Origin of the sequence: Coraliomargarita parva (assembly GCF_027257905.1) — a bacterium.
In the GTDB taxonomy this organism is placed as follows: domain Bacteria; phylum Verrucomicrobiota; class Verrucomicrobiia; order Opitutales; family Coraliomargaritaceae; genus Coraliomargarita_A; species Coraliomargarita_A parva.
The window spans coordinates 115,344-173,014 of the sequence record NZ_JAPZEI010000006.1 but is presented as its reverse complement, the minus strand read 5'-3'; the positions used below and the strand labels follow the sequence as shown (position 1 = coordinate 173,014).

General features: G+C 56.9%; 58 protein-coding genes (2 of these 58 cut by a window edge). 17 read left to right on the top strand and 41 right to left on the bottom strand.

The genetic code is table 11. The annotated features are described in order from the left end of the window. From O2597_RS10665 to O2597_RS10640, 6 genes are all read left to right on the top strand, one after another. Positions 1-588, top strand: the end of a protein-coding gene (locus O2597_RS10665; RefSeq protein ID WP_269524660.1) for an ATP-dependent DNA helicase. 1,473 nt of this gene lie to the left of the window's left edge; only the last 588 of its 2,061 coding nucleotides appear in the window; the start codon falls outside the window, past its left edge; its stop codon occupies positions 586-588. Positions 589-663: 75 nt separating this feature from the next. Beyond that, entirely contained in the window at positions 664-1,386 is a 723-nt protein-coding gene (locus O2597_RS10660; protein ID WP_269524658.1) for a PP2C family protein-serine/threonine phosphatase, read from the top strand. Positions 1,387-1,408: 22 nt separating this feature from the next. Continuing rightward, on the top strand, positions 1,409-1,717 hold the full coding sequence (locus O2597_RS10655) for a molecular chaperone DnaJ (protein WP_269524657.1): 309 nt from the start codon (positions 1,409-1,411) through the stop codon (positions 1,715-1,717). A gap of 20 nt (positions 1,718-1,737) precedes the next feature. Next, positions 1,738-2,115 (top strand): DUF1294 domain-containing protein, encoded by a 378-nt coding sequence (locus O2597_RS10650; RefSeq protein WP_269524655.1) that lies wholly within the window; start codon positions 1,738-1,740, stop codon positions 2,113-2,115. A gap of 157 nt (positions 2,116-2,272) precedes the next feature. Beyond that, on the top strand, positions 2,273-2,947 hold the full coding sequence (locus tag O2597_RS10645) for a ClpP family protease (protein WP_269524653.1): 675 nt from the start codon (positions 2,273-2,275) through the stop codon (positions 2,945-2,947). A 38-nt stretch (positions 2,948-2,985) separates the two neighbouring features. Further along, entirely contained in the window at positions 2,986-3,918 is a 933-nt protein-coding gene (locus O2597_RS10640; protein WP_269524652.1) for a hypothetical protein, read from the top strand. 39 nt (positions 3,919-3,957) lie between these two features. Here the strand turns inward: O2597_RS10640 and O2597_RS10635 are convergent, their stop codons facing one another. Both O2597_RS10635 and O2597_RS10630 read right to left on the bottom strand, forming a co-directional pair. Next, the gene (locus O2597_RS10635) at positions 3,958-4,485 is read right to left on the bottom strand and encodes an ankyrin repeat domain-containing protein (RefSeq protein WP_269524651.1); all 528 of its coding nucleotides are present in this window, start codon (positions 4,483-4,485) and stop codon (positions 3,958-3,960) included. Positions 4,486-4,559: 74 nt separating this feature from the next. After that, entirely contained in the window at positions 4,560-6,023 is a 1,464-nt protein-coding gene (locus O2597_RS10630; protein WP_269524649.1) for a catalase, read from the bottom strand. Between the two features lie 127 nt (positions 6,024-6,150). Here O2597_RS10630 and O2597_RS10625 point away from each other — a divergent pair, with 127 nt between their 5' ends. Both O2597_RS10625 and rsmI read left to right on the top strand, forming a co-directional pair. Next, positions 6,151-7,050, top strand: a complete 900-nt coding sequence (locus O2597_RS10625) for a LysR family transcriptional regulator (protein ID WP_269524648.1) — start codon at positions 6,151-6,153, stop codon at positions 7,048-7,050. An 80-nt stretch (positions 7,051-7,130) separates the two neighbouring features. Then, entirely contained in the window at positions 7,131-7,838 is a 708-nt protein-coding gene (gene rsmI, locus O2597_RS10620) for a 16S rRNA (cytidine(1402)-2'-O)-methyltransferase (RefSeq protein WP_269524647.1), read from the top strand. 811 nt (positions 7,839-8,649) lie between these two features. Here the strand turns inward: rsmI and O2597_RS10615 are convergent. The 21 genes from O2597_RS10615 to clpB all read right to left on the bottom strand — a co-directional run bounded on the left by O2597_RS10615 (position 8,650) and on the right by clpB (position 31,283). Beyond that, positions 8,650-9,369, bottom strand: coding sequence for an RraA family protein (locus tag O2597_RS10615; RefSeq protein ID WP_269524646.1), 720 nt, complete (start codon positions 9,367-9,369; stop codon positions 8,650-8,652). 21 nt (positions 9,370-9,390) lie between these two features. Next, positions 9,391-10,371, bottom strand: coding sequence for a mannonate dehydratase (locus tag O2597_RS10610; RefSeq protein WP_269524644.1), 981 nt, complete (start codon positions 10,369-10,371; stop codon positions 9,391-9,393). Between the two features lie 29 nt (positions 10,372-10,400). Beyond that, entirely contained in the window at positions 10,401-11,222 is an 822-nt protein-coding gene (locus tag O2597_RS10605) for an SMP-30/gluconolactonase/LRE family protein (RefSeq protein WP_269524642.1), read from the bottom strand. 16 nt (positions 11,223-11,238) lie between these two features. Next, the gene (locus O2597_RS10600) at positions 11,239-11,820 is read right to left on the bottom strand and encodes an SGNH/GDSL hydrolase family protein (RefSeq protein ID WP_269524640.1); all 582 of its coding nucleotides are present in this window, start codon (positions 11,818-11,820) and stop codon (positions 11,239-11,241) included. 16 nt (positions 11,821-11,836) lie between these two features. Beyond that, entirely contained in the window at positions 11,837-12,601 is a 765-nt protein-coding gene (locus O2597_RS10595) for an SDR family NAD(P)-dependent oxidoreductase (RefSeq protein WP_269524638.1), read from the bottom strand. Positions 12,602-12,611: 10 nt separating this feature from the next. Beyond that, entirely contained in the window at positions 12,612-13,373 is a 762-nt protein-coding gene (locus O2597_RS10590; RefSeq protein ID WP_269524637.1) for an IclR family transcriptional regulator, read from the bottom strand. A gap of 321 nt (positions 13,374-13,694) precedes the next feature. Beyond that, the gene (locus O2597_RS10585; RefSeq protein WP_269524636.1) at positions 13,695-14,021 is read right to left on the bottom strand and encodes a hypothetical protein; all 327 of its coding nucleotides are present in this window, start codon (positions 14,019-14,021) and stop codon (positions 13,695-13,697) included. Between the two features lie 93 nt (positions 14,022-14,114). Continuing rightward, positions 14,115-14,705, bottom strand: coding sequence for a hypothetical protein (locus O2597_RS10580; RefSeq protein WP_269524635.1), 591 nt, complete (start codon positions 14,703-14,705; stop codon positions 14,115-14,117). Between the two features lie 234 nt (positions 14,706-14,939). Continuing rightward, the gene (locus tag O2597_RS10575) at positions 14,940-15,707 is read right to left on the bottom strand and encodes an RDD family protein (protein ID WP_269524633.1); all 768 of its coding nucleotides are present in this window, start codon (positions 15,705-15,707) and stop codon (positions 14,940-14,942) included. Then, positions 15,704-16,708, bottom strand: a complete 1,005-nt coding sequence (locus O2597_RS10570) for a stage II sporulation protein M (RefSeq protein WP_269524631.1) — start codon at positions 16,706-16,708, stop codon at positions 15,704-15,706. The genes O2597_RS10575 and O2597_RS10570 overlap by 4 nt, the downstream gene beginning before the upstream one ends. Positions 16,709-16,722: 14 nt before the next feature. Further along, positions 16,723-18,072 carry a DUF58 domain-containing protein gene (locus O2597_RS10565; protein ID WP_269524630.1) on the bottom strand — a complete coding sequence of 450 codons (1,350 nt, stop codon included), beginning with the start codon at positions 18,070-18,072 and terminating at the stop codon, positions 16,723-16,725. Beyond that, positions 18,072-19,040 carry an AAA family ATPase gene (locus tag O2597_RS10560; RefSeq protein ID WP_269524629.1) on the bottom strand — a complete coding sequence of 323 codons (969 nt, stop codon included), beginning with the start codon at positions 19,038-19,040 and terminating at the stop codon, positions 18,072-18,074. The genes O2597_RS10565 and O2597_RS10560 overlap by 1 nt, the downstream gene beginning before the upstream one ends. After that, positions 19,037-20,290 (bottom strand): DUF4350 domain-containing protein, encoded by a 1,254-nt coding sequence (locus O2597_RS10555; protein WP_269524628.1) that lies wholly within the window; start codon positions 20,288-20,290, stop codon positions 19,037-19,039. The genes O2597_RS10560 and O2597_RS10555 overlap by 4 nt, the downstream gene beginning before the upstream one ends. After that, on the bottom strand, positions 20,287-21,969 hold the full coding sequence (locus O2597_RS10550) for a hypothetical protein (protein WP_269524627.1): 1,683 nt from the start codon (positions 21,967-21,969) through the stop codon (positions 20,287-20,289). Before O2597_RS10550 ends, O2597_RS10555 begins: the two co-directional genes overlap by 4 nt. Then, positions 21,966-22,280 carry a hypothetical protein gene (locus O2597_RS10545; RefSeq protein ID WP_269524626.1) on the bottom strand — a complete coding sequence of 105 codons (315 nt, stop codon included), beginning with the start codon at positions 22,278-22,280 and terminating at the stop codon, positions 21,966-21,968. Before O2597_RS10545 ends, O2597_RS10550 begins: the two co-directional genes overlap by 4 nt. Next, positions 22,280-22,858: a hypothetical protein gene (locus O2597_RS10540; RefSeq protein ID WP_269524625.1), complete on the bottom strand. Its 579-nt coding sequence runs from the start codon at positions 22,856-22,858 to the stop codon at positions 22,280-22,282. The genes O2597_RS10545 and O2597_RS10540 overlap by 1 nt, the downstream gene beginning before the upstream one ends. After that, complete coding sequence (locus O2597_RS10535; protein ID WP_269524624.1) at positions 22,851-23,426, bottom strand: hypothetical protein; 576 nt, start codon at positions 23,424-23,426, stop codon at positions 22,851-22,853. Before O2597_RS10535 ends, O2597_RS10540 begins: the two co-directional genes overlap by 8 nt. Positions 23,427-23,444: 18 nt before the next feature. Next, on the bottom strand, positions 23,445-24,485 hold the full coding sequence (locus O2597_RS10530) for a DUF975 family protein (RefSeq protein WP_269524622.1): 1,041 nt from the start codon (positions 24,483-24,485) through the stop codon (positions 23,445-23,447). Positions 24,486-24,592: 107 nt separating this feature from the next. Continuing rightward, positions 24,593-26,563: a hypothetical protein gene (locus tag O2597_RS10525; protein ID WP_269524620.1), complete on the bottom strand. Its 1,971-nt coding sequence runs from the start codon at positions 26,561-26,563 to the stop codon at positions 24,593-24,595. 4 nt (positions 26,564-26,567) lie between these two features. Then, positions 26,568-28,559, bottom strand: coding sequence for a hypothetical protein (locus O2597_RS10520; RefSeq protein ID WP_269524618.1), 1,992 nt, complete (start codon positions 28,557-28,559; stop codon positions 26,568-26,570). Between the two features lie 108 nt (positions 28,560-28,667). Further along, positions 28,668-31,283: an ATP-dependent chaperone ClpB gene (gene clpB, locus O2597_RS10515; RefSeq protein WP_269524617.1), complete on the bottom strand. Its 2,616-nt coding sequence runs from the start codon at positions 31,281-31,283 to the stop codon at positions 28,668-28,670. 218 nt (positions 31,284-31,501) lie between these two features. Here clpB and O2597_RS10510 point away from each other — a divergent pair, with 218 nt between their 5' ends. Then, entirely contained in the window at positions 31,502-31,864 is a 363-nt protein-coding gene (locus O2597_RS10510; RefSeq protein ID WP_269524616.1) for a hypothetical protein, read from the top strand. A 27-nt stretch (positions 31,865-31,891) separates the two neighbouring features. Here O2597_RS10510 and nth read toward each other — a convergent pair whose 3' ends face one another. The 7 genes from nth to panC all read right to left on the bottom strand — a co-directional run bounded on the left by nth (position 31,892) and on the right by panC (position 37,762). Beyond that, entirely contained in the window at positions 31,892-32,545 is a 654-nt protein-coding gene (gene nth, locus O2597_RS10505; protein WP_269524614.1) for an endonuclease III, read from the bottom strand. A 90-nt stretch (positions 32,546-32,635) separates the two neighbouring features. Next, positions 32,636-32,902, bottom strand: a complete 267-nt coding sequence (locus O2597_RS10500) for a TM2 domain-containing protein (RefSeq protein WP_269524613.1) — start codon at positions 32,900-32,902, stop codon at positions 32,636-32,638. An 81-nt stretch (positions 32,903-32,983) separates the two neighbouring features. Continuing rightward, complete coding sequence (locus O2597_RS10495) at positions 32,984-33,646, bottom strand: energy transducer TonB (protein ID WP_269524611.1); 663 nt, start codon at positions 33,644-33,646, stop codon at positions 32,984-32,986. Between the two features lie 67 nt (positions 33,647-33,713). Beyond that, complete coding sequence (locus tag O2597_RS10490; protein WP_269524610.1) at positions 33,714-34,223, bottom strand: hypothetical protein; 510 nt, start codon at positions 34,221-34,223, stop codon at positions 33,714-33,716. A 27-nt stretch (positions 34,224-34,250) separates the two neighbouring features. Then, positions 34,251-35,201 carry a 2-dehydropantoate 2-reductase gene (locus tag O2597_RS10485; protein ID WP_269524608.1) on the bottom strand — a complete coding sequence of 317 codons (951 nt, stop codon included), beginning with the start codon at positions 35,199-35,201 and terminating at the stop codon, positions 34,251-34,253. Between the two features lie 86 nt (positions 35,202-35,287). Beyond that, positions 35,288-36,907 (bottom strand): L-aspartate oxidase, encoded by a 1,620-nt coding sequence (gene nadB / locus O2597_RS10480; RefSeq protein ID WP_269524607.1) that lies wholly within the window; start codon positions 36,905-36,907, stop codon positions 35,288-35,290. 12 nt (positions 36,908-36,919) lie between these two features. After that, a complete protein-coding gene (gene panC, locus O2597_RS10475; RefSeq protein WP_269524606.1) occupies positions 36,920-37,762 on the bottom strand; it encodes a pantoate--beta-alanine ligase in 843 nt (280 codons plus the stop codon). Between the two features lie 118 nt (positions 37,763-37,880). On the opposite strand from panC, the gene O2597_RS10470 reads away from it, so the two are divergent. The 3 genes from O2597_RS10470 (at position 37,881) to O2597_RS10460 (ending at position 41,457) form a co-directional block, all read left to right on the top strand. Then, on the top strand, positions 37,881-39,125 hold the full coding sequence (locus O2597_RS10470) for an LL-diaminopimelate aminotransferase (protein WP_269524604.1): 1,245 nt from the start codon (positions 37,881-37,883) through the stop codon (positions 39,123-39,125). A gap of 254 nt (positions 39,126-39,379) precedes the next feature. Next, the gene (locus O2597_RS10465) at positions 39,380-40,132 is read left to right on the top strand and encodes a sialate O-acetylesterase (protein WP_269524601.1); all 753 of its coding nucleotides are present in this window, start codon (positions 39,380-39,382) and stop codon (positions 40,130-40,132) included. 536 nt (positions 40,133-40,668) lie between these two features. Further along, positions 40,669-41,457: a hypothetical protein gene (locus tag O2597_RS10460; protein WP_269524599.1), complete on the top strand. Its 789-nt coding sequence runs from the start codon at positions 40,669-40,671 to the stop codon at positions 41,455-41,457. Here O2597_RS10460 and O2597_RS10455 read toward each other — a convergent pair. Both O2597_RS10455 and O2597_RS10450 read right to left on the bottom strand, forming a co-directional pair. Then, positions 41,454-42,185: a DUF2334 domain-containing protein gene (locus tag O2597_RS10455; protein ID WP_269524597.1), complete on the bottom strand. Its 732-nt coding sequence runs from the start codon at positions 42,183-42,185 to the stop codon at positions 41,454-41,456. The two genes, O2597_RS10460 and O2597_RS10455, sit on opposite strands and share 4 nt — an antisense overlap. Before the next feature lie 100 nt (positions 42,186-42,285). After that, entirely contained in the window at positions 42,286-43,101 is an 816-nt protein-coding gene (locus O2597_RS10450; RefSeq protein WP_269524596.1) for an ion transporter, read from the bottom strand. Between the two features lie 109 nt (positions 43,102-43,210). Between O2597_RS10450 and can the strand changes: the two genes are divergently transcribed. Further along, positions 43,211-43,813, top strand: coding sequence for a carbonate dehydratase (can, locus tag O2597_RS10445; RefSeq protein WP_269524595.1), 603 nt, complete (start codon positions 43,211-43,213; stop codon positions 43,811-43,813). An 18-nt stretch (positions 43,814-43,831) separates the two neighbouring features. Here the strand turns inward: can and O2597_RS10440 are convergent, their stop codons facing one another. Next, positions 43,832-45,538: a SulP family inorganic anion transporter gene (locus O2597_RS10440; protein ID WP_269524594.1), complete on the bottom strand. Its 1,707-nt coding sequence runs from the start codon at positions 45,536-45,538 to the stop codon at positions 43,832-43,834. Positions 45,539-45,740: 202 nt separating this feature from the next. On the opposite strand from O2597_RS10440, the gene O2597_RS10435 reads away from it, so the two are divergent. Beyond that, positions 45,741-47,258 carry a sulfatase family protein gene (locus O2597_RS10435; RefSeq protein WP_269524592.1) on the top strand — a complete coding sequence of 506 codons (1,518 nt, stop codon included), beginning with the start codon at positions 45,741-45,743 and terminating at the stop codon, positions 47,256-47,258. After that, positions 47,258-48,007, top strand: coding sequence for a winged helix-turn-helix transcriptional regulator (locus O2597_RS10430; RefSeq protein ID WP_269524590.1), 750 nt, complete (start codon positions 47,258-47,260; stop codon positions 48,005-48,007). The genes O2597_RS10435 and O2597_RS10430 overlap by 1 nt, the downstream gene beginning before the upstream one ends. Positions 48,008-48,123: 116 nt before the next feature. On the opposite strand, the gene O2597_RS10425 is transcribed toward O2597_RS10430, so the two are convergent. The 7 genes from O2597_RS10425 to O2597_RS10395 all read right to left on the bottom strand — a co-directional run bounded on the left by O2597_RS10425 (position 48,124) and on the right by O2597_RS10395 (position 54,474). Then, entirely contained in the window at positions 48,124-48,690 is a 567-nt protein-coding gene (locus O2597_RS10425; protein ID WP_269524589.1) for a DNA-3-methyladenine glycosylase I, read from the bottom strand. A 196-nt stretch (positions 48,691-48,886) separates the two neighbouring features. Further along, positions 48,887-49,666, bottom strand: coding sequence for a PEP-CTERM sorting domain-containing protein (locus O2597_RS10420; RefSeq protein ID WP_269524588.1), 780 nt, complete (start codon positions 49,664-49,666; stop codon positions 48,887-48,889). A 487-nt stretch (positions 49,667-50,153) separates the two neighbouring features. Beyond that, a complete protein-coding gene (ppnP, locus tag O2597_RS10415) occupies positions 50,154-50,474 on the bottom strand; it encodes a pyrimidine/purine nucleoside phosphorylase (protein WP_269524587.1) in 321 nt (106 codons plus the stop codon). A gap of 100 nt (positions 50,475-50,574) precedes the next feature. Next, the gene (locus O2597_RS10410; RefSeq protein WP_269524586.1) at positions 50,575-51,114 is read right to left on the bottom strand and encodes a hypothetical protein; all 540 of its coding nucleotides are present in this window, start codon (positions 51,112-51,114) and stop codon (positions 50,575-50,577) included. A gap of 105 nt (positions 51,115-51,219) precedes the next feature. Beyond that, entirely contained in the window at positions 51,220-51,600 is a 381-nt protein-coding gene (locus tag O2597_RS10405; protein WP_269524584.1) for a SpoIIAA family protein, read from the bottom strand. 99 nt (positions 51,601-51,699) lie between these two features. Further along, positions 51,700-52,818: a DNA-processing protein DprA gene (gene dprA / locus O2597_RS10400; RefSeq protein WP_269524582.1), complete on the bottom strand. Its 1,119-nt coding sequence runs from the start codon at positions 52,816-52,818 to the stop codon at positions 51,700-51,702. A 36-nt stretch (positions 52,819-52,854) separates the two neighbouring features. Continuing rightward, positions 52,855-54,474: an NAD(P)H-hydrate dehydratase gene (locus O2597_RS10395; protein WP_269524579.1), complete on the bottom strand. Its 1,620-nt coding sequence runs from the start codon at positions 54,472-54,474 to the stop codon at positions 52,855-52,857. A 158-nt stretch (positions 54,475-54,632) separates the two neighbouring features. Here O2597_RS10395 and O2597_RS10390 point away from each other — a divergent pair, with 158 nt between their 5' ends. Then, entirely contained in the window at positions 54,633-55,382 is a 750-nt protein-coding gene (locus O2597_RS10390; RefSeq protein ID WP_269524577.1) for a helix-turn-helix domain-containing protein, read from the top strand. Positions 55,383-55,390: 8 nt separating this feature from the next. After that, positions 55,391-56,899 carry a sulfatase family protein gene (locus O2597_RS10385; protein WP_269524575.1) on the top strand — a complete coding sequence of 503 codons (1,509 nt, stop codon included), beginning with the start codon at positions 55,391-55,393 and terminating at the stop codon, positions 56,897-56,899. A 597-nt stretch (positions 56,900-57,496) separates the two neighbouring features. On the opposite strand, the gene O2597_RS10380 is transcribed toward O2597_RS10385, so the two are convergent. Next, on the bottom strand, positions 57,497-57,671 hold the 3' end of the coding sequence (locus tag O2597_RS10380) for a sulfatase family protein (RefSeq protein WP_269524572.1). It continues 1,148 nt past the right edge of the window; the window shows 175 of its 1,323 coding nt (coding positions 1,149-1,323); the start codon falls outside the window, past its right edge; its stop codon occupies positions 57,497-57,499.

Below are 57,671 nucleotides of genomic sequence, written 5' to 3'. Positions count from 1 at the left end.
CCCGGCCAGGGACGACTCGACCTCGACTACCTGGCCAATATGATCTGCTGGAGCAGCCGGCGCGTGGAAGGCGGCAGCCTCGTACTCTTCACCAGCCACTTCGACCTGCGTCAGGTACGCGAACGCTGCGAAGCCTTCTTCAGGAAACTGGGCCGTCCGCTCTTCTGCCAGGGGCACGGGCAGGCCCGCAGCGAGCTCACCCGCCAGTTTGCCGAGGCGGGCAACGGCGTCCTCTTCGGTACCGACAGTTTCTGGACCGGCGTCGATGTTCCCGGCCCCGCCCTCTCGCAAGTTATCATCACCCGCCTCCCCTTCGAAAACCCGAGCCACCCGGTGAGCGAAGCCCGGGCCGAATATGTGCGCGAACGCGGCGGCAACCCCTTTGCCGACATCGCCGTGCCTGACGCACTGGTCAAGTTCCGGCAGGGAATCGGACGTCTGATCCGCCGTCATGAAGATCAGGGAAATATTGTTATTTTGGACTCCCGTTTGCTAACGAAACCTTATGGTGGACGTTTTCTCGAGGCCCTGCCGATCCGCGACTATTGTCGTTTCAACCGGCATAATCGCGAAAGTGTTTTCAGCTAGGCAGCGCTTGCGGATTGCAAACTGGGGTCTTCCCCCTAAAGATTTCTCCCATTAGAACCAAGGGATCGGCCATACATGCAAATCATTAGCCACGGACAAAGCGACCAAGGCAAGGTACGTCATCAAAACGAGGACGCCTTCTTTATTGATCGCAGGCACCAGGTTTTCGCCGTGGCCGATGGCCTCGGCGGTCTGCCCGGCGGAGCGGATGCCAGTAACCGCATCGTCGAGCTTCTGGCCCTGACCATGAGCCGGGTGAATTCGGTCGAGGAACGCGTCGACCTGGGGGAACTGACCATCGGCATCCATCAGATCATCATGAAGGAGGGACAGGAAGCCCATCCTTTCACCGGCTCGGGCAGTACCCTCACGCTCGGGCAAATCGTCGGCAAACAACTCTTGATCGCACACGTGGGCGACTCTGCGGCCTACCTCCTGCGAGAGGGCGAGCTCGAAAAGCTGACGATCGACCACACCTTGGAACAGGAATGGATCAAACGCATGGGTGAGGACGAACGGCATCGAATGCCGCCGGAATACCCGCACACGCTAACACGCTGTGTCGGCCAGGAAGCCGAGTTGCGGGTCGACCAGACCCGTATCGGCCTGAAACCGGGGGACCGGCTACTGTTTTGCTCGGACGGGCTCAACAAGGTCCTGGACGAAGACGAGCTGGTCGAACACCTGGAAGTCGGCGAGGACCCGAAGCCGATCTGCCAATCGCTGATCGATGCGGCCAATGAGAATCATGGCCCGGATAATATCACACTCATTGTGGTTTTGATTGGCCAGGACTAAGCGGACCTCCACACTGCCAAGAGTGAGAAAATCCGAGATCTTCCAAACCAAAGTCGAGGCTAAGCCGGACAATATGCTTTTTCGCTTCAGCCTCGGGCAAGCCCTCTACGAAGAAGGCGATACCACGGCAGCCATCCCTCACCTGCAACGCTGCAGCGACTCCCGCGACGACTGGATGCTGCCGCGGATTCTGCTGGGCAAGGCGCTCCTGCAGCAAGGAGAGGCGGAAACAGCCAAGCCGGTTCTCATAAAAGCCCTCGAACTCGCAGTTGCGCAACACCATGACGAACCGGCCGAGGAACTGCGCGACATTCTGGAGGACCTCTCCTAGCAAAGTCCGGCCCCGTCATAATGCTGAAATACTTCCCGGTTTTCCTGATTTTGCCTGCCATCGCAGGCTATCGCATCGCACACTCGGTCAACTGGCGCTTTCTCGCCGGCTATCTGCTCGCGATCTCGCTCATCACCTACCTCTTGTATGCATTGGACAAGCGACGCGCAAAGACAGGGGGCTGGCGCACGCCGGAAGCGACCCTGCACCTTCTCGAAGCGATGGGCGGCTGGATCGCCGCATTTCTCGCACAGCAACAGTTCCGCCACAAAACCAGCAAGCGTCCTTTCCTCAGAATGTATTGGCTGATTGTCGCCGTCCACCAATACCTCGCCCTTGAGCTGGCCTTTGGCTGGCCGATTCTCAACACAATCCAACGTCTACTGTCCCCCGCGTAAACCTCTAGGCCGCACAAGTTTTTTCAGGAGGCATCACCATTCGAAACCATGGCACCCAAACAATCATTCTGGCTTCACATCAAGAAGTCGGCCGCCACCACCACAAAATAAATCAGGAACTGCGAACGTCAGCATCAATAAAACAGCCTGCACACTCATGACTAAACACTGGCCTACACTCGTACAAACCGGCCTCATCGCCGCAACTGCCGTCTTTCTCGCATGGTACCTGAAGCCCACCTCCTCGGTCAACTACCTCGGGTCCGACGACGACCTGATCTACCTCCTCGACACCATCGCCGAAGCCGGCATCACCACGCCCCATGAAGCGCTGGACCAAGAGCTACTGAAGTCGCGCAAGATATTGCTTACAAATTCGATCAATGCCTCCAGCACCAAGCACGTGGTCGCTTCACTGCTCTTGCTCAACGAGCAGGATCCGCAGGCACCGATCGATTTCTATGTACGGACCAACGGCGGCTATTACGATGACGCTTTTGCCGTGGTCGACACCATGCGAACCATCGAGGCCCCGGTGAATACCTATGCGCTGGGCGGCAGCCACTCATCGGGGACCATCATCGTAGCCTCCGGCACCGGCACACGCGCGGCCTATCGCAACTCGCTGATGATGGCGCACGACAATCTAAGCGAGGAATATGGCAGCTATGCCATGGAGGACCGGGAGAACAAACGCATTCGCAGCTTCTGGGCAGCCTACGACAAGATTCCACAAGACTGGTTCACCACGCCGGGTGACAGTTATCACTACCTGAACGCGGAAGAGGCGTTGAGCATGGGACTCATTGATGCCATCCTGCCGCAGCCCTAGCGGCCCGGCCCATTTCCTGCTCACAGGCTTGAGCTAGTATGATACGACTTGCCCAACGAATGTACGGTCTCGGCCTATTAAGCGGCGCGGTCCTCTGCGCTCAAGAGCCCTATACCCAGTTTGAATCCAAGGAAATCAACGAAAGCTCCGGCATCGTAAAGAGCAAGACCTGGCCGGACGTTTATTGGACGCACAACGATTCACTCGATGCCGCACGGATCTTTGCCGTCGACAGCGAAGGACGGACCATTCTGCCGGATTGGTTCGAATGGGAGTATAAAGGCCTGCAAATCCTGGATGCCGTGAATGCCGATTGGGAGGACATTGCGGTGGATGATGCCGGTAATCTCGCAATCGGAGCCTTCGGCAACAACGGCAACGCCCGGCGCGACCTGGCGATCTACCTTCTGCGCGAACCGAACCCCAGAGCCGTGGTCAACACTCGGATCGCCAAACAGATACGCTTTCGATATCCGGACCAAAGCGAGTATCCACCCCTGGATATGAACTTTGATGCCGAGGCGCTCTTTTATGCCTACGGACATTACCACATACTCTCGAAGCATCGGAGCAACCGGAGCACGAAACTCTACCGCTTCGACAGCATGAATCCGATCGAAGAGAACGTCCTCACACTCACCGAGCATTTCGAAATCGACGGCATGGTCACCGCCGCGGATTTCGATGCGGAAAAGGAGCTGCTTGCCGTCCTGACCTACAACTCGCTTTGGCTTTTTGAAACCAAGCAAGGCGAACTGCTCGGCGGCCCACATCACCGCATCCTCCTGGAAGGCACCAAGCAGGCCGAAGCGGTCTGCTTCGACGGGGACACGCTCATCGTAACAAACGAGCAGGCCGAGCTCTTCCGCTTCGAGATCGAGGCCATTCTAGCGGCCCCGCCCGTTACGGAGAAACAGGTTACCGGCTGGCAGGCCCTGATCCGCAGTACACGCAACCAACTGGGCATCTAGAACCAAGCTGCTCCCGCCGACAGGTGGCGGCAAGATCCGCTAGGCCGCCATGACCGCGCGCTTGAAGAACTTGGTACGAATCCAAGCCGTATAACGACTCAAGGTTTCAGGCTTGAGTCCAAACACACGGGACGGCGTGGAGGTCCCACGCATCCGGCCGACTTCACAGAGATAGCTCACCATCTCCCGCTGCCCGAAAAGCGCCGCAAACATGACCGGCGTGCGTCCGCCGCCCAGGTCGGCAACCGGGTCGGCACCACCTTCGATCAGTCGCTCGGCCACATCGAGGTAGCCCTTGAAAGCGACCCCTGCCAGCGGCGTTTGCCCGCGGTCATTCCGCTCATCCGGCCGTGCGCCGCAATGCAAGAGCAGGTCCACAACATCATAATGCCCGTGATAGGCCGCCAGCATGAGCAGGCTGTTCCCCTTGCCGTCCTTCAGGTTCAGAGGCAGGCCTGCGGTCAACATGGGATGCAACATGCCGACATCCCCCTTGCGGGCTGCTTCCAGCCCGATTTGCTGCAGTTCGGCATAACGTTTTTCTTCGGCAGGTGTGAGTGTATCCATGACAATGTCTTTCGAATGAGGAAGGGAAGTCGGGGCCTCCACGAATGAAGGCCCCGGTTCAGGGCAAGGTTCTGCTATTGAGCCGTTACAGGCTCGCATACGGTAGCCAAAGCTTCCCGTACGCCGGCCGCATAAGCCGGGTCTGCTTTCTCAAAGTGCGCCAGCTGGCGCTCGACGATAGGCTCCGGCACACCGTCCATCGCGGCCGCGATATTGCCAAAGAGCTGCTGCTTCTGGCAGTCGCTCATCAAACGGAACAAATTGCCGGCCTGCGTGTAATCGTCATTACCTTCCCGGTGATTGTAGCGATCGGCATCACCCGAAATCTTCAGGGGCGGCTCCGCATAGCGCTCGTCCTGGACTGCGCCGTTCATCGAATTCGGCTCGTAGTAGGCGTCGCTGCTGCGCGGATTCATGAAGTGCATCTGGCCGTCCTTGTGATAGTGGTTGACCGCCGACTTCGGACGGTTGACCGGAAGCGCCTCATACCAAGTGCCGATCCGGTAGCGGTGCGCGTCGGCATAGGAAAAAATACGTGCCTGCAACATCTTGTCCGGAGAGAAGCCGATCCCGGGAACGATATTGGATGGCGAGAAGGCGGACTGTTCCACCTCGGCGAAGTAATTCTCGGGGTTCCGGTTTAGCTCCAGCACCCCCACGTCAATCAGCGGATAGTCCGAGTGCGGCCATACCTTGGTCAAGTCGAAGGGGTTGATGTGGTACTTTTCCGCATCCAGCTCGGGCATCACCTGGATCTTAAAATCCCACTTCGGACAATTCCCGGCTTCGATGTTTTCATAGAGGTCGCGCTGGTGGGACTCGCGGTCCTTGCCGATCAGTGCTTCGGCGTCCTCGTTGCGGATGGTCTCGATGCCCTGGCGGGTCTTGAAGTGGAACTTCACCCAGAAACGCTCCCCCTCGGCGTTGATAAAGCTGTAGGTGTGCGAACCATAGCCGTTGGTGTGACGGTAGCTCTTCGGGATCCCACGGTCCGACATCAGAATCGTCACCTGGTGCAGGCTCTCCGGGCTCAGCGACCAGAAGTCCCACATCGCCGTGGCGCTGCGCAGGTTGGTCCGCGGGTGACGCTTTTGTGTGTGGATAAAGTCCGGAAACTTCAGGGGATCACGCACGAAGAAGACCGGCGTGTTGTTGCCGACCATGTCCCAGTTACCTTCGTCGGTATAGAACTTGAGCGCCCAGCCGCGAACGTCACGTTCCGCATCAGCTGCACCCTGTTCCCCCGCCACCGTGGAGAAACGAAGCAGGCACTCCGTCTCCTTGCCGATCTCCGAGAAAATCGCGGCCTTTGAATACCGGGTAATATCGTGCGTGATCGTCAACTGACCAAAGGCCGCAGAGCCCTTGGCATGCACCGTACGCTCGGGCACACGTTCACGGTTCTGGTGCGCCAGCTTTTCCAGCAGTTGATAGTCCTGCATCAAGAGAGGACCACGCGGGCCAGCGGAAAGTGAATTTTGATTATCGGCGATGGGATTCCCCGCCGTGGTCGTCATAATTGGTTTCGAATCGCTCATAATAGATCTGGGTTGTAAAAATCAGCCCCTCTACATTTGAAGCGATACTCCCATACGTAAAACCTTTTTGTAAAATACCCATTATAGGATTTACCTATATCTTTTCCGCAAGTAATCTACGCGCTTCATGGAACTACGCCAACTGCACTATTTTTATGAAACCGCCCAACTGGGTTCCATCAGCGCGGCCGCCAAGCGCTGCGCCATCAGCCAGCCATCGCTGAGCCAGCAGATCATGGCCCTGGAAGAGGATCTCGGCGAACAACTCATGGAACGTCGGCCCCGGGGCATTGAGCTGACCGCTGCCGGCGAATTGCTGCTGCGCCACGCAAAACGTCTACTGTCGGAAGAAGCGGACATGCGAAAAGCCTTCACAGCCCGTAGCGAGCTCCAAACCGGACGCATCCGCTTCGGCATCATCCCCACCCTGGCACCCTATCTCCTGCCCAGCCTACTGGCAGACTTCCAACACAACTTTCCCAGCATTGAAGTCGAAATCCTTGAAGGAAGGACCACCCAGTTGATCGAGGAAATCGTCAGCGGTAACATCGAGTTCGCCATCCTAAGCGATGTATTGGACAAGGACCGCCACAAATACGCACTTCAGATCAAGGAACTGTTCAGGGAACCTCTCATGCTGGCCGTTCCACAAACCCATAATCTGGCGAACCCCGCACATATCCCGCAAGCCGACCAAATGGCGGCTTCGGAATTGATCCATCTGAAGGACGGACATTGCCTGCGCGGGCAAACCCTCAAGGTCTGCGGCATCAAGGAGTGCAATTCCAAGCTGCAATGCGACCAGTTGGAAACCGCCATCGCCATGGTCGGAGCCGGCCTCGGCCTCGCCATTGTACCCAAACTGGCAGTGCGCCAGCGAAAGGACAGGAACGTTGTCTACCGCAACTTCCCGAAACCGGCGCCCTTCCGTAACATCTATCTGCTCAAGCGCAAGGGTACCCAACTGTCGAAAGCGGCACGCATCCTTACGGAGTCCATCACCGAACGGGAGGCACAGGTCGGCTGAAAAGCAAGCTTTGCAGCCTCGACACTTCCAGCCACAGCGCTTCCAATCGTCCAAGCATCTACGAAACGACCATACGCCACATGTCCGACACATCCAGCTCAGGAACCCTGACCCTCGTCGCCGCCCCGATCGGCAACCTCTCCGACTGCACCCCTCGGGCGGTCGAAGCGCTGCGGACCGCCATCACCATCGCCTGCGAGGACACGCGGGTGACCGGCAAACTGCTGAGCAAACTGGGAATCGAGGAACACGGGAAACTGGTCTCCTACCGTGAGGAGAACGAGAGCCAAATGGCCGGCGAGCTGGCCGACCGGATGGCCGCAGGTGAAGACATCGTCCTTGTGGCCGATGCAGGCACCCCGGCGATCAGCGACCCCGGCTTCCGTCTCGTACGCGAATGCCGGAAACGTGGTCTTCCGGTGACGACCACCCCCGGGGTCAGCGCTGTGATCACGGCCCTCTCCCTCTCCGGCCTGCCGAGCGACGGCTTTCTTTACGTCGGCTTCCTCGCTCCAAAGAGCGCGGCCCGCATCCGGTTCTTCGAAAAGTATCGTGATTTCGAATACACGCTTGTGGTCTATGAATCCTGCCACCGTATCGGCAAGTTTCTCGACAACCTGGTCGACACCCTCGGCCCGGACCGCTGCATCAGCGTCTGCCGGGAGCTGACCAAACTGCACGAAACGGTGCACAGCGGACCGGCCTCCGATGTCAGGGACCGCGTCGCCAAAGGCAGCCAGAAGGGCGAGTTTGTGGTCTGCATCGCAAAGGACGGATTCGAACTCTGAAGGATAGGGGTAGGAATGCGGGCTTGAACCGCACCCCTCCCTCCGAACCGGACTTGCGGTTCTCCCGCATCCGGCTCTCCAGTTGGATGGTGACTTCTCTACGAAGATGGGTTTCTCGAACTTGCTTTGCCAAGAGAGCAACACAAGCCCTACCTTTCGGCGAAACCCACAGATGACGCCCACCGCACTCACGCAGGTGGTTTTGCCTCTGGTGTTCTAGGTCCGAAAAGACCAATCGATTCCAGATGGTATGGCATGAGTGAGTCTCGGCCATCTCATCCTCCCTGCCTCCCTTCGCTCCGTCCGAATTACCGGATTTCATCACTACTATGAAGGCTCTGACTGCTGCACCAGACACATCCATTCGGTGTCTCTTGCCGGTGCAGCTCTCACCACTTACATAGACCTCCTTCAGGACATTCCCACTCCAACCATACCCAAGAACCCTCTGCACCACGTTTACCGGTAGATGCCACAGACAGAGGTTGTGCGGCGCACAGGCTTCGCCAGTCGCTAGCAGGCTCGCCATTCTTGAACACCGAATCGAGTTCACTTGTATTTGGGACTGCTCCTTCGCCTCGGGTTGTTTCCCACCCCGCCTCACGGCGACGCAGTTTCCTCCGGCTTCACCACCGGTGACCGGTTCGGTGGAGTTCAGATTTTCACTGACTGGATTGTCTATAGTCATGATCACACTAGCGGCGGCTGTCCCCAGCCGCCACTCGAAGCGATCAGCATTTGAACTATCAATCAGGCAACTCTGCAATGGCGACTGGGGACAGTCGCCGCTACCGAATTCGTTTCAGCCGGCTCAGAAATAACCGCCGCGGTCGTGGATCTCTTCGGCAGTCAAACCGGCAGCCACCCACTCCTTGATTTCCCCTTCGTTGCGTTCGATCTGTTCGGCACGTTCCAGCACGGCTACCGCGATCTTACGTGGAATAACGACACCTCCGTCAATATCGGCGAGCAGGATATCGCCCGGCTTGATGATGATCTCTCCGACATAAATCGGAACTTGGTACCCCACGATCTTGGTATGCGAGAGCGCGCCGTTACTGGTGCGATAACGGTACCAGATCGGGAAGTTCTGGCTCAGGATGTCCTTTGTGTCGCGAATCCCCCCATCGATGATCGCTCCGCGACAACCGCGCTTCATGGAAGCCTGCGTCATGACGCCGCCCCAGTGCGAAGCATGGTCGTCGCCATTGGAATTCCAAATCACAATGTGCCCCGGACGCAGATCGTCGAGCATCTCAACCCGCACCTCCATTTCACCGCCCATCGTCGGATCCTTCACCGCTTTCACGGTAAAGGCTTCACCACAGACAACCATCTCATCACGCAAAGGCATGATTTCCGACGGCAGGCCCTGGTTCGGCAGGCACATTTCACGCAGGACATCGTTGACCGCCCCCGTGTAGAGTTTCTCGAAGCGCTCGCACAGCTCTTCGAGCGGGATGCTCAGTTCCGTGATTTCCACGGTATCGCGCATCTCCTTCAGTTTATCGACATGCATTTGTTGGCTCATAGTTGTCTCCTTCTTTTGGTGTTAAATATATGAAATGTGTTGGGCATCGAGCAGGCCCTTGAGATAGCCGACGGCAAAGAGGTGGCCCAGCGTCCCGTAGCCCGGAACCTTCGGCTTCTCCCCGTGCATGGCGGGCACGTGGTCGTCGCGGATGGGGCCCTCGAAGCCGACTTCGTGGTAAAGCCGGACCATCGCGCCCATGTCATCATCGCCCTCGTCATGCCAGATCTCGGTGAAGCGCTCGGCCGTGCCGGACACGTCGCGGAAGTGAACGAAGAAAAGCTTCTTCAATTCGGCAAAGCGGCGGACCCAGTAGTCGAGGTCGGCCCCCATCAGCTTGAAATTCGCCTGGCAGAAAGTGACCCCGTTGTTCGGGCTCGGTGCCAGTTCGAAGGCACGCAACCAAGCCTCTGGTTGATTGAAAATGCGCGGGGCCGCGCCCAAGGCCGGCAAAGGCGGATCATCGGGATGCAAGCCCATCTTCACACCTGCTTCCTCGGCCACCGGCATCACCGATTGGATAAAATAAGTGTAGTTTGCCCACAGCTGCTCATGGCTGAACTCAAGCGCCGGAGCCGGTGGCAGTTCCGCCACATCGTAGCAGGTGGTCAACGATCCTCCCCGCAGCGGAACAGCCACATCAGTACGATGCCAATCGTGGTCCGCCGTCTTCGCACGCGGCATAAAATTATAGCAGAGCAGCTCCAGGCCCAACTCCCCCATGTTGCGAAGCATCCGGTGATAGCGCTCCAGATCTTCATCGCGGCCGGGCTCGCCTCGCTTGATGCGGGACATGTCGAACTGGTCCCCCTCCAGGCCAACAAGCGTGATCCCCTCGTCGCCAAAGCGTTTCTGCACAGTCCGCAAGGCATCGATATCATCCGGTGCTGCCAGACCGGACAATTCCGGCGCAGCCTTCACGACCGCGTGCGTGACCCCGATTTGCTTGGCAAAGACCCAGGAGTCATCGGGTACCGCGGGTAAGAGTAAAGTCAGTTTCATCGTTTCAAATACGGTGGGGATACGAATGGCTATACGCCGGCGAAGAGCGGGATGCCCGTGCCGAGTCCGGGAATACTTAAGAGACGCCCCTGTTCCGCTTCCGTGACCACCAGCCCGAGTTCGCCCGAGGGATCAAATGCACAGTTGGTCGGGTTCTTTCCTGGCAGCTCGATGCGGTCCAGAATCTCTCCGTATTCTGAAATCACATACACAGCACCGGAACCATAGACCGCCACATACAGACGGCCGTCCTTGCCCCATGCCATGCCGTCGGGCCCCGGCGCCCCGACGAGCCCTTCGGCCCAGACCCGAGGATTCGTCCAGCTCAATTCCGCCGGATCCCAATCGCCAACCCAAAGACGCTGCTTGTAGGTTTCAGCTATAATCAGTTGGGAACCGTCGGCATTGAACACCAGGCCGTTTGGAAAATAGTAGCCCTCCGCAATCTTACGCACCTCTCCGGAAGGCGCCATGACACAGGCATAGCCGGTCGGCTCCTGGCGGGAGTCCCCCGGGCAGGTAAACAAAAGGTTGCCCACGGCATCGAAGGCCAGGTCATTCGGCTTGTTCAGGATCTCGCCGTCGACATGGGTCGCCATGGTGTCCGTCCGACCGGCTGAAGGATCATGGCGACGAATGGAGCGCTCGGCGGAATCGCAAAACAGCACACGCCCCGCATCGTCGATTACGATGCCATTCGGACCACCACCGGTTGGGACACGCTCATAGCTGCCACCTGACCATCGGATCAGGCCTCCACCCTTCAACTCCACGGCCCATAAGTCTCCTTGCGCATCGAAGGCAGGCCCCTCGGGGAATTCAAGACCATCGGCTATTATATCAATATTCATCACCAGGTATTGGAACTCAAAAATGCTTTCTCACTTCTTCTGCGACCTTCCGCCCAAGAATAGCGCTGGCTGCATCCGTATAGTGCACGCCATCGTCACAGATCATTTCTTCGACCCCGTTATCCATGACGAATGTATAGAGGTCATTCACCTCGACTCCGTGCTTCGCCAGCACCGGCGCCAGTGCCTCATTATATTTCGCGGAATCGGAAGCGTCACGGCAGGGATCTGTCACCTGCGTAAAGCGCGCGTTGTAACGAGACTGGACCACCGGCGTAATGGTCGCCCAGATCAGGGTCGCCTCAGTTCGGAGTCGGATCTGACGGATCAGGAAATCCACATTACGCACATAAAGGTCGACCGGTACGGCATTCTCCGCACTGCCCTTCCCCAAGCGTCGGCAGTCCCAGAGTCCACAATTGAAATGAATCACATCCGCTGCTTGGTCGAGATACCAGGCCAAGTTGAACAAGTGGTGGACGGAGTGCATGCAGTTGCCTTCCGGCGACCAAACATCCGCCTCGCCGTCCAGTTCGGCGCGCACGGCATGCTGATAGCCCATACGGATGGAATCACCTATTAAACTAACTTGCTTCATCGTAACAAGCTCCTGCTTACAGGCTCATGCCACCGTCGGCATAGATGTCCTGCCCGGTGATATAACGCCCCGCATCGGAACAAAGGAGCTGGGCCACACCCGCACAATCGTCCGACTCACCGCAATAACCGGCGGGAATCTTTGATTTCACCAGCTCAAGGTAATCCGGATCGGCCAAGGCATCGGTATTGCGATCGGTCAGGATGACTCCGGGAGCCAGGTTGTTGACGGTAATTCCATGTGGGGCCAAATCGACCGCCAGACTGCGCACCATGCTTTCCTGCGCGCACTTCGAGGCGGCATAGGGCAACATCATAGGGTGTGGTTTCTTTTGCTGTACGCTGCCAACGGTCAGGATGCGCCCCCAACCGTTCTCCTTCATGGGCGGCACCAAGACCTGAAGCATTTCCAGCGAGGCGATGAAGTTGGTCCGCAACTGCCCCTCGATGTCCTCAGGGGTTTGCTCCAGCCATGCCTTTTTGACCTGTATCGACGCGTTCAATACAACGATATCAACCTGTCTCACCGCGGCCAACACTGCTTCGGCACAAGCTTTCCCTCCCTGCGGCGCGCTCAAATCACCGGCCACAAACTGCGCCTCCACTCCGAGCGCTTTGGCTTCCGCCAAAACCGATTCGGCCGCCTCGCCTGCACGCACACCGTGCACCACGACATTGGCACCCAGACGAGCCAGCCCCAGTAGAATACTACGACCAATCCCTCGTGACGAACCGGTCACCAGTGCGGTCTTTCCCTTCAATGAAAACTGCTGTAATTCCATAACTAAATTCCTAAGCCACTGCCTTTTCTCCGAGGGTCGCGGTGCAACGCTCGGCACACTCGATCAAACTCTGCTTCAAGCTCTCCAGCTTATCCTCCGTAAAATCGTTGGCCCAGCCGATCAGCGAGAGTGCGGCAAAACCGCGTTGATCGCGGTTATGGACTGAAACTGACAGTCCATAGACGGAGGGCTGGTACATACCACAATCCAGGCAGACTCCGGTGTCTCGAACAGAGCGAATGCGGGCCCAGACATCCTCCGGCTTTTGATACGCCCAGATCTCAGAGGAACACTCGCTCAGGATGCGATCCACCTCCTCATCTGCCAGCTCCGCCATCAAGCACGCGCCACTTGAACCGTAAGCCAATGAGAAAGAGCCACCCACCTTGAAGCTGGGTGACAGGGGGCGCGGGGATTCAACCCGGTAAACCGTCGAGGCAACATCCCCCTGCTTCACCGAAATCTTCGCCGTCAGCCCTGTCTGGTCGACCATACTGCGAAGCGGCGCGCCCAGGCTTTCGAATAATTTTTGATAATCCGAGAGCGGCTTCAAAAGCGGAAACATCCCTGCGGAAAATGTAAAGGCACCATTTGAGGTCCCTCTCAACCAGTCACGTCCAACCAAAGTCTGCAGGATTCGGTAACAGGTCGACGGCGTGATCTCCAGCTTGCGCGCCAGTTGGGCACTCGTCATCGGCTCCGAAGCCTCCGCCAACACTTGGAGGAGTTTCAGGGACTTATCGACGGCCGGGATCGTGTGCTTTCCGCTCATTCACATTTGAATTTATGTTTTCAAATATGAATGTAAAGGCGAAAGTTTACCCAAGGTTAAAATCCGAATGATTAAACACTTCATCAGAGATGACCAACCAATCGGGATAGCAATACGATCCGCACAGCGGCCATAGAACTTTGAATCACGGCGATTCATGCGACACTTATTGAATAATTAGCCGCTTCTTCTGAACTACGGGCTCACAATCTGTCAATTTAGACAATCTGAGCTAGAGGTTTACAACACTTACCACACCCCACCCCATGTTAGATGCTAGAAGTGAACTCTCAGCAACCGGCGTATCAAATCCGAAATGACTTACCTTGCCTTTTGAGTTTTAATGTATCCAGCATAAGAATAAAAGAGGACAAGCCCCAGCACGCCGAGAAACAGAGATAAAAAACACCACAACACGGGATTCGATTCTTCCCTTTTGGCTTCTTTATAATTCCAAACAGCTACAACCAGATTAAACATTAGCCAAGACACACCTCGAAATGTAGAAGCAATTGGCAGATAAATCGACGGATCCATATCGCGCCCCATTCCCATGTAAACAGGTATCCATGGAGCTACAAAATCGAGACATTTGGATGCAATCAACGCAGCAAATGCCACACACAGAAATGATTTAATCTCTCTCATATTTTCTATGTAACGTTAAATTGGAACACAAGTAACGTATTATTAATTGGAGCGCACTCCTCAACACATGCGCATCTCCAGTGAGTTCTTCATTTAATTAAAGAAAATGCGCTTTCTTTCATTTTTATTATTTAACCTATAAATTGTCGCCCTAATACGATCCCAAAACATCGTATAATCTTCATCATCAAGCAGGGATGACAATTCCTCCAAAGCTTTACTACGATCGTCACAATTCTTACATTTAGCGGCTAATAGAGTAATATATGTTGCTTTAGATTCGACTCGAAGAGTTGAAAGAGCATCGCAAATAACAGGATTCGCCGCCGACTTCCTCGAGAAACCTGACAAAACATGTCGAACTAGATCAGGCTCTTCTAACATACCAATGGACAGAGAAACCGCTGTCTCCCCCTCCATTGAAGATAAAACTCGAGCAGCAATAATCCTTTTATTTAGATCCTGGTCAGTTGCAAAAACTAAAACTTCAGAAGGAATCCCCCCCTTCCCTTGACGGCGTTCAACCACTTGACTCCTCATTGCGTCAAACTCCAAACTTCCTGGTGACTCCCGAAGCATAGAATGCAACAACTGATCCATCGGCATATCATCGAATTTTTTGCTCGAAGGAAAACAACCTACAAACAACACACACACGCAGGCCAGCAGAAATACATTTTCCATTTCTTCCTTAAAGAGTTACTAAGCACATCAAGCAACAGACATAACGTGCAATAGATTGAGAGAATTGCTTTTCTCTACCGACACAGCCCCCACACTCCAGAGCCACACAGTCTAAACACTGCCCGAGATCCGATCGCCGTTCACAGTTTCGGGCAAGTGGGCTTCCCCTAAAGACCACAAGAGACTCCTAATCTGCATGCTGCCCATACCTCAACTATTATCACATGAGTCGGACTACTTCACACCACGGTAGATCGTATCCACACAATTGCGCACGTATTGTTCATCACTGATCGAGCGCACAAGCTCATCGGGAAACACCACCAACTCTCTGTAATACCCGGCCAGATCGGCAAAGAGTTTTGCCCGGGGCACCGCATCCATCTCGTCACGGCGGCGCAGCGCCTGCAAAGCGACCTCGGCCTGTTCGGGCAGGACCCGCTGGCGCAAGAGCGCCTCTAGGCGTGGATAGTCACGGAACGAATTATACATATTGTCCATCAGCCCGCCCAGGGAAGGCAGACGGCTTTCCGGAATACGAACAACGACCGTACCGGCCGCAATATCGCCCAAGCGCTGGGACCGGGGACTCAAGATCGCACACAGTCCCCCGAGGAAATACAAAACCGGAAAACCATCCACAAAGCGAAGCAAGTTTCGTAGGATATACTGGCTCGGCCGGATCTTAAGCCCATGGGCATCCATCACCCGCAGCTGCATCATGCGCTTCCCGATGGTTTGGCCGCGTTGCAGCATTTCAAGGAAGATGAAGTAGCCAATCGAGAGGACAAAGTAGAGCAGTATATAGAAGGCCATCGCGAGATCGAGTGAGATCCACCCCATCATTGCGATCACGACCGAGAGAATCGACATGAGGGTCGTAATCACCGCCAAATCGATAAAGAGGGCGATAAAACGCACCACGGGACTGGCCAGTTGGTGCTCGAACCGCACGCCTTCCGGAGTCTGTATAGTCAGGCTATTGAACCGCCGGTCGCTCATTTCCCCGTTGGCGACTCCTTACGCCCCACCATTGTAAAATAGGCCACAACGCCCCCCAGCTGAAGCAGGCCAAATGTAATTTTCACGGCGTAGGGGATCACAGGTTCGTGGTACTGGGAGAGGAAGCTCTCGATAATCCCCGCCCAGACCAACATGAGCGCGACGCCCGAAATAATCGTAACCAGATCGTCGCGCACCGCCTGCAGCCGGGCACCGATACTTTTGCGTCCGGAGGCAAAGATCAGGGTGCGCCCAAGAATCAGCCCCCCTTGCCCGGCCAGGAGGATGGCGGGGATCTCGACACTGCCGTGCGGAAGCAGCCAACCCGAAAGAAAGACCGACTGACCGTCGAGGATGTAGTCCATCGCGACCGCACCCAAGCCGACGCCATTATAAAACAAAACGATGCCGGTCCCCACCCCAAAAGTCATACCGAGCGCCAGGGCAAAGATGGAAACCTTGATATTATTAGTCATCAGCTGGGCGGAGAATGTGGATTTCTGCCCGTCCATATGTCTCCCCTGCTCGACTTCTTCCTCCGCCACACGATCACTCGGATCACCGAGGAGATGACTAAAGGGCATGAGAACCGGCTTTGAATCGGGATCCAAGGCGAGAGCCGCCGCGCCGAAAAGTGCGCCCCCGAAGAAGAGTGCCGTGGTCAACCAGAACTCAAGCGCATGCCGGCGCACGGTACGGGGAAAGGCGGTCAGCAAGCCGACGAGGGCAGAGAAAAAGGGCGTTCGTCGCGCGGTACCATGCATCTCGCCGAAGCCACGGGCCACCAAGGATTCGAGATAGCTTTGCGTCTGCGGCTCGACGGCAGAGGCGTTAAGCTTCGACAGGTCCGAAGCCACACGCTCGTACAGGTAGTGGAAGCGCTGCACTTCGTTCGTAGCCAGCCGGGTCCTGGGGTCCGCCTCAAGCCGAAGCAGCATCGCTTCGTATTCGTCCCACACGGCACGTCGCTCAAGAATAAATCGCTGTGTATCGAGAATCATGTATCCAAGGAAAACTACAATATCTGCCGCTGCTTCACAGAGAGGTACTGGTTGACCAAATCAAGACTGAGCTTTTCGTCATCCAATACCGCGAATTCGACCCCGGCCGCACGGAGTTCGGCCTGCAGTTCACGCAAGCCGTCCCAGCGCAAGTGCCCGGCGAGTTCCCCCACCAAGTCCGGTGCATCCGGGTTTTGGTACATCGGCCAGACGCCTTCACGCCGGATCGAATTGACCAGAACATGGTGCTGACCGGCAATCATACCGACATGACGGCCAAAGTCCTCTCCGGCCGCATGGTCGTTTAGATCGGTCATGAAAATCAGCAGGGCGCGGCGCCTCAACCGCATCCGAAGAAAACTAAAGAGCTCGTCCAGATCGAAAGGACCGGGCTCCGACTTAAGGTCGAAGAGCGCATCCTGAATCACCTGGTGATGCTGCTTTCCGGAACTCGCACGGACAAAGCGTGACACCTGGCTGCCGAAAGCCACCAGCCCGAAAAGATCCCCAGCCTGCTCCGCGACCAGACCAAGCACACTGGCTGCAGTGACATAGCGTTCCAGCAGGGTTTCGGCATAATCGTCATCCGTGTCGGTCTCCGAGCGGGTAGTCCGCAGCCCGCTGAGCCGCGAATGGTCGATCACAAAATAGATCTCCTGCGTACGCTCGACCTGATAGGTCTTGGTCACGAGTTCGCCACGCTTGGCCGACGCTTTCCAATGAATATCCTGGATACTGTCACCGGTGGCGTATTCCCGAAGCTGCTCGTACTCACGTCCCTGGCCGACCATGCGCTGGGAATGGATCCCAAGCAGGCCACGGTTCAGAAACAGATTGGCCAATTGCCGGCGCTCGCGACGCAGGTTGGGATAGACCCGGATCTCCGCTTCGGAGCGATAGACACGCCGAACATCGAAAAGACCCAAGACCGAACGAAGCTGCACATAGGCGGCAGGACAGGCAAAAACACCGCGCAGCCGTGCTGTCACAGGGAAGTCCAGCGTCCAGTGATTGGAGGGCGAGTCCACTAGCTTGACCCGGCGGACGGCGTCGTCCTGCAGGAATGAAACCGGCAGCGGTAGCCCGACCGTCAGAAACTCCGGCGGTTGTCCGTCCACGCGGATATGAACCGTAATACGGCCCGGATTTTCGCGGGACAGTCGTGTCACAGGATCAAGTGTGACTGCCAAGCCCTTCATACGCGATGCAGAGAGCAGGAGATCCAGCAAAGAGATCAGGAGAATGCCCCCCGCAACCAGATACAGCAAGCTACCTCCCGTGCCGAAAGCGGCACTGAGCAAGGAGAGCGGAAGTAACACCGCCACAAGATAGAGGCAACGCTGGCTGGGAACGGGACGCATCATCAACGGGGCACCGGAACGCTATCCAGCAGCTGGGCGATTACCTCCGTAATCGTAAGACCCTCAATTTCATATTCGGGGCGCAGCATGAGTCGGTGCGATAGAACCGGTCTCGCCATGGTCTTGATATCGTCGGGAGCCACAAAGTCGCGCCCGTCAATCGCCGCCGCTGCACGGGCGGCGAGCAGCATGGCCTGAGTCGCCCGGGGCCCGGCACCAACCAGCACGGATTCATGCGTCCGGGTGCGGCGTACCAGGTCCACAATGTAGGCCAACAACTCGTCGCGAAGGACTACCTGCTGGAGCGCGGCCTTCGCCGCCGCCAACTCCCCCGGCGCCAAGACCGCCTGCACCGCGCCGCCAGCAAGCGTCTTTTCCGGCGCCTCAGCCGACAACATCCGGCGAGCCAGGCTCATTTCGTCCTCCGGCTCCGGATAATCCATCAGGATCTTCAACATGAACCGGTCCTGTTGCGCCTGCGGCAGAGGATAAGTACCTTCATGCTCAATCGGGTTCTGAGTGGCAAAGACCGTGAAGCCTTCGTCCAAGGTCAGGTCTTCGCGGTCAATTGTCACCCGCCGCTCCTGCATGGCCTGAAGGAGCGCAGACTGGGTCTTGGCCGGCGCACGGTTGATTTCATCGGCCAAAAGAAAGGTCGTGAAGATGGGACCTTTGACCAGACTGAACTCCTGCGTCTTCATATTGAAGACGCTGGTCCCGGTAATATCCGTCGGCATCAGGTCGGGAGTAAACTGGATACGGTTGCTCTCAACCGAAAGCACTTCGGCCAAGGTACGGACAAGCAGCGTCTTGGCGACTCCCGGCACCCCTTCGATGAGCGCGTGACTACCGGTCAGGATGGTCACCAGGGCTAGGTCGATCACTTCCTTCTGCCCGATAATCACCTTTCCGATTTCCGCTCGGGCAGCCTCGATCTGCTGATGAAATGTTTGCAAGCTCTCTTCGTTCACAGGCGTTTCCTCTTTTTACGTTGAATGATGGATTTGATTCTCAAATGGGTTGCGAGCGGCTTGCGCTTGCGGTCCGGTGTTGCCGCATACTCGGCCAACACGGCCTCGGCTTCCTCAAGTTCCCGCGCATAATAACGACGGTCGCCCTCCGAACGCAGGCAGGAGGCCTGCCATCGGCGGAAGGCTTCCCCCGGCAAATCAGCCCTGGGCAGACTGCGCCTCAAGAGATCGGCAAGCCCGGCTTCGGTCGACTGGTCGGCCAGTACAAGATTCCCGCGCGTGCGGCCGGAATAAGGCGGCACCAGCGGCGATGCCCCCCGCCAGACCAACAGCCCCATGAGCAGCACGAGGACAGTAAAAAAGCCTGACAACCGGTAGCGCCGGATCAGGGTCGCAATCCCGGTCCGGCTAGCCACCCCGAGATGGGTTTCATCAAAGAGCACTTGATGACGATCCCCCACGCACCAAGCCAGAAAGCCTCCGGAACGATGCTTCAACATGGCCTCGTTCATGAACAAATAATCGTCGGTCATGACCACAATCGTGCCCCTCCCGAAGGGGCGCTCAGCCACCACCACTTCATCCCCGATTTGGTAGACCGGCTGCCAGACCTCCTCCATGTCGACCAGAACACCTCCCTCACGCCAGGGAATCATGGCAGGCAAAACTTCGACCTCGGACAATGCATCCACGCGCTGGGCCTCCCCTCCCTCGTGCTTTCCATAGGTCAAGCTCAGCCCGGCCCAGAACCGTGCCTCCGCAGCCTGCGCCTTGCGCTTGAAAACGCGCCCCTCGGCCGGCAAGTCCTTGTCCGTGGACTCCTCCTCATCAGAAGGTTCCCCATCTTTGTCGTCATCTGCAATGGGCTCAAGGTCCTCATCCTCCGCCACGTGGTCGGGATTCATAGCCACAACCAGTCGCCCCCCGCCGCTGACAAACTGCTCGACCGCCGACGTCAGGGCCAGCTCATGCAAGGCACGCCCCTGAAGGTTGAGCAGAAGCAGGGTCGAGGACGGCGGAATCCGGCCCAACTGCTCAAAAGGTTCAAAATTCCGGCCCACCTCCAACTCCGGCAGCTGCCTCAAGCTCTCGTAAAGCACTTTGGAACCTTGGGGATCCGCCCGGAAGCTGGAACCTCGGGGATAGGCATCGCCGGTCTCGAAACGTGTCTTCACAAGCCATCCCAAACCGGCCAGCATGCCGCCGAAAGCCAACAGAAAGAGTAAGACACTGGGCCATTGACGCTTCACGCAAGCACCCCCGTTTCCCCAAGGTAGCCTTCCATTTCATGGACCTGCTCAGGCCCGCTGTAATGGTCGCCATACCAGATGCCTTCAAATAGCCGGCGCTGCGCCTCATAACAGCGCAACAGTCCCTCCCGTCCGTGCGCCCGGCGGGCGATCTCCCGCTCATAATCGCGGTTGGTCTTTGACTGTTGAATCACGATCACCCCCTCACTGGAGAGCTCTGACAACTGGGCGAGAAAATAGGCCCGTAAGGCCAGACGATATTCCCCCCGTGCAATACACTCTCGGGCCATCTCAATCCAGCGGTTCCGGGGCAACAGGTCGGCGGCAACGTCTTCTTCGTTCAGATCCGGAACCGCTGCTTCAGGCATCTCTTCGACACCGGAAAGCAATTCAAGCGGCTGATACATCCGCCAAGCTTTCACTCCTAAATAGAAGACTAGCAGCACAAAGAGTCCGATCAGCAAAAAACTGAGAAATACCCCCAAGCCCAATAATAGGACATCCAGATCCCAGTCCCGCCCTTCCTTCGGCCCCTTCTCCTCTCGGTGAAAGAGGTTTTCGATCCAATGCTCGAACTTCTCCTGCCACATCTCGACTTCCTCCCAGAAGTCCAGCAACCAGTTCATTTCCTCCCCCGTATCCTCGACTTCTTCCCGTGGAAAACGCCAGATGAATTCACGCTGCTGCAGGGTTTGCTCGATCCGGGCTTCCAACTCGCCACTTTCGACGGTGACCTTGGCCGGAGCCGGGACAGCCGCCGACAAGTCGCCGGACATCGCGCAATTGAGCGCACAGAGCAATCCGCCCCAGAACAGGAAGGATGCGGCCTTCGACCAAATGCGAGCGCCCTGCAGGCTGCGGCGCCAGCGTAATCGGAGGTCCGCGCCGCTTCGGCGTGATTCGCAGTAGTGATGTCGTAGCAGATACACGGCCTTCACCAGCGGATCTGTCACAACATATGCCAAAAGAAGACAGGCAAAGAGTGAGGTACTGTTCACCAGGTTGACGCCCGCTTGGGAAAAAACCGTTTCCATTCCCAGTAAGGTTTTCATCAGGAAAGGAACCAGCAGGAGAACCGTCAGCCAGTTCACAATACTCAGGCAGAAGACCAGGGCCAGCAAAGCCAGGCAGATCCAGTTTTGCTCGGTCCAGATGCCGGCAAGGCCCCAGCTCTCCCGGAGCTGCTCCCGCTCGGAACGGGTCTCCCGCGGATCCATGAGATAGAGGTGCTGGTAGTACGCGAAGACCCGCGGAAAAGGCAGGGTCACCAAGGCAGCCAACGGCAAGACAAAGAAGCCACTCCCCTGCCAAATCGCCTGGCGACGTAGACAGCGCAGCCAGGCCCCCGCAGACCAGGCGGTCGGCTCAACTCCCAGCAAAGTCCCGCGGATCCCATCGGCGAAATACGACTGTACCAGCTTCAGCCAAAGAAACAACAGACCGAGGACACACGCCCCGGGGAGAAGGTAGTGCTCCGCCAATCCGCTGCTGGACATCTCGATCCAGAAGAAGAGAAAGACGACCACGAAAGGCGCCATGCCGCAGAGATACAGGCTCCAAAAGCGTAGCGGCAGGCGGCGTAGCAAATGAATGCCCTCCTCAATCAATTCGATCGGTAATGGCTCGCTGTCCTGCCGTATCCGGCGCCGCCGACGCGGCTTTCTTGTGGCCGCACTCATTGGTCTAAAAATGCTCCGGAGTGAAACTCGGAGGGGATGCGCAGCAACAAATCCCCCAGAGTGTAGAAGGCATAGACCGCCAAGCACAAACCGGCGAATGCAAAGCCCCAAAGCACGAGTCCCCTCAGGATACCGCGCGAGGGCTTGACGTCCACCTGCAACAAGCCGTCCAAACAGCCGCGGCAGACCATCCGGCCTTCATGCTCGGTCACGCACTCGCGACAATAAAAACGGCCGCATTCCGGGCAACGGGCGACCGCCTCACGGGAAGCGTGCTCGAAGCATTTGGACTGGGCAAGGTGCAGCGCCATCAGCTAGCCGTGGGATTTGAAGGCGTGGACTGAAGCGGCGGCGGGCTGACAGGGGGTGGCGGTGCCAATCGTTGCTCGCGCAAAACCTTGCGCCGGTCGATTCGGGCTTGAATGGCCGCTTCAAGCTCCGGATCCGTCAAGACGCCCTGAATCGCCTCAATATGATTACTCAGACGTTCTTCGGCGCGGGCCGCCTTACGGCGCGTATTGACCCCCTCAAGCACCACGGTCTGCACCGCGGTCTTCACACCAAATCGGACCGACCCCCGTCCGTAGATACCGAAGCCGAAGGCAATCCAGCAAACCGCCAGAAGGATCAGGATCACAATAAAACCGGGTTCGCCATAGGTGCTAAGGCTCGCGGGAATCAAAGCCATCCCGGCAAGGGCAAAGAGCAATGACATAACCGAGCCCTGCTTAGTCGGACAGATCAACAAGGCTTCGATATCCTCGTAGCGCAACCGCCGGTAGCGCTCTTTGAAACGGCCATCGATCACGAGCAAGTGGTCCTCTCCCAGATAAGCGGTCTGGAGACTCGTCAGGGTATAATTCGAAAGTCGTTGGTATCCCTCAGCCATCAGTCAGTACCCCAAAGAAGAAAAAGCCCCACCCCACGAGTTGCAGGATTGAACACAGGCCGGCCACGACAAAGCGCCAACGACTCTTGCGCACCGGACTCGCCGGCCCCGATTTCCATTTCCAAAGCGTAAAGAACAGGGCCAAGGGCGCGGTCACCACAGTCATCGGCCAGATCAGTAGCGGCAGGAGTGCCGTGCTCATGGCAATCACATCCCACTGGGTCTGGTAGTTGCGCGTCTGCGCAGCGTTTTTCTTGCCCGCCATTTGATGCAGGGCCTCGAAACTCACCGTCTGCCCCTCCCACTCGGTCCGGCACAGGTCGCAGATCAGCCGGCCGCTCAGGTCACAGAGGGCCGTCGCCGGCAATTTCGGATGAAAATAGCAGGTCGAATCACCGGACTCCAGCAGAGGATCCACTTTGACCTGCTCCCGCTCGCGGATCACGGCACGAAAAAGCCGCACATCATGGGGATGCCCCGCATGCAACTCGCCATAATTATCGGCCCGCACCGTACGCGGGATCGGCATTCGGCGCGCGCTGCGCAGCGATTTGAGTTCGAGTTGCATGCCGCGCGGCCTCCGGCTTTATGCGTCCTCGCTTAAGTCGTCATAGAATGCCGCGATGGCCGCCGACATGTACGCGGTCGACCAGAGCATCCCGATCAGGAAGGCCAACATTCCGAGAAACATCCAACCAATGAAGCTCAAATAGAGACCGAAGAGTTTCGCCTTCCGCCCCTTCATCACTTCCGTACTGCGCTTGATTGCCCCTAGGACACCGAGCTCCGGCTCATCATTGGCGATGTAGTAGACCACACCATAACGCAGGAACATGTAGGTCCAGACAATCGCGCCGGGAATCAAGGCAACAAAAAGGCCGGCCACAAACATAGGATCCTCCTCCGGTATCGGCGCACCGCCGGTGTAGGCCATCACGACCAGGACAATACCCGGCGCGGCAGCCAACAAGCCCGCCAAAGACATCAGGATCGAGGTCACGAAATAAATTCCGAAGCCCGCAAAGAAACGAGAAAAGCCACTGAACAGGGTTCCGACTTCGGCGCTCTCCGCACGGTTCAGCCCCATGAAAAATGCCACCATCCCCAGCATCATCGGCCCCGTCAGCAACCACTGCAGCAACATCCCGGCCAACGGAATCATCCCACATGCCTGCTGAATGACCCCGTAAATAAAGACCACCAGCACCGCATTGCCCCAGTTGCCGGAAAGCGCGTCCCGAGCCTGGCCCCGCAATTCGGAATTCGGCGTCATGCCCCCGGTCCCCCGGATGCGGCCGCCCACCACCGGACGGCTCAAGCCCTCACGCAGCCCCTGCGCGTATTCGTCGCGGCAATTCGGACAGATCTGGCTGTCGCCCGCGGGAATCAACTCGTTGGCGCGGACCTGCGAGCCACAGGTCGGGCAGGCCGCGGTCGCCAGTCCCAATTTGGCCGGCGCTTCGGCTTCTCCGGCTCCGAAAATGCTGCCGAAACTGGCCCAGTCCTGCATGCCTTCACGCCAAATCAAGTTTTGCTCCTTGATCATTGAGGTGGCCAAAAGCCCCTTTAGCTCGGCCTCGCTGACAGGCCCGTTCTGCTCACCATTTCGCTCGTAATACCACTCCATGTCTATTTGCCTGGGTTTGGGTTCAAATCTACCGACTGTCCTAACAAACCGTTCGGTGGTGACGATCTAAAAGTGAAAAATCCATGACATCACCTCGGCAGGGACAACTATGATTGATGACGTTCGATCATGCCGAAAAGCGTGGCTTTTTCCTCCGCGGGAATCCGGGCCTCCTCAACCGCATCGTAGGCCGCGTCGGGATCCGTCTTCACCCACTCCCGGATACTTTGGTCCAAACTACGTTTCCGCTTATCGACATCCGTAATCGTAGCTGCCCAGATAAAGCCGGCTTCAGGGTCCGACCGGGAGATATTCCGTACCAGGGTCTCCACCGAGCGGTCACGCACCGGCCCCTCATCCATTGTGGAGATCCACTCGGAGGCCGCCATGGGGTCGTGCTGCACATAGTAATTCGCCACCTGACTGTAAATATTCTCCACCCCTCCGCCTTCGACTGTTTCCGGCAACCGGTCCAGCCACTCAATCGCCGCCTCCGGGTCCTCCCGGGTCCATTGCCCAAAAGCATTCTGCAAATATTCCAGATGCTTCCCCTCCGGCACCGAGGTTTTCAGGTAAGCCATCGCAGCCTGAGGATCCGACTGTATCCAGTTATCGAACACAGGTCGCAGCGCAAGGGACCGATCCCCCTCGTCCTCCAGCGACTCAGCCCAATCCAACGCAGCTTCGCGGTTGTATTTGGACCATTCCCGGCTGATATTGCCCACCAACTGCTCACGCACCATCGGGTCTTCGCTTGCCGCGACGAACCGGCTCGCCGCCTCGACGCCGTAACGCGCAATTTGCCAGCCCATACTCTGCAGCGCACGACGCTTCTCATCTTCGAAATCCAAGCCCGCGACAAACTGCAGGGCCGCCTCCGGATTCCTCTGCGCCAGATGGCTCCCCAAATTACCGATCGCGTTCATGCGCCCGTTCCCCGGCGGCAACTGCAGGGCAAATTCGATCGCTTTTTGCGGATCCTTGTCCGACAGGCTACGCACAAAATCCCCCACTTTCTGGTCGTAAAGTGAGCCTGTCGCCACAGTCCCCACCCAATCAAAAACAGACTTCATCTCATCGAAATCCATTCTCCATGCAAAATTGCCGAAGTGCAGGTTGGACAAAACATTACGCCGGGCCAGCGGATCCGTCTCTCTTTCGATGTACTCCTTGGCCGTATCAAAATCCTGGTTCAAGAGGTTCTGGAAGACCTCACGGCGCGAGTTATAGACCGTGCCGTCCATCGGCAGGGAATCCAGCCAACTCAAAGCCGCCATCGGATCACGATGCATCCACTCGTCCATCGCCCCGGACAAGGCCCGGACTTTAGCGGGCCCGTCGTCCAGTCCCAAGGCTGCCTGCCGGGCAGCCTCCGGCTCACGCTGCGCCCAGTTGCGGAAGATATTCCGGTAAGTCCACTCGGTCTGGTAGCCTGTACCTTCCAGCTCCTTCAACATCTCAATCGCACGATATGGCTGCTCCCCTGAAATCGCATTGACGATCCCCTGGATCGCGCTCTGTTTTTCCCGCCGGTCCTGCAGGCGCTTTGCCTTCGCAAAGGCCGCCTCCGGCTCCTCCCGAGCCCATGCGGAGAAAAACGAATTCCTCAGGCGGTATTGTTCATTCACCGGCTGGGACTCAATATAGGCCATCATACCAGCGGGATCGCTAGCAGCCCAACGCGAGATCAGGATATTACGGGTCATCCACTTCATGCTGCCGGCATATTTATCCAAGGCTTCCATCAAGGTGGCAAAGTCCTCTGGCCGCGCCGCCTTCAAGCGCGGCAAAAGCGCACTCAGTTGATCGAGCTGGTTCATCGACTCCAGTGACTTCAACCATTCCTCCGTAACCCCGTATTCCGCCACCGCCTTCGTCTCGGCCTTTGTCAGCTCAAGCTTTTCCCCGGGCTCGCCCTCAGCTCCCATGGCCGTGACGGTTTCGGATGTAACACCCGACTGCGTCGATGTAAGGGATGCAGCCGTGCTTGCTTGGGATTCCGGAACGCGCGTGCCAGACAGAAAATATCCTCCAAGCAGACCGGCAAGCAGGGCGAAAATCGGGGGCAACCATTTCATAATTCTAACCTAAAATCCGATAGGGACCTGGCAAGCGTTCTTGCGCCGAAATCGTGCTTCCGGAATTTCTCAATTCCTCAATGAGCTCGAACAGCGGTTTCTTCTCTTCCGCGTCCATGCGGGCGTCTTTGATCGCCTGCAGAGCCGCATCACTATCTTTCTCGGCCCATTTCCGAATCGTCTTCAATAGACTGAGGCGCCTGGCAGTCGCATCCCCAAGGGACACCCCCCAGATAAAGGCAGAGTCCGGATCCTGCTCACGGATCACGTTCACAAGTGACTCCGCCGCGGTATCACGCAGCCTTCCGGGCTCCATCGCGTCAATCCACCGGGAAGCCTCCATCGGACTATAAGTTGCATAATTATCAGTCACCGATCGATAGAGTTGCGACATTGTCCCCCAGTCTTGAATCGAAGCACGCTCCAGCAACTCAATCGCCCGTAAAGGGTCCCGGTTGGAGGTGTTGCGAATGGTAACGCTAAAAGCTTCGTTCCGCGCCGCCTCAGGTAAACTGTTGATGTAAACAAACGCTTCATCGGCATCGTCGCTTATCCAGTTCCGCAGCAATGCGAACCGTGCATTACGAATAGCGTCCGGGTCCGAAAGTCCCGCCATCCAGGCCATCGCCGCATCTCGGTTGTAGGCCGACCATGTCGACATCACTTGCCCAGCCATCTGCCTTTCGAGAACCAGGCTCTTCGAATCGGCAATAACCTGAGCAACAGCTTCTGCCCCCAAGTTCATCAATCGAGAATTAACCGCCCCCAAGGCTCGCCTTTGCTCGACTTCCCCTTCAAGCGACAGCGCATATTCAACACCCGCCACAGGATCATCCTGCGCAAGCCAAGCAGTCATCGCGCGGCAAGCGCTCAGACGAGGGCTTCCATCGGACATCTGCGCGACATACCCCTTAGCCCGCTCCAGATCTGCCCCAGCCATGGCTCGGACAAAAGCTTCATCCCTGTTATGCCGATCCGACAGCGTCGCATGCTGAGTATACCAGTCATACACACCGAGGATCTCGTCAAATGTCTTGTTCTTACAGTGGCCGGCGACATTAAAGTTCGACAATAAGATGCGACGCAGTTCGGGATCCGCATCCGATTCAACAGCTGTTACCACACGCTCGAAATCCAACTGGCCCACCTGCCCCGCCAACTGCATACGGGCCTGGTACACTGCGCTGTCCTGCGGAAGCGAATTCAACCAAGCCAATGCCGCCAGCGGATCCTTGCCCCCCCATGTCGAGATAATCCCTGCAAGCGCCTCTTGCTTGTCCTTTCCAAACGGGAGAGCGACCGCATGCTGACACGCGGCTTGCAGATCCTTTTGCGCGTATTCCTGAAACAGTCGTTGCATCAACCATGTGTCTTGTCGCCGTAGCCCTTCCAGCTCCTGCAGTAAGTCAAAAACTTCCGCCGGCCGCTCCTGCATCGATGCCTGCATAACCGCGGTCAAACCAAACCAGCGCTCCCCCATGTCATCCAACTGGAGTGCCCGTTCCCAAGCCGCGTGAAGATCCTGTTCCGCCAGAGCCTGCAGAGCCCGGCTCCGGATTGATGCCTGCTCCCGCTTCTCAGCGGTATCGGCATAGGCAAACAAGCCTTCCGGATCCAGCAAGGCCCACTGCTTCTCCAGAAGAGCGATAAACTCATAATTCAGCGGTTTTCGGCCCTGCCTTAGACTGTGCATGAGCGCCGGGTAACTTTCCAACCGCACCCCCGATAGCAAGTGGCAAAACGCAGCCATCCGGTCCAATGGACTTTGCTCTCCGAGCGAATCCAGCCAATCCGCAGTAATGATGACGGCATCACGATGGACCTTGTCCAAAACACCAGCCCCGCTCTCGGAATGCTTCTCCCCCACCAGATTCGATGACGAAACCGGCTGCGGCGAAGTCTCAGGTTTTGTCCCCGGTGCGCCAGCCCCACGAAAAAGCAAATAGCCGGCTGCAATCCCAAGCAGCAGCATAAGGAAGAGGGGTAGCCATTTCATAGCCGCAGGCTATAGGCGCACCCAGCACAAAGGCAAGCAGCCCTTCGTTAGTCCTGGCAACTCGTTGAAGCGAACGCGACAGCAATCCCTCAACCGGAATGGTCACACTTACTCAACCACCTCGACCGTTTCGACCGTATCCATGGTCAGGCCATGGTCATCCACATGAAAGACCACCGTACTGTGCTCGCCCACCTCGCCGCTGAGCAGGGCCCGGGCAAGACGGGTCTCGATCTGCTTTTGCAGGAAGCGCTTGAGCGGCCGTGCACCGTAAACGGGATCATAACCGCGCTCGGCCACCCAGGCGCGGGCATCGGCATCGAGCTCGATCTTGATACGGCGCTCTTCCAGACGCTGGTTCAGGCTCGCCAACAACAGGTCCACAATCCTGGTGATCTCGTCGAGCGTGAGCGGCTTGAACAGGATGATATCGTCGATCCGGTTGAGGAACTCGGGACGGAACCCCTGGCGCAGCTCGGCCATGACCGACTCGCGGACGTGCTCCGGAATCTGAGAGCCGGACACGCCGTCGATAAGGAAGCGGCTGCCGACATTCGAAGTCATGATAATGACCGTGTTCTTGAAATCGACAGTATGCCCCTGGGCATCCGTGATACGGCCATCATCCATGACTTGCAGCAGGACATTGAAGACATCCGGGTGCGCCTTTTCGACCTCGTCGAACAAGACCACACTATACGGCTTTCTGCGAACCGCTTCAGTCAACTGGCCACCTTCATCATACCCGATATAGCCCGGAGGCGCCCCGATCAGCCGTGCAACCGCATGCTTCTCCATGTACTCGGACATGTCGATGCGCACGATGTTGTCCTCCGTATCAAAGAGCGTTTCAGCCAGGGTCCGGGCCAACTCGGTCTTCCCCACCCCGGTCGGTCCGAGGAAGAGAAATGAACCGATGGGCCGGCGCGGGTCCTTGATGCCTGCACGGGCACGCAGGATAGCTTCGGAGACAAGGGTCACTGCCTCATCTTGGCCGACCACCCTGTTGTGCAGGACATCTTCCAGACGCAAAAGCTTTTCCTTTTCGCCTTCAACCAGACGCGTCACCGGCACACCAGTCCACTTTGAAACGATTTCCGCGATTTCCTCCTGCGAAACTTCCTCCTTCAAGAGGGCGCCCTCACGCGCTTCCGCGTCTTCAAGCTGCTTCAATTGCGCTTCCAGCTCGGGCATCTTGCCGTGACGAAGCTGCGCCACCTTGTTCAAATCGTATTGGCGCTCGGCCTTCTCCATCTCGATGCGCGTCGCATCGAGCTCTTCACGAACCTGACGAATCCGGTCGATCGCGCCTTTCTCCGACTCCCATTGAGCCCGGAGGCCGCCTTCCTTCTCACGAATATCAGCCAATTCCTTGGACAATGCTTTGAGACGTTCCTTCGAGGCCTCGTCCTTCTCATTTTTCAGGGCGGCTTCTTCGATCTCAAGCTGCAGCGCACGCCGGGTCAGTTCGTCCAGCTCTTGCGGCATACTGTCCATTTCGGTTCGGATCATGGCGCAGGCTTCGTCGACCAGGTCGATGGCCTTATCCGGGAGGAAGCGCTCACTGATGTAGCGGTGCGACAGCACTGCCGCCTGCACCAGAGCGTTGTCCTGAATGCGGACACCATGGTGAAGTTCGAAGCGCTCCCGCAGCCCACGCAGGATGGAAATGGTATCTTCCACATTGGGCTGATCAACCAAGACTGTCTGGAAACGACGCTCCAGGGCGGCATCCTTCTCGATATGCTTGCGGTACTCGTCCAGGGTCGTGGCCCCCACACAGTGCAACTCGCCGCGGGCCAGCATCGGCTTGAGCATGTTGCCGGCATCCATTGCGCCTTCGGTCTTACCGGCACCGACGATGGTATGCAACTCGTCGATAAAGAGCAGAATGCGTCCGTCACTGGACTTCACTTCAGCCAGCACGGCCTTGAGGCGCTCCTCAAACTCACCGCGGTACTTCGCCCCGGCCACCAGGGAACCCATGTCGAGTGCGAAGATGGTCTTGTCCTTCAATCCTTCCGGCACATCCCCACGCACGATCCGCTGGGCCAGGCCTTCCACGATTGCGGTCTTCCCGACCCCCGGTTCACCGATCAACACCGGATTGTTCTTCGTCTTGCGCGAAAGGATACGAATCACACGACGGATCTCGGAATCGCGACCGATCACCGGATCCATCTTGCCCTTCCGGGCCTGTTCCACCAAATCGATCCCGTATTTTTCAAGCGCTTCGAAAGTCGCCTCCGGATTACGACTGGTCACTTTCTGGTTGCCGCGTGCCGAGTTCAAGACGTCCTGCACTTTATTTTCATCAATGCCGAACTGCTTGAGGAATTCAGACAGCTTGCCGCTGGCACCGGAAACCAATCCCAGGAAGAGGTGTTCGGTGCTGACATAATCGTCCTTCAACTTGGTCTTGGCCTTTTCGGCGGCCCCCAAAGCAGTTTGCAGGGATGAAGACACATAAACCTGGCTGGCATTCACACTTCCACTGGCTTTAGGCAGCGCGTCGATCTGCCGTTTCAACGCCAATTCAACCGCAGAAGGCGTAATTTGCATCCGCTCCAAAAGACCCGGCACAATGCCCCCCTCCTGCTGCACCAAGGCAAGCAAGAGGTGCCAGCTGTCGATTTCCTGTTGGCCATACTGGCGTGCCAGGTTCTGCGCCTCCTGAACGGCAAAGGCAGACTTCTCGGTGTAACTGTTAAAATCAATATTCATGCTTATCCCCTTGCATTTCGCGTTCCAAGGAAGCCGAGTTAGAATCCGGCAAAGACCCACTACCAACCAACAACTTACAAAATCTACATAAAAGAGTCAAACGGATCGAATTAGACATAATAGAGACAACTTGCCCACCCGCTGTGCAATTATGGCACATATCACTAAACCTACGTTCGCTTCTCGACACCATCCGGAGAATCTCCATTAAGTCAGGCGTGCGTTTCGCGATCTTCAGCCTTCCACTCCTGTCTCTATTCGGACTCTCTCAACTCTCGGCATTTGAACAGGGCAGCTATTTCGTCTTCGATTTGCGCGCCGAAAGCAAGGGCAGCGAACTGGCTGGCTGCATCCACCTGACGCAGCCCAAAACACCGGCATCCGAGGCACCGGCGGCATCGCCGACAGCCGAAAAGAAGCAATCCGAGTTCGTCATAGATTTCGGGAGCAGCTTCGGCACTCCGAATTCCGCCTTCGATTTTTCAGAGGACCCCGCAGACACGAAGCAAGCTCCGCGCAGCACCCAAAGCTTCGGGCTCGGCAATGAGTCCAGCGACTTCAGCTTAGGTTCCGAAGAGTAGGAACACTGCTACATCCAGGGGAACAGATCAGGCTTTCAGTGTTTTCTTCGCCCGCTTCCGGTCGGGGTAGAGCGTCCTGCAGATTTCACAGACGGTACCGTCGCACCCCCGGGCGGTACAATGCTCGCGACCGTAGTAAATAATCTGCAGATGCAGCGCATTCCAGCGCTCTTCCGGGAAGAGTCGTTTCAGGTCCTTCTCCGTTTGCGCGACGTTTTTCCCCGAGCTGAGTCCCCACCGCTGGGCCAACCTGTGGATATGCGTATCCACAGGGAAGGAAGGGACGCCGAAGGCCTGGGCCATGACAACGGAGGCGGTCTTGTGCCCGACTCCCGGCAAGGCCTCAAGCGCGACCATATCGGCCGGAACTTGCCCTTCATATTTTTCCAGCAGGATTCGGGATAAGCCCGCTATGCCCTTCGCCTTCATCGGCGAGAGCCCGCAGGGACGGATGATCTCTCGGATCTCATCTTCCGAAATCTTGACCATATCCTGCGGCGTATCCGCCCGGGCAAAGAGCAAAGGAGTAATCTGGTTCACGCGGACATCAGTGCATTGAGCGGAAAGCAGGACCGCAACCAGCAAGGTATAGGCATCCTTGTGGTCGAGAGGGATCGGCGGATCCGGATACAATTCATCCAGTCGTCGGTTCACATAGGCAGCTCGCTCGGACTTGGTCATAGGTCAGCAGTTTGGACTCAATCCTTGGGGTGAGGCTATGAAAAAAGCCGCCTTTGCAGGCGGCTTTTTGAAAGCGATCGAAGCTCAGGTTTAGAACCAGCCCTTCTTACCGTTAATGTAGGTGGCAACGAAATCCTCGTCCGACTTCGTCAGGTAGAGGATGCCTTCAATAAGGCCGATGATACCCATAACCATGGGGCCAACAACCACGATCGAACCAAGAATACACACCAATAGCATGATGATTCCCTCCTTGGTATAACCGAGAATGAATTTGTGGATGCCAAGACCTCCAAGGATGATACCAAGGATGCCGGCTACGATTTTCTTTTCTGCACCTGCGGGTTTTTCTGACATAATATCTAAGTTAGTTGTTGATGGTGGAGCTTTGAAGAATTCAGCATTTGCCCTGAAATTCCCAGAAAATTCGAGTCTCGGCTAACGTTCGATATTGAATTCGATCTTCCATGAGTAGCTGGCCCGCACCGCTTGCCCCTGACGGGTGGGCACCGAGAACCGTGCCGATTCAACACCCCGTTTGGCCGCCTCGATAAATTGGGCATGCGAATAACTGAGAACCTTGTCCACTTCAACACGTCCGGACTCATCGATCAGGACCAACAGCTGAACGTATCCGGAAATACCGCTACGCTGCAGTTGCGGCGGATAGTTGATACGAAGCCCCCGGGTCAGATGCGGGACTTCGTCGAGCTCATCAAAGCCGAAAATCTCCATCATTTGTTCGGCACTCTCCGTTTTCAGGTCCAGATCCAGGCCGACACCGATCGTGATCTCGCCACCGATACCGGGATTGAGGCTCAGTTCCAACTGCTCCAAGTTCGGCAGGGGCGGCTCAAGCTTCAGCTCCGGCGGGGGCGTCTCTTCCGCCCGAGGAGGCGGCGGAGGCGACTCGGATGGAGGCGGCGGAGGCGGGGGTGCGCTCAGGTTGCTTTCCTCGATCGCATTGACCGTGCGCTCGTTCCGCGTGAACATTTGCGTCATCGGTATCAAAAGAAAGAGCAGTCCGGCGGCAAGAATTCCCATTAGGGTCGCTCCCCAGCCATTACTGCTACGTTTCGGCGATTGATACAGACGCGTCATAAAAACCCGCTAGTTTCCCATCTTTGCCGGCGGTGTCAAAGCCGGAGCGACAGGCGCGGGAACGGGACTAGATCGGATCCTGGATCTGGGCGTTCCGCTCTTCGATACGGCCAGTTCCAGTCCCCAGCAAGTCAGTGAGCAGGCTGCTGCCATAATAGCCTCCTAATGAGGCTAGGGCCGCAAAGATCAGGACACAAAAAGTCAGTACCGTACCCAGCCCCCAGATCCGGCGACTCAAAAGCAGGCCGGTCAAGAGAAAGGCCAGCGCGAAAGCTGCCCAGGGCAAATACAGCGGCGCCCAGGACTGCTCCAGCTTCGGCAGGGCATAGACCTCAACCGCGGCGTAGGCAAGCAAGGCCAAAGCAAGGGGCAGACAGAGCGCGAAAAACGATGCAACCAGTCCGCGCTTGCTCCCCAACACAGAGGAAGACAGCCGTGCGATGACCCAGGCACAGAACAGGGCAACACCGAACACGACATAGAAGGCATTGGAACCGGCGGCATAGCCGATCACGGAGGTCAGCAAGTTCAGTATCGAATCGATCAGTGGTTCCGGCATGGCAGGGCTTGCGCTCAAAGAAAGAGTTAGCAGCTTTTCCGGCAATTAGGAAGTCTTAATCACGGAGCGCAAGTCACCGTAGAGGCGGGCCAACTCGGGCATGGCAAGCCCCAATGCCTCCCCGCGACGCAAGGGCTCGCCCCAGATCGATTCAAGTTCGACCGCGCGACCATCCAAAAAGTCGATCAGGGACGACGGCTTATACGCCCCCATCCGCTCGGTCACATCAAATTGCCCCTGCAGGAAGCTGTCGGCGATCTCGCAACCGGCACGACCGGCGGCGGCCTGGATTTCCTCCATCAGAACACGGGCACGCTTCGACAATTCAGGATTGGACAGGATCAAATCGGTAGTGATCCCCCCGGCGGCGATTGCCAGACCATTGAACGGGACATTCCAACACAGTTTGCGCCAGAGGGCGGCGTCCAGCGCGGGCGAAAAATTCGTCTTGATCCCGGCCGCCTTGAAGTCGGCCACCATGGCCTCGGCCTGTTCAGGCCAACGGTCGCCCATCGAACCGATTTCCACCCGACCAGGCAGGTAATTCTCAACCACCCCCGGCGCCGTGCGGTTCACACAGACAAAGCAGAGCCCCGCCAGCATTGGCGTCTCTGAAAAAAAACGGGCGAAATATTCGGCGTTCCCCATCCCATTCTGCAGGGTGAGCACGACCGTGCGTCCCGGCTCAATCAAGGGACGTAAATCATCCACCATCGTCTCATTGTAGGTCGACTTGGCCGCAATCACGACAGAGTCGACCGAGCCGATCTCACGGGAGTCTCGCGCGACCTGAGCCGGGACAATCACATCCTCCGAGTTCAGAGTCCCCCCGTTCGGGTCGATCATACGGATCCGGATACCCTGCTCAGACAGGACACCGTAGTCCGAACGCCCCAAGACTGACAGCGACTGCCCACTCTTCGCCAGCAAGCCGCCATAATAAAGCCCAATCGCGCCGGGCCCGACCAGCGCCCACTTTTTTTGATTCTGCACCATATCAGAAGCCTAACAAACCGGACCACACCCGGAAGTCCATTCCGTATGCGCTTTCCCCGGGGCAAACTTGAGCGGAGGACGCATCCTCAGCCGTCCATCGTGTCGGCTTTGAAGCAGAAACTGTCCTTGAGCTCGGGTTGTTTCTCAGGGAAATCCAAGATGTAATGCAAGCCCCGGCTTTCCTCGCGCTGCAGGGCGCAATTCACAATGAGTCCCGCGACTTCGATCATATTGCGCAGCTCAAGCAGACTGACATCCACCTTGAAGTTCCAGTAATACTCGTCGATCTCGCGCTGCAGATTATGAATTCGAGTACGGGCCCGTTGCAAGCGCTTGGTCGTGCGAACGATACTGACATAGTCCCAAAGCGTCTGCTTGAGTTCGTCCCGGTTGTGAGTCAGCACCACCCGCTCGTCCGAATCCCGCACATCGCCATCCACCCAATCAGGCAGATCAATCACACTTAGGTTCCGGGTCGACAGATAGTCCGCGACCGCAGTCGCGCCACGGCTCGCCATCACCACCGCTTCCAAGAGCGAATTACTGGCCAGGCGGTTTGCGCCGTGCAGCCCGGTACAGGCCACCTCACCACAGGCATAGAGCCCCGGCATGGAAGTCTCGCCACTCAGGTTGGTCTTGACCCCACCGCAGAGATAGTGGGCGGCGGGCACTACGGGAATCATATCCTTCTCCAGGAAAATGCCTCGATCCGCACAATAGTCGTAGATATTCGGGAAGCGCTCGCGCAACTCATCTACCGGAACATGCCGGATATCCAGCCACACATGACGCGTACCGGACTTCTTCATTTCCGAGTCGATCGCACGGGCCACGATGTCCCGGGGAGCGAGGTCCTTTCGCGGATCGTATTTCGGCATGAAGGCCTCACCGGCCTGATTCCGGAGAATCGCGCCCTCCCCCCGAACCGCTTCGCTGATCAGAAAGCGCTCGCCATCAACCGAAAAGAACGCCGTGGGGTGGAACTGGATGAATTCCATATTACGGATTTCGACGCCAGCCCGGTAGGCCATGGCGATTCCATCCCCCGTCGCAATCTCCGGATTCGTCGTATATTGATAGACCTGGCCGATCCCCCCCGTCGCCAGCATCACCGCATCGGCCCGGTAGGTCTTGACCTCTTCCGCCTCGGAATCGAGCACATAGACGCCGATCACGCGGTCCCGGCCTTCCGGCATGGCGTGCCCACGCTTGCTCAATTTCGACTTGGTAATCAGTTCGATCGCAAAATGATGCTCCAGCGTGTCGATATTGGGGTTCATAGCCACCGCATGCAGGAGCGCTTCCTCAATCGCCTTTCCGGTCACATCCTTGACGTGCAGGATCCGGCGCTTGGAATGCCCCCCCTCTTTGCCGAGTGAGACCCGCCCATCATTCAGCTGGGTAAATTCCACCCCGCGCCGGGCCAGCTCTTCGATGCTGGCACGCCCATCCTGAAGAATTTCGCGCACCGCGGCCTCGTCGCACAAGCCATCGCCCGCATCGAGGGTGTCCGCCACATGCATCTCGACATCATCCGTCTGTGAGGTCACAGCCGCAATCCCTCCCTGGGCATAATTCGTATTCGAATCCGCCGAGTTCTTCTTCGTGATGATAGCGACCCGCTTGCCGGCTTCGGCCACCTGGATCGCAAAACTCAAACCTGCGATGCCGCTGCCAACGACAATCACATCATAGATGTTGGACATTCCAATGTAGGGTTAGAGGAGTATGTTATCTATCAAGCGTGTTTGATCGACCCAGGCCGCAAGACACACGATCTGGCGGCCTGGAATGATTTCCCGGGCCGGTTCCATCGTATCACGGTCCACGATCTGCACATAAATCATCCGGATCCGGCGCGACAGGCTCAGTTGATGGGTAATTTCCGCAACCACACGGTCCACCTGACGGACCCCCTGGTCGACCAGGCGCTTCCCTTCCTGCAAGGCCCGGGGAATGGTCAAGGCGTCCTGACGCTGAAAATCCGTGAGGTAGGCATTGCGGGAACTGGTGGCCAGCCCGTCGGCATCGCGCGCCGTCGGCCCGATGACGATCTCGGTGGGCACGTTCATGTCCGCCACCATCTTCTTGATCACCGCACATTGCTGCGCGTCCTTCTGCCCGAAAACCGCAATATCCGGCCGTGTGATGTTGAAAAGCTTGAGCACCACCGTGGTCACTCCGCGGAAATGGTTGGGGCGGGACACCCCGCACAGACCGGCACTTAATTTCTCCTCATTCACATAGGTGGAATAGCCCGGAGGATAGATTTCGCTCATCGACGGCGCAAAAACGATGTCTACTCCGCGCGCTCGACACTTCTCCATATCCGCCTCCAGGGTGCGGGGATACTTGTCGAAATCCTCGTTGGGACCGAACTGGGTGGGGTTGACAAATATCGAAACGATGACTTTGTCTGCCCTTTCCTTGGCAATATCGACCAACGATAGATGCCCCTCGTGTAGGTTACCCATGGTCGGAACCAAACCGATCAGGCGCCCGCTGGAGCGGAGACCGATCGCATGAGACTGCATTTCGTTGACCGATTGAATTGTCTGCATAAGCAATAAAGGTTTCAGCTTTAACGCCCAACATCTTACACCACAACCATAAACATTACCACGGCTGGGTCCAGACACAGCCATTAGCGATAAGCCATCAGACACCAGACATTCCATTATGAGCGATCCCTACATCCAGGAACTCTTCGCCGAGCGCATCGGCGGCAACCAATACGGCAAGTCCACCGCGATCTATAAGTTCGAGAAGATCAAGCGGGCCAAGAAAGCGGCCAAAAAGGCCAAGCCGGACGTCGACCTGATCGACATGGGCGTCGGCGAGCCTGACGAAATGGCCTTCCCCATCGTGGTCGAAACCCTCCAGTCCGAGGCCGCCAAGCCCGAAAACCGCGGCTATGCCGACAATGGCGGCGACGAATTCAAGCAAGCCGCCGCCCAGTATATGACCGACGTCTTCGGCGTGAAAGACATCGACTGGGAAACCGACGTGGTCCACTCCATCGGTTCCAAAACCGCTCTGTCCATGATCCCGGCCTGCTTCATCAATCCGGGCGACTACGTGCTCATGACCGTGCCCGGCTATCCGGTGCTCGGCACCCACGCCAAATACTACGGCGGCCAGGTGTACAACATGCCCCTGAAAGAGGAGAACGACTTCCTCCCCGATCTCGATGCGGTCCCGGCCGATGTGGTCACCAAGGCCAAAATCATGGTGCTGAACTACCCGAACAACCCGACCGGCGCCTCCGCGACCCTTGAGTTCTTCGAAAAGGCCGTCGCTTTCGCCAAGGCTAACAACCTGATCATCCTGCAGGACGCCGCCTACGCTTCCCTCATTTTCGAAGGCACCCCGACCTCGATCTTCCAAGTGCCGGGCGCGAAGGAAGTCGCCATCGAGCTGCACTCCCTCTCCAAGAGCTACAATATGACCGGCTGGCGGATCGGTTTCGTCGTGGGCAACCCGCTCATCGTGCAGGCCTATGCCGACATGAAGGATAACTCCGACTCCGGCCAATTCCTCGCCATCCAGAAAGCAGGGGCCGTCGCCCTGGCCAACCCGCAGATCACCGAGGAGATCGCCGCTAAGTACTCCCGTCGTATGGACCTTCTGGTCGACGCCCTCAACAGCAACGGCTTCTCTGCAAAGAAGCCGAAGGGCAGCTTCTTCCTCTATGTCGCCGCGCCGAAATCCGCCACCGTCAACGGCGAAACCACCGAGTTCAAGACCGGTGAAGACTTCAGCCAGTGGCTCATTACCAACGAGCTCATCAGCACAGTGCCTTGGGACGACTGCGGCAGCTTCGTCCGCTTCTCCGTCACCTTCGCCGCCAAGGGCGTCGAGAAGGAGAAGGAGATCGCCGCCGAAATCGCCCAGCGCCTCAAAAAATACGAGTTCAGCTTCTAAGCTTGTAGGCGTGTCCGCTCGTCGGACGCTCTTCACTCAGCAGGCGCTCGCAAGCGCCACAACAGCCTTTCATCAAGCACGCCTCATCCGGGGCGTGCTTTTTTATTTCATGAGCAATCACGATACGAATGAATCCCGCCCAAGCCTCGAACGACTCTGGAAGTATCACGAATGATCTGGAACGGCTCATATTTTGCCGGAAAAATCTTGTTCCCAGGCAAAGTACAACAAAGCCTAGTCGTTCTTCCGAAATTATGAAAAACAAACTCTGCCTCTTTCTCTGCGCCCTTCTCCCCCTTGCCTCCCATTGGCTCCAAGCCGATGCCCCTTCCGGCAAGCTGGACCTCTACCTCCTCATTGGGCAATCCAACATGGCGGGCCGGGCGCCCTATACGAAAGCCGAAAGCCAGCCCATGGAAGGCGTCTACTTGCTAAATGGCAGCGACGAATGGCAGCCGGCGGCAAATCCATTGAACCTCTACTCGACGATTCGCAAAGAAGTCGGCATGCAAAAGATGGGCCCCGGCTATGGCTTTTCCTTAGCGATGCGTGAGGCCAAGCCGGACCTAGCCATCGGGCTCATCGTCAATGCCAAAGGCGGCACGAGCATCCAGCAGTGGACAAAGGGGGATACCTTTTACGACGAAGCCATCCGCCGCACGAAAATCGCCATGCAATCGGGCACCCTCAAAGGCATCCTTTGGCATCAGGGCGAATCCGATGCCTCGGACGAAAAATACCTCCAAAAGATCGAACAACTAATCGCGGACCTCCGGAAAGACCTGGATGCCCCCGAGCTACCCTTCGTTGCCGGCATGATCAACGACACGAAGGATTACCCCGTCAACCGAGTCATTGTACAACTCCCCGAACGCGTGGCACACACTGCAGTCGTCTCCAACGAGGGTCTGGTCATCATGGACCAGTGGCACTTCAACCATGACAGCGCCCTCACACTCGGCGAACGCTACGCCGAAAAGATGCTGGAGCTGCAAGCGACCAAGTAAAAGATTTAAGATCTCTTACCTGAAAAGCTAAAGACGCTGGCTTCGGAACCCTGTCCCGGGACGTCTGCGGCGAATGGCACTACTTTAAGGACAAATTGAAGGGTTCCTATTGCAACAAAGCGTCGCTCGTAGTGGCTGCTTTAGCTGCCATATTCAGCATCCTAAGCCACCTCGGCTCGATGGCGACTGAAGTCGCCACTACGATAAGAAGCTTAAAGTAGTGCCATTCACGTCTGCGGCAGCTTCGTCCGCTTCTCTCTCACCTTCGCCGCCAAGGGCGTCTAAAAAGAGAAGGAGATCGCCCAACGCCGGGCCAAGTACGAATTCAGTTTCTAAAGAAGCAACGGTAACTTCCTGCTTTCAAGCACGCTCCAGAGGGGCGTGCTTTTTTATTTAGCATCATAAACAAGCGACCAAGACCTAATTTAATAGGTTAACTAAAATTAGGTTCGAAGTGGTTCGAAATTAATACAGGATCCAAGCTACCCTAATAACCAGGCCTAGCGCCCGAAATCATCAACCCCACCTCATTAGCCATGAGAAAATCATTTTTGCTGCCCCTGCTGGCGGCCTGCGCCTTACCGGCATCCATGACCTTCGGAGCGAGCTTGCTCAATATTACAAGCACTGGAACAGCCATTTCGGAGGTAGACCTAACTGCAACCGGCACGACGAACTGGGCGCTCTGGGACATCTTTAGCAGCTCCACCGTGAGCGATCTGGCGCCGACCGCTTCAAAAAACACGGGTTCAGCTACGGGCATCGGCATTATGAGTCATATCACCCCCTTTGGCGGCACCACAGTACGAGGGACCACCAGCATCAATAATTACACCGACACGTTCACATGGACGCAATCGGATGAAGCAAGTAACATAGCCGCCCCCAGCGACGGCCTGGCAATTGGTGCGTTCAATGGCACACTCAACACGACGGGTCTCGGCGTAACTTTCAATATAACGGATCTGGCAGCACTCAGCGGAGGGCTGTATTATGAGATCAGTGTTTTCACCACCAGCTTTCGGGGAACCGGGGAATTCAATGCGGATATCAACGGGACTTCAACCGTTACCCAAGCAGGGATCGCACATGACACAATCAAAGACACCGATTATTTCTCTATCGCCTATAATCCGGACAGTACGAGCGATGTCTTGAATATCTCATTTGAACTCGCTTCCTTGATCTCCGGAGGCAGCGCCCACACTGCCATTCAGGCGGTCAGTATCAGCATTGTCCCCGAACCATCCACCTTCGCGCTGATCGCAGGCTGCCTGGCCATGGTATGGATCGGACTGCAGCGCCGACGCCTGGGCGAGAATTAAAGCAAGCGTTCCCGTAACTCGGAAGGCGTCACAAAGACGGCTCCCTGCTCCTGCAGGAAAGCGACAATTTGCTGAAACTGTTCGAAGCGTGCCTCATCCCAACCTCCGGGATGCCCCTGCAGTACGTAGTAAGCCTGATCCGGCTGCTTCAGGAAATCCCGCTTGAACGCCTCGAAGTTGGGGTGATGCACCGGCTGCTCCATGTTCAGCGAGCGCTTCAGGTTCACCTGCCCCGGCAGCAAATCGGCATTCTTAGAACCGTACATCCAGCTGGTAATCTCAGGCAATTCTCGGAGGGCCCGCACCGTGTTTGCGTCATTCGCATTGTAGGGTGAGCCAAAACTTTGAAAGGCAAAGCCCAGCTTTTCCTTCGCCAAGGCTTGCGAACGGATCAGCGTATCAAGCTGTGTCTCAAAATCAGGTCCCTTGAATTCGGACACTCCGGTTTCCTTGTTACGCCCATGCGTGTAGCCATGGTTCCAGAACTCGACCTGGCCGGAATCATGCAAGGCACGAATGCGGGCGAAATACTCCGGCGTGCCTTTGCTTAAGGAGTTACAGATAATCCCGACCGAGACCTTGATCCCAGCCTCATCGGCAATTTCCACAAAGCGATTCCAACCGGAGCCAAAGCCGGCGGTCGAAGGATCGTCACGACAGATCAAATCATCCGCCTTGATCACAACCAAGGGACCTTCGGCCTCCATTGCATTTGCAGAACTGAGCATCGGAAGTACGGAAACGAAGAAACAGAATAATATAGAACGCAACATGGACCCAAAGGTCTACCGCTGGGAGGCTCGATTCAATTAGAATCGACGGTTACTGTCACTTCACCAACTTGTCCCCGCAAACCTTACAGTAGGTCGCGTCGGGATCGTGATTTTCCCAACCACAGGCCGGGCAAATCCGGTCCGGGGAGGACGTGCTCGCCTCACTGGGACGCGTCATCTCGGAGGTCACGATCGCGGTCGGCACGGCAATGATGCCGTATCCGGTAATCATGATCAGCGAGGCCACAAACTGCCCGAGCGGCGTCTGCGGCGAGATATCGCCATAGCCCACCGTGGTCAGTGTCACGATCGCCCAGTACACGCTCTTGGGAATACTGGTGAAGCCATGCTCCGCCCCCTCGATCAAGTACATCAGCGAACCAAGAATCAAAACAAGGGTGATCACGGCGAAGATGAAGACGGCGATCTTCCGGGCGCTGGCCCGCATGGCGCGCATCAATATGTTCGCCTCTCCGATATATTTGGCCAATTTCAACACCCGGAAGATCCGTAAGACCCGAAGCACCCGCAAAAGCATGAGGTAGTGCGCCCCCGGAACCAGCAGGTCGATGTAAGCCGGCAGGATGGCCAAAAGGTCCACCACCCCGAAAAAACTGTGCGCATATTTCAGAGGCTTCTCCGAGACATAGAGACGGAGTGCATACTCCACCGTGAACATCCCGGTGATGAACCATTCCAAGGCATACAGCCAACGGCGCACATCTCCATTGATCCCCGGAACACTCTCCAACATGACCACGATAACGCTCACCACAATCGACAAGATCAGGGCCACATCAAAGAGCTTCTCGTCCCAGTGGCTGGATTGGAATATGATGCGACGGCACTCGCTACGGAACTGACCGGACATGCTTACGATAGAAGGCGGGCAGCGAGAGATGGCAAGCGTAGGCCGCCAAGATTGAAGGGAATACTTGCACACACTTTGATTCCTCAAATACTGACAGCGACTAACCGAAATGAAGACACTACCTGAAATCTTTGAGAACAACCGTAAATGGGCCAACGAAATCCGCGCCGAAGACCCGGACTTTTTTGAAAAGCTGGCCAAGCAACAGAATCCGCAGTTCATGTGGATCGGCTGCTCGGACAGCCGCGTGCCGGCCAACCAGATCGCCGGGCTGATGCCGGGCGAGGTCTTCGTCCACCGGAACATTGCCAACATGGTCGTGCACACGGATCTGAACATGCTCTCCGTGCTGCAGTATGCAGTCGACGTGCTGGAGGTGAAACACGTCATGGTCGTCGGCCACTACGGCTGCGGAGGCATCAAGGCCGCAATGGGCAAGCAGCGTTTCGGTCTCATCGATAACTGGCTCCGCCATATCCAGGATGTCGCCACGCTTCAGGCAGCCGAGCTGGAACCGCTCGATGAGGAAGCCAGGTTCGACCGCCTCTGCGAACTCAATGTGATCGCCCAGGCCGAAAATCTGCAACGTACTTCCGTGCTGCTGGAAGCCTGGGCCAGAGGCCAGGAAATCCACATCCACAGCTGGATCTATAGCCTGAAGGACGGCGGCCTCCGCAATTTGAGTGACGCAATTACAGGGCCAAAGGAATAGCCCCCACCCCAGCTTGCCCTATTGCTTCAAAAGCTTTTCCGCACGCAGCAGGGCCTCGTCAAAATGACCACAGAAGTTGGCCATGCCGATCTTCTTGATCATGCCCGATTTCTTCAGCAGCCCCAAGGGTTGCCGGTGAATACCACTGATAATCACGGTCGAACCATGCTTCTGCAGACGCTCCACCACACTGGCCAAGGCATGCTCGGCCGTCATGTCCATCGCAGTCACCAGATGCATGCGCAGGATTAAAACCTTGGGAAATTCCGCATTCGCCTCCAGCACATCTTCCATCTTTTCCGCGGCGCCAAACAAGAAGGGCCCGAATATCCGGTACACCAGGACACCCTCCGGTATCCGTTTTCCCTGGGCAATTTGTTCGGGCGACTCGAGCACGTCGTTCTCCGTCACTTGACTCACCTCGGTCGTCTCTGAAATCCGGCGGATAAACAAGAGTGCGGCCAGGACCATGCCGACCTCCACCGCGACCACCAGGTCGAAGATCACCGTTAGCAGCATGGTGGTCAAAAGAACCAGAGCGTCACTGGCGGGCATTTGCCCGAGCCGCTTCAACTCATGCCATTCACCCATCCGTATGGCAACCATGACCAGAACCGCCGCCATCGTCGGCATCGGGATGTAACTGGCAAAGGACGCGAAAATCAGAACGATGCAGAGCAATACCACTGCATGCACCACGCCTGACAATGGACTGCTGCCGCCGTTCCCCACATTGGCTGATGTCCGGGCAATCGCTCCGGTCGCAGGCAAGCCACCGAAGAACGGGCAGGTCAAGTTCGCGACCCCCTGTGCGATCAACTCGGTGTTGCTGTCATGACGGTCGCCCGAAAGCCCATCGGCCACCACAGCCGAAAGCAGTGATTCGATCGCACACAGGATCGCAATCGCCGTAGCCGGCGCAATCAGATCACGGATTAGCTCCAGTGAAAATTCAGGGATGACAAAGGCCGGCAAATGATTCGGAATCGCGGCAGCGCCGAAGCGCGAGCCGATCGTGGCCACCTCCATCCCGCCGAAGCGTTGCAGGACGAAGGCAAGGACCGTGGCCAGCAACATCGCCACAATCGACCCCGGAAGCTTTCGCCAACCGAATCGCGGCCAGAGGAAGATGATCGCACAGCTGCCGATTCCAAATGCGATGGTAAGCGGGTCGACCGTCGAAATGTGTTCGAAGATCCAAAGGCATTTCTCAAGAAACTCACGGGGCGCTCCGGTTTCTGCCTTCAATCCGGTAAAGTCCGCCACCTGGGTCGACATGATCGCAATGGCGATCCCTGTCGTGAAGCCCGAAGTCACCGGCCAGGGTATAAATTTGATCAAGGTACCCAGCCGGGCGAAGCCCATGACAATCAGGATCAATCCCGCCATCATAGTCGCCAAAACCAAACCGGCATAACCGTGCGCCTCGATAATCAGCAAGACAATCGGAATGAAGGCCGCGGTCGGCCCGCCGATCTGCACACGACTCCCTCCCAGCAATGAAATCAGAAAGCCGGCGATAATGGCCGTAAAGATACCGAGTGCCGGCGCGGGATATGGGGTCTCCACTCCCTGCGGCACACTCGCAATCCCCAGCGCAAGCGCCAGTGGCAAGGCGATCAGACCAACCGTTACCCCCGCAGTGACGTCATTCATCAACGCCGACTTCGGACGGCGTTGAGTCAGGAGTTCCAGGGAGCGCGGCTTGAATGCATGCAGTTTCATTGGCAAAAACGAAAAAAGCGCCCACAAATAGGGGGCGCTACGGCAACTAGCTATGAGGACGCCCACCGGCACAATCAACCCTATTCTCAAGTGCAAGCCCCTGAAATTAAATGAATTACTCCAAAGCATAAGTCCAATTCGTCTAAAAATCACCCACGTCAATTGACTTGCATAAATACTAGTTACTATCATTTAAGAAAGTATGTCGCAGCAAACTTCCCCCAATATTCTGCTCATCACCAGTGATCAACAGCACTGGATGACTATGGGCTACAACAACCCGGAAATAAAGACCCCGAATCTCGACCGTCTCGCCGCCCGTGGCATGATCTTCGACCGTGCCTATTGCCCGAATCCGACTTGCACACCGACCCGGGCCAGCATCCTGACCGGCATGTATCCAAGCCAACACGGTGCCTATACGCTCGGCACCAAACTGGACGAGCATGTCCCCACGATGAACGATGACTGGCGCGAGGCCGGCTACAAGAGCGCCCTCATCGGCAAAGCCCACTTCCAACCACTCAAGTCGACCGACGAATGCCCTTCCCTCGAAGCCTACCCCATCCTGCAGGATCTCGAATTCTGGCGCAACTACAACGGTCCCTTCTACGGCTTTGACCACTTTGAGCTCGCCCGCAACCACACAGACGAAGCCCACGTCGGGCAGCACTACGCGATCTGGATGGAGGAAAAGGGCTTCAAGGACTGGCGCAAATGCTACCAAAAGCCGACCGGCACAGCCGACGGACAATACGGGGCATGGAACATTCCGGAAGAATACCACTACAATACCTGGATCAGCGAACGCACCAATGCGATCCTCGAAGACTACGCCAAGAGCGAAACCCCCTTCTTTGTATGGTCGAGCTACTTCGACCCACACCCGCCCTACATCGTGCCCCAACGCTGGCTCGACATGTATGATCCGGACACCCTGACCTTGCCTGAAGGCCGCGAAGGCGAACACGACCAGAACACGATTTTCCACCAGATCACCCAAATGGAAAATCCGGATCTGGCCGACTACGGCCTCGCAGGCGGCAAATGGATGCACGGCGTCAGTAGCCACCTCCGGCCGGAAGCCGACAAGCGCAAGGACATGGCGATCTACTACGGCATGGTCTCCTGCATGGACCACTATATTGGCAAGACGCTCGACAAGCTCGACGAGCTCGGGCTGACCGACAACACCCTAATCGTCTTTACCACCGACCATGGCCACTACTTCGGCCAGCACGGACTCATCGCCAAAGGCCCCTTCCACTACGAAGACGGGGTCAAGGTCCCGATGATCGCATCCTGGCCCGGCCATGTACCGGAAGGCGTGCGCACCAATGCACTCCAAAGTCTGGTCGACCTGCCGGTTAGTTTCCTCGCCGCCATCGGAGTCGACAAGCCACAAAAGATGACCGGTCTGGACCAGACTCCCGTCTGGACAGGAAAGAAAGACAAGCTGCGCGACTGGTGCATCGTGGAAAACAACCACGAACCCGGCTACTGCGAACATAAGACCTACATCGAGGCCGACTATAAAATCACCGTTTTCCGTAACCTTGAGGAAGGTGAGCTCTATGACTTGAAGAACGACCCCGGTGAGTTCGAAAACCACTTTGAGGATCCCAACTACGCAGGCATCAAATCAAAGTTGCTCCAACGCTTCCTGCAGGCGGAAATGGCGAAAGAAGTTCTTCCCATGCCACGAATCGCCCCCGCCTGATGCCAGCCGACTCTACGAAAAACGCACTCCCCGCCCTCGACCGGGGGCTCCACATCCTCGATCAGTTGATCCGTGAGGGCGGCCCGTTACGCTACAATGAGCTGCGCTCGAAACTGCCCGGCATCCAGGACTCCACCCTCGCGCGCATTCTGAAAGCACTCGAAACCTACGGCTATATTCACCGCGCCCCCGACCAAGGCTACAGCATCACGCAAGAAGTGAGGAATTGGGGCAATTATTTGGGCCAAAGCAGTCCGGACCTCACGACACTCGCCCAACAAGAAGTGGATCGCCTGGTTGAACAGGCACAGGAGTCCGCCGCCGTCGTGCTCTCACAAGATCAACGTCTCACAACCATCGCGTCCCGCACGCAAAACAACGGCATACAAATCCTATCCGTCGGTGGATTGCTGCATTTCGAAGCCGACCACGCAGCTGCCATCTCGGTCCTGGCCGAGCTGCCGACCGCCGAACGGAAAGCCAGTCTCCAGAGCGCAACCAGCCGCTTTCCGGAAAAGTATTCCTTCACCTCGATTCTCAACGCCATGAAACAGGCAGACGGATGCCTGATCGACCAGTCGCTCGAACGCCCCGGCGTCTGTCGCATCGCACGTGCCTTTAAGCATGGACCAAAGGTCGGAGCCGTCTTTTACTGCCTGACTCAGGAAGCCTGCCGGGCAAAGCAAGCCGAACTGGGACGACTTCTAGATCAAACCGTGCAGCGTCTGCAGGAATGTCATATCTCGTAAAACGAAGCATGACCCCAAATTCGGCAGTTAATCCGGCCCTGTTTTAAAACCGTCAATTCACGTCAACATGTCACGCAGTAGTCAACGAAGGCGGATTAACGGTTCGACTCGGCTCTTTAGCATCCAAGCTCTCCGTGCCGGAAACAACCGGTCACGTGGTCGTTGACCATCCCGGTGGCCTGCATGAAGGCGTAGCAGATCGTGCTGCCAACAAAGCGGAAACCTTCCTTCTTAAGGGCTTTGCTCATCGCATCCGACTCCGGCGTGCTGGCAGGCACTTCGGAGAGCGAGCGCCAGGCATTCTGTTTTGTTTGCCCGCCCACGAACTGCCAAATCCAGGGAGCAAACGCGCCTTCGCGTTCGACAAGCTTGAGGTAGGCCTGCGCATTCGTGATAGACGCGGCCACTTTTAATCGGTTACGCACAATCCCCGGATCCGCCAGCAACTCGGCCACCTTGGCCTCGTCATAAGCCGCGATTTTCTCCGGATCAAAGCCGTCGTAAACCTTACGGTAATGCGCCCGCTTGTTCAGAATGGTAATCCAGCTCAGGCCAGCTTGGGCCCCCTCAAGGATCAGAAACTCAAAGAGCATCCGGTCATCCCACAACGGGACACCCCACTCCTTGTCGTGATACTCACGATACAAGTCGGAACCCAGACACCATTCGCAACGTTCACACATGATTTATAAAGAAAGCTTAGAAACAGTGAGCAGAAGATGGAAGCTTGCGGGCCCGCGCAAGATTCAATGCCCCCCGGGGGGGCGTCTTTCAGGCAAGCCGCCCCTTTCACTACGTCGTCTCCTTACAAGGCCCCAAGAAAAAAGCTCCCAGATGCCTCCGGGAGCTTTTTGAAAGTTTGTTTCTGGAATACCCGACTTAGGCTTTCCGGCGGCGCATCACACCCAAGATCAGAGCCAACCCGCCAAAGAGCAGGGCGAACTGAGCAGGCTCCGGAATCGTCGAAATCACGACATTGTCCAAATAGACAACTTGGTTGCCAGTGTTGAAATTCCGAAAACCAAAGCGGGACACCGCATCGGTGTTATCATTGACGCCGGTTCCGGCATAGGTCACAGTCAATGTCGAAAGGTCCTGAAAGTAGACATCAAACTCTCCACTGGCGATATTTTGAGCGTCACCCGCCGGAGCCGAATAGCTGAAGGCAGAAGCCGTATCGTTCACCACCACATAGACCCTATAAGCGGTATCGAGAGAATAGGTCTTAGTCCCCGCCGCGACCTCGCCTGAAAAAAAGGTGATGGCTCCATCATTCAGTTTCAACCACCACCCGGCAGTATCTATATTGTTCAGATCAGTGGTTGCAGTGTAGCCGAGATTAAGGTCCGCCGAATTTCCATCATCGGGTTCATAGTAGTCGAAGGACATGATCGTACCAATCCCGTCGATCGCGGGGAGATCCTTGAACAAGAAATCCCCGCCGGAATTAACAGTACCATCATCGTTATAGAAAACGGACTGGTTGGAGGCTCCAAAAGGCAGACTGCTCGACGTTACGGATATATCCGTCGTGTTGATGCTCCACTTGGACAGGTTTCCACTTTCAAAATCGTCTGAGAAGAGATCCTCAGCCTGAGCCATTCCGGCGAGGCATCCAAGAGCAAGAAAACCGGCGAATAAATACTTATACTGATTCATGTGAACTGTGTTTGAATAGGTCAGGATTAATTGAGGACAGTACTAACCCCAGCATGCGCAACCCGACAAGGGACCCTTGACGCAACAGATTGCACAACTGGAGATCTGGCTAGCCGTATTCATTTGTACCTTAGGGCACTCCACCGCTAGTCCCGAATGGCACTACTTTAAGGACAAATTGAAGGGTTCCTATTGCAACATAGCGTCGCTCGTAGTGGCTGCTTTAGCTGCCATATTCAGCATCCTAAGCCACCTCGGCTCGATGGCGACTGAAGTCGCCACTACGATAAGAAGCTTATAGTAGTGCCATTCCCGCTAGTCCCCGACAATCAACTGGAGTACACCTTGCCTAAGCCAGACCAAAGCATCAATTCGATACGCTGACAGAGTCGAGCGTAGGAATCGTATTGTCTGCTAAAACTGATAGCCGCGAGTTACCATTCACACAGGGCAGCACATAGGTGCCTGATACCGCACCGCGGTGTACTCAGCCAAGGTAGGAGCAGCAGTAATCGGCGCCACCTTCTTTGACCTTAAGCGCAAACTTGGAATTGCCCGGCACGTTGAAAGACTGGCCGGCGCCGTAGGTCACCCATTCATCGGAACCCGCCAGCTTCACATCCATCTCGCCGCCCAGCATCTCCATCAACTCGGGAGCTTCGGTACCGAACTCATAGTCACCGGCCTGCATGAAGCCTAGGGTCTTCTTCGTGCCGTCGGCAAATACCACGGTACGGCTGGTAACCTGGCCGCCGAAGTACACATTGGCCTTTTTGATGATGGTGACGTTTTCGAAGGATTCAGACATGCCTGACAGCTCTGCCAGAGCGGCGGAAACAGGCAATGACAATTTTTAGGATTTATCCGGCTTGGAAACATGACTGAATCCGGCCAGACAGATCGAAGCATCAACTCCCGCCCAGCAGGGGCTGCACATGCGCCTGGATCTGAGACAGCAAGGTAGACTGGGAATCCGTCAGCGTGGCAGCGCTCTTCAACTTGCCGAGATAGCGGGTCGCCGCAGACGTATCGCCCGACTGCAGAGCCTCGCTCGCCTTTGCGGCCAGCCCCTCGAGGGCCTTGTCGAAGCTGAAGCCTTCCTCCAGGACATAAGAGGAGATTGCACCCTTGGCATCATTCCAGGCGGACAGCTGGTCCGGGCTGAGATCGAGCCCCTGGATCTTGTCATAGTAATCGAAGACCTTCCCGTACTGTCCCTCTTTCAGTTGCGTCATCAGGCCCTTGGCAGACTGGGTGGCGATCTCATTCCCCTTGAAGACGGAATAGAGTGAATTCCCGATGCCGAGCAGCGAGCTACCGCCATTCTCGGCCACCACCGAGCCGGCCTTTTCCTTAAGCCCCCCGAAGTCCAAAGCCGAAGCAGCGGCACAGAGGCCGAGCCCGGCCATGATAGAGAGGAGACATTTCGCGAGCGAACGGTATTGCATGCGGGTAGATGTGGCCGCATCTGCCGACATTGCAAGCAGCCAAGGCGATCAGAGGATCATTTTAAGATCCAATCGTCGTGCAATGGCATGTTGCAGATAGGCGAGTCAGGCATGCACGGGATGTAACCTGCCCCCGGACGCCCAACGCAGGGCAATCTCGCGGTCGGAGATTTCGAAGTAACGGACCGCTGCCGAAGTGAAGGGTTTTGTTAACGTGGCCATCCACTCCTCCCATTTCTTGTCGCCGACCATGGCAATTCGGGAAAAGTCCCCATGATGCTTCAGATCGAACTTGGTGTCCGCCCAGAGCCCGCCGGACGTCCAACCGTGAAAATCCCTCATCTCCACAAAGAGCGCGATCTTGTTGTATTCCTCGATCTTTGCCTGGAGCAAAGGTGCCAGGATCTCGAAATCGAGCTCCTCCAGTTTGTCGAGCACCTCGATGGCAACAAAGTCACCCTCTGTTTCCGGAAGTATCTTGTGCATAGGCTACAATATACGGATTCCGCCGAGAGCGCAAATCGAGGATAGCGCTCTGATACCACTTCTCCTAATTCTTGGGCAGATGGTGCAGCTGATATATAATTAGTGCGCCTCGAAACAACCGTCCGAACGCTTCACGATGATCCGTTTCAACTCCAGCCCCATTAGGATCGCAGCCACTTCGGCAAAGGGCAGGCCGCATTCCGAAGCGATCGCGTCCGCGGAGAGAATGGCGCCGCCGTCCAAACAGACAAGCACGGCGCGCTCCGCATCGGACAGATCGACCCGGCCACCTGTCCCGGAGGACTGCCCGAAATCCAACTCTTGCTCCTGCGGACGACTGTAGCGCAGCTCTTCCAGGACATCGTCCACCGAAGTCACGAGTATCGCCCCATCACGAATCAATTGGTGACAACCCGCACTGCAAGTTTGGTCGATCCGACCGGGAACCGCCATCAGGGTCCGGCCCTGTTCTCCGGCAAAACGGGCGGTAATCATGCTCCCTCCTGCCAAGTCGCTCTCGACCACGATGACCGCTTCGCACATTCCCGCGACCACACGGTTCCGCATGGGAAAGGTCTGACGGTCCGCACGACGGCCAAAAGGAAATTCGCTGACCAGGGCTCCCGCCTCCCCGATGCGCTTGTAGAGCTCGATATTCTCCGGGGGATAGACGATGTCCAGGCCACAGCCCATCACCGCAACGGTTTTGCCGCCGGCATCGAGCGCGCCTTCATGCGCGGCGGTATCGGTTCCACGCGCCATGCCGCTCACAATGCAGAATCCGAGACGCGCCAATTCCGCCGCAAACTTCCTGGCCACCGAATGCCCATACAAAGTGGCCCTCCGGGTACCGACGATCGCCACGCAGGGACGATCCACCAAGTAGGCCCCTTTCCAGTACAAACCGATCGGAGGATCATAAGTCTCGCACAGCATCTCCGGATAGCCGGAGCACTCCCGCGTGATGAAGCGAATACCCGAAGCGGCCATCCGCGCCTCCTCTCGCGCCAGGTCAAAATGCGACTGCCAGTTGCGGATCACCTCCACCACTTTGTCGCCGATCCCGTCCACCGCTTTCAGCGCGGACGGCCTCGCCGTCAAAATCGAAACCGGATTCCCGTCAAAGGTATCCAGCAACCGGCACAGCATGACCGGCCCCACCCGGGGAATACCGTTCAATACGAGCAAGGCTTGCCTGGAGGTCAAGTCGACCGACATGCCGGCATACTCCAGCCTAACAAATAAAAGACAATCCTATTTACAGCATCGGCGGCTCGACTGCCTGAGTACTTCGGGCAGACAGTCCAGGACCTGGGTCGTATGCACCGCGACTTGCCCCCGCAAGCGCGCCAGTCGCTCGGCAGCCAAGCCATGCATCAATACGCCACGGGAAACCGCATCGAGCACACTCTTGTTGGTCTGCGCCAGATTACCTCCGATCAAGCCGCCCAACAGATCCCCGCTCCCTCCGCGCGAGAGCACCGGCCCTCCGTGTGTATTGAAAAGCACCGACTCGCCGTCGCTGATCCGTGTAATCGGCCCCTTCAGTACCGTGATCAACTTGTAGCTCCGGCAGAACTGCTTCAGCGTGGCCGTCGAGTAATCCGGATCCGCCAACTTCGCGGTCCGCATGTATTCCCCCATGTGCGGAGTCAAGACGACCGGGCCCATGCTCGACTTGCGTTTCACCACTTGCTCAACCACACGGGTACGTAGCGCATCCGCATCGAGAATGACGGGCACATCGACCAGCTTCACGATCTCCTGGGCGACCATCTCCGTGCTCCGGTCCTTGCCCATGCCGGGGCCCACCAGAATAGCCGTCGCCCGGTCGACTCGATCCAAGAGCAAGGGGAGCGCTCTCGGGTTCAAGGTCCCGTTGGCCGTCTCCGGCCAGGGCACCCACATCGCTTCCGGCACCTGGGCGGAGAGGCTGGCCGCGATCGATGCAGGCGCAAAAGCCGTCACCAGCCCCACTCCCGAACGCACCGCAGCCTGCACCGACATCAACAAAGCCCCCGGCATATAGGCCGAGCCGCCCACCACAAAAAGATGCCCGAAACTGCGCTTGTCCACGGAGGCGGAACGTAAACGACGAAGCGGGGCCAGCAGCGCCTCATTCAGGATAAACTCATCCGTCCCGGAAGCACAGTCGCAAGGCTCCAGCTGCCCGCACTTGCACTCAAAGAAGCCGATATCCACAAGACGCACACGACCGCAATCTGCCATGCCGCTAAAGATCACATGCTTCGCCACCCCGGTGGCATAACAAAAATCCGCCAGAAAAAAACAGTCGTCCGACGCATCACCTTTACCGCTCGGTAAGTCGACCGCCGCACGCAAGTCGATCGCGTCATAGGCATTCACCGCACGAATCAGCTTGGCAGCATTCTCGCGCAAGGGTGCCTTAAAGGACATGCCCAACAAGCCGTCGAGGCAGAGATCGAAACCGCGACCGTCGGACATCTGCTCCAGCAGGCCTTTGATTGCATCCTCAGACTCGGCCCCATCCAACACGTGCAACTGCACACGCCCCTCCACCTGCTTGTAAGCCCTCAGCGCGAGCGGCTTCATCGCCTCAGGTGCAGCCAACATGACAACAGACACTCTTGCCCGGGGATAGTCCGCCAGGATCTGCCCACAGGCGAGCAAGGCGTCCCCGCCATTATGTCCCTTCCCCACCAGAGCCAGAACCCGCAATTGCTGCCGGGGCGAGCACAACTCCTCAAAATCCAGCAAAACAGCCTCGGCAATTCCCTTACCGGCTCCTTGCATCGCCCCCCATTGGGCCGACTCGTCGGGTAAGAGTTTTGCTTCCAAGTCGCTCGCAGCCGAGCAATTCAATACGGGATAGGCACAAGTCGATACAGTCATGATTTTTAGAGCAGAAATAGGATAGGGTTTGACCGCATGCTGTAATAAAAATCCGCGCCTGACACGGATTTTTTACAGAGGACCCAAAATCGAAACGCGCCTGTCTCTTATAGCCCTTGCGTTGACCCATATTTCATATATGTTACTATATTTCATATATGAAATTCTACTCTGCCCAAGAACTCGCCCGGATTGACACCAGTGCGCCCGCCCTGAGCCGCGGTATCGCGATCCTGGGCACATTGGCCCAAGACGGGCCGCAAAACTTGGAACAACTCAGTAGTGAAATGTCGCTGCCGAAAGCTTCCGTATTTCGCCTCTTGGACACCCTCGCCAAGATCGGGATCGTCCGCAAAACATCGGACAAACGCTACGAGTCGCTCTACCAGCTCCTGCCCCTGGACGATCCGATGGCCCAGTTCCGTCAGGCACTGGAACCGAAAATGGAAGCCCTATGCCAGACGACCGATTCGACCATCGAATGGTACGAGCCTTCGGAAGCGGGCATGCATCTCATTCTCCAGCGAAACCCCGATAGGGAACTCTGCGTAAAGGCGGAGCCCGGCTTTTTGCGTGACTGGGACTCCGAGTTCGAAGCGGTTGCACGACTCGGTGCGGCCTTCGCGCCCGATGCCCCCAAGGTCGAGTCTACACAAGCCTACACCAGCAACGGAGTTCTGGAGAATCTCAACGCGTCCGACATCGAATCCTTTCTGAAAGATGCCCGCGACACTGAGACGGCCCACGATCTTGCCTTTAACACCAATGGCGTCCGCCGCGCAGCCGTTGCCGCCTTCGATGCCAAACATCAATTCCTCGGCGTGCTCGCACTCGCAGAGGTCTACCATTTCAACACGCGGAACCTTAGCCGCGATTATCTCAAGCAACTCAAAGCAACCCTGAAATAAGATCCAACATGCGAATACTCTACATTGATATCGACAGCCAGCGCCCCGACCACCTCGGCTGCTATGGCTATCACCGCAACACAAGCCCGACGATCGACCAGATTGCCGGCGAAGGCATCATTTTCGACCGCTGCTACACGCCGGACGCTCCTTGCCTGCCTTCCCGCACCGCCTTCTACTCCGGCCGCTTCGGAATCCATACCGGCGTCGTCGGTCATGGCGGGACCGCCGCCCAGCCCAAGATACAGGGCCCCAACCGTAAATTTCGCGACAACTTCGATGATTTCGGCCTCGCCCGACAATTGCAGATCAACGGCTACCATACCGCCATGATCAGTCCCTTCGGCCAACGTCATGCGGCATGGCACTTCTATGCCGGCTTCAATGAAATTCACAATACCGGCCAAGGCGGCATGGAGTCGGCCGAAGTGGTTCAACCCGTCGTCGACAAATGGATGGCCGACAACGCGTCCAAGGACAACTGGTATCTCCACATCAACTACTGGGATCCGCACACGCCTTACCGCACACCGGCCGACTACGAAAACCCCTTCAAGGACGATCCGCTGCCAGACTGGTTGACCGATGAAGTCATTGAGAAGAATAACAAGCGAGTCGGGCCCCACGGCGCCCATGAAATCGACATGTATACAGGCAACGGGGATCATCGGTTTCCGAAACACCCGGGCAAGGCAACCACACCTTCGCAAGTGCGGGATGTGATCGACGGCTACGACATGGGCGTGCGTTATGTGGACGACCAGATCGCGAAAATCGTCGCCGACCTGAAAGCCGCCGGCGTCTATGACGACACCATGATCGTCATTTCCGCCGACCACGGCGAAAACCTCGGCGAATGGGGTCTCTACGGAGAACACGGCACCGCCGACGACCCAACCTGCCGCGTGCCGCTCATCATCAAGTATCCCGGTGGAGCAAAAGGTATCCACAACTCCAAGTTCCACTACAACCTCGACCTCGCCCCCACGCTCATGGACCTGATCGGCGGAGAAAAAAGGGCTATCTGGGACGGCGAATCCTACGATGAGGCGATTACCGAAGGGAAAGACATCGGCCGGGATGAGGTGACCATCAGCCAATGCTGTCACGTCTGCCAACGCTCAGTTCGCTGGGACAACTGGCTCTACACCCGCACCTACCACGACGGCTTCCACCTCTTCCCACAAGAGATGCTCTTCGATCTCGAAAGTGATCCACATGAGCAACACAACCTGGCGACCGTCCACCCCGCACTCTGCCGCGAAGGCCAATGGCGACTCTCCCGCTGGCATGATGCACAGATGCAGAAGATGGCGCTCACTGGCAACGACGTCGTCGACCCACTCTGGACCGTCATCCGCGAAGGCGGCCCCTTCCACGCCTCACTGACCGCCGGCCAACCGGGAATCGAAGGCTTCAATCGCTACATGCAATACCTCGAAGACACCGACCGCAAGGAAGGTGCCGACGCACTCCGCGAAAAGTATGCGGTGCAGCTCGAGCACTTTGCGAAATAGAGCATTCTGCATGAAAGTAGAGCGGTTCGATAGGGATATCGAACCCTACCAATATGCCCATTTTATACAGAATGCTCTAATGTAAAATTCATCTGGATACCAGAGAGGCCGAACCAAGCGTTCGGCCTCTTTTTGTAGAATCCTTCAAGCCATCTGCGAGTTGTTGCGCCCAAATGCCTCATACCGCTTCCCACCAGGTTCAAGCTGGTAGCCCGAATGGCAAGAGTGGCTGACACCTCTGGCTTGCTCGACGCCGCGCACACTCTCAAGCTCGTGACATTCGGGACGGTGCGAATGGCACTACCTTAAGGTGACAGGGAGGGCGGCTGTCCCCAGCCGCCGCGATTCGGCGAGCCGGCCCCAAGTTAACAAAAATCGCTACGGCGGCGCGTTAATCTTGTCGAGGATCCGCAGCACTAAGCCCGTTGCACGGCGGCTGGGGACAGCCGCCCTCCCGAACTCGATTCCCCTCTAGACATCAAGACAGGTTAGCTACGCAAAGACTAATCGACTCCCAATTCAATCTTAAGGTAGGGCCATTCGGGACGGTGCCGCGCTACCTTTGCCTTTATAGCTCAAACCTTTTGTGAAGCTACCTTACTCGTAGGGCCCTTCAGATGGTGAAACCGAGGTAATCGCATTAACCAGCGCACGCTCCGGCCTCTGGACGGATCCTTGTAACAGGGGATCCGAAGTGGACACCATCCAGTCCTGAAGCTTACCGGAAAGGCTCCGCAGAACGTATTCATATTCCGGATGCGTAGCATGGTTG

Bases quoted from the DNA above. Each gene is read 5' to 3' on its own strand.
- O2597_RS10630 (WP_269524649.1), bottom strand. From the start codon at position 6,023: ATGAGCGATTCGAAACCAATTATGACGACCACGGCGGGGAATCCCATC.
- O2597_RS10575 (WP_269524633.1), bottom strand. From the start codon at position 15,707: ATGAGCGACCGGCGGTTCAATAGCCTGACTATACAGACTCCGGAAGGC.
- clpB (WP_269524617.1), bottom strand. From the start codon at position 31,283: ATGAATATTGATTTTAACAGTTACACCGAGAAGTCTGCCTTTGCCGTT.
- O2597_RS10470 (WP_269524604.1), top strand. From the start codon at position 37,881: ATGAGCGATCCCTACATCCAGGAACTCTTCGCCGAGCGCATCGGCGGC.
- O2597_RS10385 (WP_269524575.1), top strand. From the start codon at position 55,391: ATGCGAATACTCTACATTGATATCGACAGCCAGCGCCCCGACCACCTC.
- dprA (WP_269524582.1), bottom strand. From the start codon at position 52,818: ATGTCGGTCGACTTGACCTCCAGGCAAGCCTTGCTCGTATTGAACGGT.
- O2597_RS10425 (WP_269524589.1), bottom strand. From the start codon at position 48,690: ATGTGTGAACGTTGCGAATGGTGTCTGGGTTCCGACTTGTATCGTGAG.
- O2597_RS10450 (WP_269524596.1), bottom strand. From the start codon at position 43,101: ATGTCCGGTCAGTTCCGTAGCGAGTGCCGTCGCATCATATTCCAATCC.
- O2597_RS10530 (WP_269524622.1), bottom strand. From the start codon at position 24,485: ATGGAGTGGTATTACGAGCGAAATGGTGAGCAGAACGGGCCTGTCAGC.
- O2597_RS10395 (WP_269524579.1), bottom strand. From the start codon at position 54,474: ATGACTGTATCGACTTGTGCCTATCCCGTATTGAATTGCTCGGCTGCG.
- O2597_RS10595 (WP_269524638.1), bottom strand. From the start codon at position 12,601: ATGGAATTACAGCAGTTTTCATTGAAGGGAAAGACCGCACTGGTGACC.
- O2597_RS10550 (WP_269524627.1), bottom strand. From the start codon at position 21,969: ATGAGTGCGGCCACAAGAAAGCCGCGTCGGCGGCGCCGGATACGGCAG.
- O2597_RS10440 (WP_269524594.1), bottom strand. From the start codon at position 45,538: ATGAAACTGCATGCATTCAAGCCGCGCTCCCTGGAACTCCTGACTCAA.
- O2597_RS10500 (WP_269524613.1), bottom strand. From the start codon at position 32,902: ATGTCAGAAAAACCCGCAGGTGCAGAAAAGAAAATCGTAGCCGGCATC.
- O2597_RS10660 (WP_269524658.1), top strand. From the start codon at position 664: ATGCAAATCATTAGCCACGGACAAAGCGACCAAGGCAAGGTACGTCAT.
- O2597_RS10455 (WP_269524597.1), bottom strand. From the start codon at position 42,185: ATGCTCAGTTCTGCAAATGCAATGGAGGCCGAAGGTCCCTTGGTTGTG.
- O2597_RS10525 (WP_269524620.1), bottom strand. From the start codon at position 26,563: ATGAAATGGTTGCCCCCGATTTTCGCCCTGCTTGCCGGTCTGCTTGGA.
- O2597_RS10460 (WP_269524599.1), top strand. From the start codon at position 40,669: ATGAGAAAATCATTTTTGCTGCCCCTGCTGGCGGCCTGCGCCTTACCG.
- O2597_RS10520 (WP_269524618.1), bottom strand. From the start codon at position 28,559: ATGAAATGGCTACCCCTCTTCCTTATGCTGCTGCTTGGGATTGCAGCC.
- O2597_RS10625 (WP_269524648.1), top strand. From the start codon at position 6,151: ATGGAACTACGCCAACTGCACTATTTTTATGAAACCGCCCAACTGGGT.
- nth (WP_269524614.1), bottom strand. From the start codon at position 32,545: ATGACCAAGTCCGAGCGAGCTGCCTATGTGAACCGACGACTGGATGAA.
- panC (WP_269524606.1), bottom strand. From the start codon at position 37,762: ATGCAGACAATTCAATCGGTCAACGAAATGCAGTCTCATGCGATCGGT.
- O2597_RS10405 (WP_269524584.1), bottom strand. From the start codon at position 51,600: ATGCACAAGATACTTCCGGAAACAGAGGGTGACTTTGTTGCCATCGAG.
- O2597_RS10410 (WP_269524586.1), bottom strand. From the start codon at position 51,114: ATGCAATACCGTTCGCTCGCGAAATGTCTCCTCTCTATCATGGCCGGG.
- O2597_RS10580 (WP_269524635.1), bottom strand. From the start codon at position 14,705: ATGGAAAATGTATTTCTGCTGGCCTGCGTGTGTGTGTTGTTTGTAGGT.
- O2597_RS10640 (WP_269524652.1), top strand. From the start codon at position 2,986: ATGATACGACTTGCCCAACGAATGTACGGTCTCGGCCTATTAAGCGGC.
- O2597_RS10590 (WP_269524637.1), bottom strand. From the start codon at position 13,373: ATGAGCGGAAAGCACACGATCCCGGCCGTCGATAAGTCCCTGAAACTC.
- O2597_RS10610 (WP_269524644.1), bottom strand. From the start codon at position 10,371: ATGAAACTGACTTTACTCTTACCCGCGGTACCCGATGACTCCTGGGTC.
- O2597_RS10600 (WP_269524640.1), bottom strand. From the start codon at position 11,820: ATGAAGCAAGTTAGTTTAATAGGTGATTCCATCCGTATGGGCTATCAG.
- O2597_RS10605 (WP_269524642.1), bottom strand. From the start codon at position 11,222: ATGAATATTGATATAATAGCCGATGGTCTTGAATTCCCCGAGGGGCCT.
- O2597_RS10565 (WP_269524630.1), bottom strand. From the start codon at position 18,072: ATGATGCGTCCCGTTCCCAGCCAGCGTTGCCTCTATCTTGTGGCGGTG.
- O2597_RS10495 (WP_269524611.1), bottom strand. From the start codon at position 33,646: ATGACGCGTCTGTATCAATCGCCGAAACGTAGCAGTAATGGCTGGGGA.
- O2597_RS10570 (WP_269524631.1), bottom strand. From the start codon at position 16,708: ATGATTCTCGATACACAGCGATTTATTCTTGAGCGACGTGCCGTGTGG.
- can (WP_269524595.1), top strand. From the start codon at position 43,211: ATGAAGACACTACCTGAAATCTTTGAGAACAACCGTAAATGGGCCAAC.
- O2597_RS10615 (WP_269524646.1), bottom strand. From the start codon at position 9,369: ATGAGCCAACAAATGCATGTCGATAAACTGAAGGAGATGCGCGATACC.
- ppnP (WP_269524587.1), bottom strand. From the start codon at position 50,474: ATGTCTGAATCCTTCGAAAACGTCACCATCATCAAAAAGGCCAATGTG.
- O2597_RS10645 (WP_269524653.1), top strand. From the start codon at position 2,273: ATGACTAAACACTGGCCTACACTCGTACAAACCGGCCTCATCGCCGCA.
- O2597_RS10535 (WP_269524624.1), bottom strand. From the start codon at position 23,426: ATGCAACTCGAACTCAAATCGCTGCGCAGCGCGCGCCGAATGCCGATC.
- O2597_RS10420 (WP_269524588.1), bottom strand. From the start codon at position 49,666: ATGAATCAGTATAAGTATTTATTCGCCGGTTTTCTTGCTCTTGGATGC.
- O2597_RS10585 (WP_269524636.1), bottom strand. From the start codon at position 14,021: ATGAGAGAGATTAAATCATTTCTGTGTGTGGCATTTGCTGCGTTGATT.
- O2597_RS10390 (WP_269524577.1), top strand. From the start codon at position 54,633: ATGAAATTCTACTCTGCCCAAGAACTCGCCCGGATTGACACCAGTGCG.
- O2597_RS10545 (WP_269524626.1), bottom strand. From the start codon at position 22,280: ATGGCGCTGCACCTTGCCCAGTCCAAATGCTTCGAGCACGCTTCCCGT.
- O2597_RS10435 (WP_269524592.1), top strand. From the start codon at position 45,741: ATGTCGCAGCAAACTTCCCCCAATATTCTGCTCATCACCAGTGATCAA.
- O2597_RS10650 (WP_269524655.1), top strand. From the start codon at position 1,738: ATGCTGAAATACTTCCCGGTTTTCCTGATTTTGCCTGCCATCGCAGGC.
- rsmI (WP_269524647.1), top strand. From the start codon at position 7,131: ATGTCCGACACATCCAGCTCAGGAACCCTGACCCTCGTCGCCGCCCCG.
- O2597_RS10635 (WP_269524651.1), bottom strand. From the start codon at position 4,485: ATGGATACACTCACACCTGCCGAAGAAAAACGTTATGCCGAACTGCAG.
- O2597_RS10540 (WP_269524625.1), bottom strand. From the start codon at position 22,858: ATGGCTGAGGGATACCAACGACTTTCGAATTATACCCTGACGAGTCTC.
- O2597_RS10465 (WP_269524601.1), top strand. From the start codon at position 39,380: ATGAAAAACAAACTCTGCCTCTTTCTCTGCGCCCTTCTCCCCCTTGCC.
- O2597_RS10485 (WP_269524608.1), bottom strand. From the start codon at position 35,201: ATGGTGCAGAATCAAAAAAAGTGGGCGCTGGTCGGGCCCGGCGCGATT.
- nadB (WP_269524607.1), bottom strand. From the start codon at position 36,907: ATGTCCAACATCTATGATGTGATTGTCGTTGGCAGCGGCATCGCAGGT.
- O2597_RS10430 (WP_269524590.1), top strand. From the start codon at position 47,258: ATGCCAGCCGACTCTACGAAAAACGCACTCCCCGCCCTCGACCGGGGG.